The organism is Micromonospora sp. DT228, assembly GCF_049841595.1.
GTDB lineage: Bacteria > Actinomycetota > Actinomycetes > Mycobacteriales > Micromonosporaceae > Micromonospora.
In genome coordinates this window covers 321045-376992 of sequence record NZ_JBNCKO010000002.1, presented here as the reverse complement: position 1 = coordinate 376992, position 55948 = coordinate 321045, and the positions used below count along the sequence as shown (strand labels likewise).

54 protein-coding genes, 2 tRNA genes and 1 pseudogene are annotated in these 55948 nt (G+C 72.0%); 28 read left to right on the top strand and 29 right to left on the bottom strand.

Annotation, left to right across the window (positions count from 1 at the left end; all coding sequences use genetic code 11):
* Positions 1-217: 217 nt before the first annotated feature.
* The 4 genes from ACLQ29_RS05045 (at position 218) to ACLQ29_RS05030 (ending at position 7791) form a co-directional block, all read left to right on the top strand.
* Entirely contained in the window at positions 218-3979 is a 3762-nt protein-coding gene (locus ACLQ29_RS05045; RefSeq protein ID WP_425770421.1) for a multifunctional oxoglutarate decarboxylase/oxoglutarate dehydrogenase thiamine pyrophosphate-binding subunit/dihydrolipoyllysine-residue succinyltransferase subunit, read from the top strand.
* A gap of 140 nt (positions 3980-4119) precedes the next feature.
* A complete protein-coding gene (locus ACLQ29_RS05040; protein WP_030490374.1) occupies positions 4120-4305 on the top strand; it encodes a DUF6104 family protein in 186 nt (61 codons plus the stop codon).
* A gap of 304 nt (positions 4306-4609) precedes the next feature.
* Positions 4610-6676 carry a phosphate acetyltransferase gene (gene pta / locus ACLQ29_RS05035; RefSeq protein WP_425770419.1) on the top strand — a complete coding sequence of 689 codons (2067 nt, stop codon included), beginning with the start codon at positions 4610-4612 and terminating at the stop codon, positions 6674-6676.
* Positions 6676-7791: an acetate/propionate family kinase gene (locus ACLQ29_RS05030; protein WP_425770418.1), complete on the top strand. Its 1116-nt coding sequence runs from the start codon at positions 6676-6678 to the stop codon at positions 7789-7791. Before pta ends, ACLQ29_RS05030 begins: the two co-directional genes overlap by 1 nt.
* Positions 7792-7854: 63 nt before the next feature.
* Here ACLQ29_RS05030 and ACLQ29_RS05025 read toward each other — a convergent pair whose 3' ends face one another.
* Both ACLQ29_RS05025 and ACLQ29_RS05020 read right to left on the bottom strand, forming a co-directional pair.
* On the bottom strand, positions 7855-8025 hold the full coding sequence (locus ACLQ29_RS05025; protein WP_393371915.1) for a hypothetical protein: 171 nt from the start codon (positions 8023-8025) through the stop codon (positions 7855-7857).
* 159 nt (positions 8026-8184) lie between these two features.
* A complete protein-coding gene (locus ACLQ29_RS05020) occupies positions 8185-8577 on the bottom strand; it encodes a MerR family transcriptional regulator (RefSeq protein ID WP_425770417.1) in 393 nt (130 codons plus the stop codon).
* Positions 8578-8668: 91 nt separating this feature from the next.
* Between ACLQ29_RS05020 and ACLQ29_RS05015 the strand changes: the two genes are divergently transcribed.
* Positions 8669-9718, top strand: a complete 1050-nt coding sequence (locus ACLQ29_RS05015; protein WP_425770416.1) for an aldo/keto reductase — start codon at positions 8669-8671, stop codon at positions 9716-9718.
* 84 nt (positions 9719-9802) lie between these two features.
* Positions 9803-10771 carry an alpha/beta hydrolase family protein gene (locus ACLQ29_RS05010; RefSeq protein ID WP_425770415.1) on the top strand — a complete coding sequence of 323 codons (969 nt, stop codon included), beginning with the start codon at positions 9803-9805 and terminating at the stop codon, positions 10769-10771.
* A 113-nt stretch (positions 10772-10884) separates the two neighbouring features.
* On the opposite strand, the gene ACLQ29_RS05005 is transcribed toward ACLQ29_RS05010, so the two are convergent.
* The 3 genes from ACLQ29_RS05005 to ACLQ29_RS04995 all read right to left on the bottom strand — a co-directional run bounded on the left by ACLQ29_RS05005 (position 10885) and on the right by ACLQ29_RS04995 (position 13672).
* Complete coding sequence (locus ACLQ29_RS05005; RefSeq protein WP_393371926.1) at positions 10885-11847, bottom strand: zinc-binding dehydrogenase; 963 nt, start codon at positions 11845-11847, stop codon at positions 10885-10887.
* A gap of 120 nt (positions 11848-11967) precedes the next feature.
* On the bottom strand, positions 11968-13146 hold the full coding sequence (locus ACLQ29_RS05000) for an NAD(P)-dependent malic enzyme (RefSeq protein ID WP_425758855.1): 1179 nt from the start codon (positions 13144-13146) through the stop codon (positions 11968-11970).
* Positions 13147-13291: 145 nt separating this feature from the next.
* Entirely contained in the window at positions 13292-13672 is a 381-nt protein-coding gene (locus ACLQ29_RS04995; protein WP_425770414.1) for a S24 family peptidase, read from the bottom strand.
* A gap of 53 nt (positions 13673-13725) precedes the next feature.
* On the opposite strand from ACLQ29_RS04995, the gene sodN reads away from it, so the two are divergent.
* The 3 genes from sodN to ACLQ29_RS04980 are packed head-to-tail and all read left to right on the top strand — an operon-like array spanning position 13726 to position 15142.
* The gene (sodN, locus tag ACLQ29_RS04990; protein WP_357377472.1) at positions 13726-14130 is read left to right on the top strand and encodes a superoxide dismutase, Ni; all 405 of its coding nucleotides are present in this window, start codon (positions 13726-13728) and stop codon (positions 14128-14130) included.
* A complete protein-coding gene (locus ACLQ29_RS04985; protein WP_425770413.1) occupies positions 14127-14738 on the top strand; it encodes a GNAT family N-acetyltransferase in 612 nt (203 codons plus the stop codon). The genes sodN and ACLQ29_RS04985 overlap by 4 nt, the downstream gene beginning before the upstream one ends.
* Positions 14735-15142, top strand: a complete 408-nt coding sequence (locus tag ACLQ29_RS04980; RefSeq protein WP_357806177.1) for an ATP-binding protein — start codon at positions 14735-14737, stop codon at positions 15140-15142. Before ACLQ29_RS04985 ends, ACLQ29_RS04980 begins: the two co-directional genes overlap by 4 nt.
* A 22-nt stretch (positions 15143-15164) precedes the next feature.
* Here the strand turns inward: ACLQ29_RS04980 and ACLQ29_RS04975 are convergent, their stop codons facing one another.
* Complete coding sequence (locus ACLQ29_RS04975; RefSeq protein ID WP_425770412.1) at positions 15165-15599, bottom strand: hypothetical protein; 435 nt, start codon at positions 15597-15599, stop codon at positions 15165-15167.
* On the opposite strand from ACLQ29_RS04975, the gene ACLQ29_RS04970 reads away from it, so the two are divergent.
* Together ACLQ29_RS04970 and ACLQ29_RS04965 are read left to right on the top strand one after the other, a co-directional pair.
* A complete protein-coding gene (locus tag ACLQ29_RS04970; RefSeq protein WP_425770411.1) occupies positions 15598-16548 on the top strand; it encodes a diacylglycerol/lipid kinase family protein in 951 nt (316 codons plus the stop codon). The two genes, ACLQ29_RS04975 and ACLQ29_RS04970, sit on opposite strands and share 2 nt — an antisense overlap.
* 450 nt (positions 16549-16998) lie before the next feature.
* Complete coding sequence (locus ACLQ29_RS04965; RefSeq protein ID WP_088950012.1) at positions 16999-17256, top strand: WhiB family transcriptional regulator; 258 nt, start codon at positions 16999-17001, stop codon at positions 17254-17256.
* A 68-nt stretch (positions 17257-17324) separates the two neighbouring features.
* On the opposite strand, the gene ACLQ29_RS04960 is transcribed toward ACLQ29_RS04965, so the two are convergent.
* The 5 genes from ACLQ29_RS04960 to ACLQ29_RS04940 form a co-directional block, all read right to left on the bottom strand.
* Entirely contained in the window at positions 17325-18137 is an 813-nt protein-coding gene (locus ACLQ29_RS04960) for a sirohydrochlorin chelatase (RefSeq protein ID WP_425770410.1), read from the bottom strand.
* Positions 18119-18880 (bottom strand): phosphoadenylyl-sulfate reductase, encoded by a 762-nt coding sequence (locus ACLQ29_RS04955; RefSeq protein WP_425770409.1) that lies wholly within the window; start codon positions 18878-18880, stop codon positions 18119-18121. The genes ACLQ29_RS04960 and ACLQ29_RS04955 overlap by 19 nt, the downstream gene beginning before the upstream one ends.
* The gene (locus tag ACLQ29_RS04950; protein ID WP_167393614.1) at positions 18877-19038 is read right to left on the bottom strand and encodes a hypothetical protein; all 162 of its coding nucleotides are present in this window, start codon (positions 19036-19038) and stop codon (positions 18877-18879) included. Before ACLQ29_RS04950 ends, ACLQ29_RS04955 begins: the two co-directional genes overlap by 4 nt.
* On the bottom strand, positions 19035-20747 hold the full coding sequence (locus tag ACLQ29_RS04945) for a nitrite/sulfite reductase (RefSeq protein ID WP_425770407.1): 1713 nt from the start codon (positions 20745-20747) through the stop codon (positions 19035-19037). The genes ACLQ29_RS04950 and ACLQ29_RS04945 overlap by 4 nt, the downstream gene beginning before the upstream one ends.
* Positions 20748-21101: 354 nt before the next feature.
* Positions 21102-22013, bottom strand: a complete 912-nt coding sequence (locus tag ACLQ29_RS04940) for a helix-turn-helix domain-containing protein (RefSeq protein ID WP_425770406.1) — start codon at positions 22011-22013, stop codon at positions 21102-21104.
* Positions 22014-22076: 63 nt separating this feature from the next.
* On the opposite strand from ACLQ29_RS04940, the gene ACLQ29_RS04935 reads away from it, so the two are divergent.
* Both ACLQ29_RS04935 and ACLQ29_RS04930 read left to right on the top strand, forming a co-directional pair.
* On the top strand, positions 22077-23102 hold the full coding sequence (locus ACLQ29_RS04935; RefSeq protein WP_425770405.1) for an aldo/keto reductase family protein: 1026 nt from the start codon (positions 22077-22079) through the stop codon (positions 23100-23102).
* Between the two features lie 35 nt (positions 23103-23137).
* The gene (locus ACLQ29_RS04930) at positions 23138-24643 is read left to right on the top strand and encodes a glycosyltransferase family 39 protein (RefSeq protein WP_425770404.1); all 1506 of its coding nucleotides are present in this window, start codon (positions 23138-23140) and stop codon (positions 24641-24643) included.
* A 77-nt stretch (positions 24644-24720) separates the two neighbouring features.
* On the opposite strand, the gene ACLQ29_RS04925 is transcribed toward ACLQ29_RS04930, so the two are convergent.
* Positions 24721-26316, bottom strand: a complete 1596-nt coding sequence (locus ACLQ29_RS04925; RefSeq protein WP_425770403.1) for a histidine kinase N-terminal domain-containing protein — start codon at positions 26314-26316, stop codon at positions 24721-24723.
* A 25-nt stretch (positions 26317-26341) separates the two neighbouring features.
* Positions 26342-27373, bottom strand: coding sequence for an SIS domain-containing protein (locus ACLQ29_RS04920; protein ID WP_425770402.1), 1032 nt, complete (start codon positions 27371-27373; stop codon positions 26342-26344).
* Between the two features lie 189 nt (positions 27374-27562).
* On the opposite strand from ACLQ29_RS04920, the gene ACLQ29_RS04915 reads away from it, so the two are divergent.
* The gene (locus ACLQ29_RS04915; protein ID WP_425770401.1) at positions 27563-29395 is read left to right on the top strand and encodes a tetratricopeptide repeat protein; all 1833 of its coding nucleotides are present in this window, start codon (positions 27563-27565) and stop codon (positions 29393-29395) included.
* Between the two features lie 267 nt (positions 29396-29662).
* Here ACLQ29_RS04915 and ACLQ29_RS04910 read toward each other — a convergent pair whose 3' ends face one another.
* Positions 29663-31252: an MDR family MFS transporter gene (locus ACLQ29_RS04910; protein ID WP_425770400.1), complete on the bottom strand. Its 1590-nt coding sequence runs from the start codon at positions 31250-31252 to the stop codon at positions 29663-29665.
* 112 nt (positions 31253-31364) lie between these two features.
* Between ACLQ29_RS04910 and ACLQ29_RS04905 the strand changes: the two genes are divergently transcribed.
* Positions 31365-31973: a TetR/AcrR family transcriptional regulator gene (locus tag ACLQ29_RS04905; RefSeq protein ID WP_425770399.1), complete on the top strand. Its 609-nt coding sequence runs from the start codon at positions 31365-31367 to the stop codon at positions 31971-31973.
* 12 nt (positions 31974-31985) lie between these two features.
* On the opposite strand, the gene ACLQ29_RS04900 is transcribed toward ACLQ29_RS04905, so the two are convergent.
* Entirely contained in the window at positions 31986-32495 is a 510-nt protein-coding gene (locus ACLQ29_RS04900) for a GNAT family N-acetyltransferase (protein WP_425770398.1), read from the bottom strand.
* Positions 32492-32707 carry a biotin/lipoyl-binding carrier protein gene (locus tag ACLQ29_RS04895; protein ID WP_357403262.1) on the bottom strand — a complete coding sequence of 72 codons (216 nt, stop codon included), beginning with the start codon at positions 32705-32707 and terminating at the stop codon, positions 32492-32494. The genes ACLQ29_RS04900 and ACLQ29_RS04895 overlap by 4 nt, the downstream gene beginning before the upstream one ends.
* 229 nt (positions 32708-32936) lie before the next feature.
* On the opposite strand from ACLQ29_RS04895, the gene ACLQ29_RS04890 reads away from it, so the two are divergent.
* A complete protein-coding gene (locus tag ACLQ29_RS04890) occupies positions 32937-33011 on the top strand; it encodes a 50S ribosomal protein bL37 (protein ID WP_369814844.1) in 75 nt (24 codons plus the stop codon).
* Positions 33012-33132: 121 nt separating this feature from the next.
* On the opposite strand, the gene rsrA is transcribed toward ACLQ29_RS04890, so the two are convergent.
* The 5 genes from rsrA to ACLQ29_RS04865 all read right to left on the bottom strand — a co-directional run bounded on the left by rsrA (position 33133) and on the right by ACLQ29_RS04865 (position 36446).
* Complete coding sequence (gene rsrA / locus ACLQ29_RS04885) at positions 33133-33420, bottom strand: mycothiol system anti-sigma-R factor (RefSeq protein ID WP_030336658.1); 288 nt, start codon at positions 33418-33420, stop codon at positions 33133-33135.
* Between the two features lies 1 nt (position 33421).
* Positions 33422-34246: a sigma-70 family RNA polymerase sigma factor gene (locus tag ACLQ29_RS04880; RefSeq protein ID WP_357348978.1), complete on the bottom strand. Its 825-nt coding sequence runs from the start codon at positions 34244-34246 to the stop codon at positions 33422-33424.
* 227 nt (positions 34247-34473) lie between these two features.
* A complete protein-coding gene (locus tag ACLQ29_RS04875; RefSeq protein ID WP_425770397.1) occupies positions 34474-35091 on the bottom strand; it encodes an alpha/beta family hydrolase in 618 nt (205 codons plus the stop codon).
* Between the two features lie 51 nt (positions 35092-35142).
* A complete protein-coding gene (locus ACLQ29_RS04870; protein WP_425770396.1) occupies positions 35143-35535 on the bottom strand; it encodes a WhiB family transcriptional regulator in 393 nt (130 codons plus the stop codon).
* A 200-nt stretch (positions 35536-35735) separates the two neighbouring features.
* Positions 35736-36446: an SOS response-associated peptidase gene (locus tag ACLQ29_RS04865; protein WP_425770395.1), complete on the bottom strand. Its 711-nt coding sequence runs from the start codon at positions 36444-36446 to the stop codon at positions 35736-35738.
* 101 nt (positions 36447-36547) lie between these two features.
* On the opposite strand from ACLQ29_RS04865, the gene aroA reads away from it, so the two are divergent.
* The 4 genes and pseudogenes from aroA (at position 36548) to ACLQ29_RS04845 (ending at position 40888) form a co-directional block, all read left to right on the top strand.
* Positions 36548-37846: a 3-phosphoshikimate 1-carboxyvinyltransferase gene (aroA, locus tag ACLQ29_RS04860; RefSeq protein ID WP_425770394.1), complete on the top strand. Its 1299-nt coding sequence runs from the start codon at positions 36548-36550 to the stop codon at positions 37844-37846.
* Between the two features lie 201 nt (positions 37847-38047).
* A complete protein-coding gene (rsgA, locus tag ACLQ29_RS04855; RefSeq protein WP_425770760.1) occupies positions 38048-39058 on the top strand; it encodes a ribosome small subunit-dependent GTPase A in 1011 nt (336 codons plus the stop codon).
* Between the two features lie 28 nt (positions 39059-39086).
* Positions 39087-39905 (top strand): histidinol-phosphatase, encoded by an 819-nt coding sequence (gene hisN, locus ACLQ29_RS04850; protein WP_425770393.1) that lies wholly within the window; start codon positions 39087-39089, stop codon positions 39903-39905.
* Between the two features lie 59 nt (positions 39906-39964).
* Positions 39965-40888: pseudogene (locus tag ACLQ29_RS04845) on the top strand (hypothetical protein).
* On the opposite strand, the gene ACLQ29_RS04840 reads toward ACLQ29_RS04845, so the two are convergent.
* The gene (locus ACLQ29_RS04840; RefSeq protein ID WP_425770392.1) at positions 40846-42045 is read right to left on the bottom strand and encodes a glycosyltransferase; all 1200 of its coding nucleotides are present in this window, start codon (positions 42043-42045) and stop codon (positions 40846-40848) included. The pseudogene ACLQ29_RS04845 and the gene ACLQ29_RS04840 sit on opposite strands and share 43 nt — an antisense overlap.
* A 224-nt stretch (positions 42046-42269) precedes the next feature.
* Between ACLQ29_RS04840 and ACLQ29_RS04835 the strand changes: the two genes are divergently transcribed.
* The 3 genes from ACLQ29_RS04835 (at position 42270) to ACLQ29_RS04825 (ending at position 44752) form a co-directional block, all read left to right on the top strand.
* Complete coding sequence (locus ACLQ29_RS04835) at positions 42270-43268, top strand: SDR family oxidoreductase (RefSeq protein WP_425770391.1); 999 nt, start codon at positions 42270-42272, stop codon at positions 43266-43268.
* A gap of 59 nt (positions 43269-43327) precedes the next feature.
* Complete coding sequence (locus tag ACLQ29_RS04830) at positions 43328-44089, top strand: ATP-binding protein (protein ID WP_425770390.1); 762 nt, start codon at positions 43328-43330, stop codon at positions 44087-44089.
* 90 nt (positions 44090-44179) lie between these two features.
* A complete protein-coding gene (locus ACLQ29_RS04825) occupies positions 44180-44752 on the top strand; it encodes a DUF5709 domain-containing protein (RefSeq protein ID WP_425770389.1) in 573 nt (190 codons plus the stop codon).
* Positions 44753-44758: 6 nt separating this feature from the next.
* Here ACLQ29_RS04825 and ACLQ29_RS04820 read toward each other — a convergent pair whose 3' ends face one another.
* Positions 44759-45412, bottom strand: a complete 654-nt coding sequence (locus ACLQ29_RS04820) for a response regulator (protein WP_425770759.1) — start codon at positions 45410-45412, stop codon at positions 44759-44761.
* Between the two features lie 14 nt (positions 45413-45426).
* Positions 45427-46563, bottom strand: coding sequence for a MacS family sensor histidine kinase (gene macS, locus ACLQ29_RS04815; RefSeq protein WP_425770388.1), 1137 nt, complete (start codon positions 46561-46563; stop codon positions 45427-45429).
* A gap of 119 nt (positions 46564-46682) precedes the next feature.
* On the opposite strand from macS, the gene ACLQ29_RS04810 reads away from it, so the two are divergent.
* A complete protein-coding gene (locus tag ACLQ29_RS04810) occupies positions 46683-47138 on the top strand; it encodes an ATP-binding protein (protein ID WP_425770387.1) in 456 nt (151 codons plus the stop codon).
* 275 nt (positions 47139-47413) lie between these two features.
* Here the strand turns inward: ACLQ29_RS04810 and ACLQ29_RS04805 are convergent, their stop codons facing one another.
* Positions 47414-48352 carry a ribose-phosphate diphosphokinase gene (locus ACLQ29_RS04805; protein WP_425770386.1) on the bottom strand — a complete coding sequence of 313 codons (939 nt, stop codon included), beginning with the start codon at positions 48350-48352 and terminating at the stop codon, positions 47414-47416.
* A 102-nt stretch (positions 48353-48454) separates the two neighbouring features.
* On the opposite strand from ACLQ29_RS04805, the gene glpK reads away from it, so the two are divergent.
* A complete protein-coding gene (gene glpK / locus ACLQ29_RS04800; RefSeq protein ID WP_425770385.1) occupies positions 48455-49939 on the top strand; it encodes a glycerol kinase GlpK in 1485 nt (494 codons plus the stop codon).
* A gap of 324 nt (positions 49940-50263) precedes the next feature.
* Here the strand turns inward: glpK and ACLQ29_RS04795 are convergent, their stop codons facing one another.
* The gene (locus ACLQ29_RS04795; protein WP_425770384.1) at positions 50264-51097 is read right to left on the bottom strand and encodes a phosphoribosylaminoimidazolesuccinocarboxamide synthase; all 834 of its coding nucleotides are present in this window, start codon (positions 51095-51097) and stop codon (positions 50264-50266) included.
* A 139-nt stretch (positions 51098-51236) separates the two neighbouring features.
* On the opposite strand from ACLQ29_RS04795, the gene ACLQ29_RS04790 reads away from it, so the two are divergent.
* Positions 51237-52568, top strand: coding sequence for an ABC transporter substrate-binding protein (locus ACLQ29_RS04790; RefSeq protein ID WP_425770383.1), 1332 nt, complete (start codon positions 51237-51239; stop codon positions 52566-52568).
* A 58-nt stretch (positions 52569-52626) separates the two neighbouring features.
* Here ACLQ29_RS04790 and ACLQ29_RS04785 read toward each other — a convergent pair whose 3' ends face one another.
* Positions 52627-52881 carry a hypothetical protein gene (locus ACLQ29_RS04785; RefSeq protein WP_393372016.1) on the bottom strand — a complete coding sequence of 85 codons (255 nt, stop codon included), beginning with the start codon at positions 52879-52881 and terminating at the stop codon, positions 52627-52629.
* 203 nt (positions 52882-53084) lie between these two features.
* On the opposite strand from ACLQ29_RS04785, the gene ACLQ29_RS04780 reads away from it, so the two are divergent.
* Complete coding sequence (locus ACLQ29_RS04780; protein WP_425770758.1) at positions 53085-54872, top strand: PA domain-containing protein; 1788 nt, start codon at positions 53085-53087, stop codon at positions 54870-54872.
* Entirely contained in the window at positions 54869-55456 is a 588-nt protein-coding gene (locus ACLQ29_RS04775; protein ID WP_425770382.1) for a hypothetical protein, read from the top strand. The genes ACLQ29_RS04780 and ACLQ29_RS04775 overlap by 4 nt, the downstream gene beginning before the upstream one ends.
* A gap of 155 nt (positions 55457-55611) precedes the next feature.
* Here ACLQ29_RS04775 and ACLQ29_RS04770 read toward each other — a convergent pair.
* Both ACLQ29_RS04770 and ACLQ29_RS04765 read right to left on the bottom strand, forming a co-directional pair.
* Positions 55612-55685: transfer RNA gene (locus ACLQ29_RS04770), tRNA-Met, on the bottom strand.
* A 185-nt stretch (positions 55686-55870) separates the two neighbouring features.
* A tRNA-Met gene (locus ACLQ29_RS04765) sits at positions 55871-55944 on the bottom strand.
* Positions 55945-55948 lie beyond the last annotated feature (4 nt).

The following is a 55948-nucleotide window of genomic DNA, read 5'->3' as shown; positions in this document are numbered from 1 at the left end:
ACGCCGGGAGCTGGCGGCGCGTTACCAGCCCTCGACCTGCCGCGCAGCGGTTGCTGAACTTCTGGCATCTTCTGTGAAACCGGCCACGGGGCCGAGGCTGAAATGCCCCCGGGATCCGTACGGCGTAGCCTGGGAGACGTCCAGTCCGTGCTCCTAATCGGGCACGAGGGACACACCGCGTGCCACACAACCCGCGTGAAAGAGGCGATTACCGGCCGTGTCGACCCAGCAGACTTCGCAGGAGAACCCACTGGCGGGTTTCGGCCCGAATGAGTGGATCGTCGAGGAGATGTACCAGCGTTACCTCGCCGACCCAACGAGCGTCGATTCGGCCTGGCACGACTTCTTCGCCGACTACCGACCGGCGCCCGGGGCGGCCACGCCCCGCAAGGCCGAGTCGGCGGAGAAGCCGGCCGCCGCTCCGGAGCCGGACGGGCAGCCGGAGGCTTCCGCCGCGGTGAGCCAGCCGAGCGCCACCGCGCAGCCGGCCGCCGCCGGCGAGCCGGCCGCCGCGCCGTCGGCACCGGCCAAGGCCGCTCCGGCGAAGGCCGCACCGGAGAAGGCCGCACCGGAGAAGGCCGCACCGGCCAAGCCGGCCGCCAAGGCCGCCGCCCCCACCGCCGACGGCCCGCAGACCACGCCGTTGCGGGGCGTCGCCGCGAAGATCGTCCAGAACATGGACGCCTCGCTGAGCGTGCCCACCGCGACAAGCGTGCGCGCGGTCCCGGCCAAGCTGCTCGTCGACAACCGCATCGTGATCAACAACCACCTCGCCCGGGGGCGCGGCGGCAAGGTCAGCTTCACCCACCTGGTCGGCTACGCGCTGGTCCGGGCGCTGGTGCAGCACCCCGAGATGAACAACTCCTTCGCCGAGGCCAACGGCAAGCCGGCGATGGTCCGCCCGGCGCACGTCAACCTCGGCATCGCGATCGACCTGGCCAAGCCGGACGGCAGCCGCAACCTGGTGGTCCCCTCCATCAAGGGCTGCGAGACGATGGACTTCCGGCAGTTCTGGCAGGCGTACGAGGACGTGGTCCGGCGGGCGCGGCGCAACGAGCTGACCATGGACGACTACTCCGGCACCACGATCTCGCTCACCAACCCGGGCGGCATCGGCACCGTGCACTCGATGCCGCGCCTCATGCAGGGGCAGAGCGCGATCATCGGCGTGGGCGCGATGGAGTACCCGGCCCCCTACCAGGGCATGTCCGAGGCCACCCTGGCCGAGCTGGCCGTCAGCAAGATCATCACGCTGACCAGCACGTACGACCACCGGATCATCCAGGGCGCGCAGTCCGGCGAGTTCCTCAAGGTGATGCACGAGCTGATCCTCGGCGAGCACGCCTTCTACGACCAGATCTTCACCTCGCTGCGCATCCCGTACGAGCCGGTGCGCTGGATGCGCGACGTCGCGGTCAACTCCGAGGGTCAGATCAACAAGACCGCCCGGGTGCACGAGCTGATCCACGCGTACCGGGTGCGCGGTCACCTGATGGCCGACACCGACCCGCTGGAATTCAAGATCCGCAAGCACCCCGACCTGGACGTCCTCCAGCACGGGCTCACCCTGTGGGACCTGGACCGCGAGTTCCCGGTCAACGGCTTCGCCGGCCGGCAGCGGATGAAGCTGCGCTCGATCCTCGGCGTGCTGCGCGACTCGTACTGCCGCCGCGTCGGCATCGAGTACATGCACATCCAGGACCCGGAGGAGCGGCGCTGGGTGCAGGAACGGATCGAGCGCAAGTACGAGAAGCCGGCCGCCGACGAGCAGAAGCACGTGCTCAACCGGCTCAACGCCGCCGAGGCCTTCGAGACCTTCCTGCAGACCAAGTACGTGGGCCAGAAGCGCTTCTCGTTGGAGGGCGGCGAGTCGCTGATCCCGCTGCTCGGTGAGGTGCTGGAGTCCTCCGCCGAGAACGGGCTGGACGAGGTCGTCATCGGCATGGCGCACCGGGGCCGGCTCAACGTGCTGGCCAACATCGTCGGCAAGCCGTACGAGAAGATCTTCTCGGAGTTCGAGGGCCACCTGGACCCGCGCTCGACGCAGGGTTCCGGTGACGTGAAGTACCACCTGGGCCAGAACGGCAAGTTCACCACCCCCGACGGCGCGCACTCGGTGAAGGTGTCGGTGGTGGCCAACCCGTCGCACCTGGAGGCCGTCGACCCGGTGCTGGAAGGCATCGTCCGGGCCAAGCAGGACCGGATCGACCTCAAGCTGGAGGGCTACACCGTGCTGCCGCTGGCGGTGCACGGTGACGCGGCGTTCGCCGGGCAGGGCGTGGTCGCCGAGACGCTCAACCTGTCGCAGTTGCGCGGCTACCGCACCGGCGGCACCGTGCACGTGGTGGTCAACAACCAGGTCGGCTTCACCACCGCCCCGGAATACAGCCGGTCCAGCCTCTACAGCACCGACGTGGCCCGGATGATCCAGGCGCCGATCTTCCACGTGAACGGCGACGACCCCGAGGCCGTGGTCCGGGTTGCTCGGCTGGCCTTCGAATACCGGCAGACGTTCAACAAGGACGTCGTGATCGACATGGTCTGCTACCGGCGGCGCGGGCACAACGAGGGCGACGACCCCTCGATGTCCAACCCCCAGATGTACAAGATCATTGATTCGAAGCGCTCGGTGCGCAAGCTCTACACCGAAGAGCTGATCGGTCGCGGCGACATCACCGTGGAGGACGCGGAAGAGCTGCTGCGCGACTACCAGGCGCAGCTGGAGAAGGTCTTCAAGGCCACCCGGGACGCCGCCTCGGCGCCCCGGCAGCTCAACCGGCCGCGCCGCGAGGAGGAGCCGGAGCCGCAGGTCGACACCGCCACCGACGCGTCAGTGGTGAAGGCGATCGGCGAGGCGCACACCAACCTCCCGGAGGGCTTCACCCCGCACAAGCGGATCCAGCAACTGCTGGACCGGCGGGCCAAGATGTCCGTCGAGGGCAACATCGACTGGGGCTTCGGCGAGATCATCGCGCTCGGGGCGTTGCTGCACGACGGGGTCACCGTCCGGCTCGCCGGGCAGGATTCGCGTCGCGGCACGTTCGTCCAGCGACACGCCTCGATTGTCGACTCCCGCACCGGCGACGACTACCTGCCGCTGAAGTCGCTCACCGGCGACGGCGAGCGCTCCCGGTTCTTCGTGCACGACTCGCTGCTGAGCGAGTACGCGGCGATGGGCTTCGAGTACGGCTACTCGGTGGAGAACATCAACGCCCTGGTTGCCTGGGAGGCCCAGTTCGGCGACTTCGTCAACGGCGCCCAGTCCGTGATCGACGAGTTCATCTCGTCCGGCGAGGTGAAGTGGGGTCAGCGCTCCGCCGTCACCCTGCTGCTGCCGCACGGCCACGAGGGCCAGGGGCCGGACCACACCTCCGGCCGGCCGGAGCGGTTCCTGCAGATGTGCGCCGAGGACAACATGCGGGTGTCCATCCCGACCACCCCGGCGAACTACTTCCACCTGCTGCGCCGCCAGGCCCTGTCGCCCAAGCGCAAACCACTCGTGGTGTTCACGCCGAAGTCGCTGCTGCGGCACAAGCTCTGCGTCTCACCGGTGGAGGACTTCACCACTGGCACCTTCCAGCCGGTGCTGCGCGACACGGCGGCCCCGGCCCCGGAGGCGGTGAAGCGGGTGCTGCTCTGCTCCGGCAAGGTCTACTACGACCTGTTCCAGGCCCGGCAGGAGCGTGGCGTCACCGACACCGCGATCCTCCGGATCGAGCAGCTGTACCCGCTGCCGGTGGAGGAGATCCGGGCCGCCCTCGCGCAGTTCCCCAACGCGGAGGACTTCGCCTGGGTGCAGGAGGAGCCGGCCAACCAGGGTGCCTGGTCGTTCGTCGCGCTCAACCTGCTGGAGCACCTCACGGACGTCCGGCTGCGGCGGATCTCCCGCCCGGCCGCGGCCGCCCCGGCGGTCGGCTCGGCGAAGACCCACGAGGTCGAGCAGAACGCGCTGATCGAGGCGGCTCTCCCCCGCCCGTGACCTGACCTGAGCGCGCAAGCCGGGGCAGGGCCGTTTCACCACGGCCCTGCCCCGGCTCTCGTAGGCCCCGCCGGCCGGTCGACCACCCACCCACCCACCATCCGCCCGGCCCGAGCCGGGACGAGCACAAGGACGTACCCATGTACTTCACCGACCGTGGCATCGAGGAGCTGGTCGAGCGCCGGGGCGAGGAACAGGTGACCCTGGAGTGGCTGGGCGAACGCCTGCGCGACTTCGTCGACCTCAACCCCGACTTCGAAACCCCCATCGAACGCCTGGCCACCTACCTGGCCCGCCTAGACGACCCCGACGACGAAGACGCCTAACGAACCCCCAAGCCCACCGCCCACCGCCCACCCGCCCAGCCGCCCAGCCGCCCAGCCGCCCAGCCGCCCAGCCGCCCAGCCGCGTTGATCATGAGGTTATGCGCGCGTGTCGTCGGCGTGTCGCGCCATAACTCCATGATCAACGGGGCGATGGGTCGGGGCAGCCGGGCCGGGGCGGCCGGGCCGGGGCGGCCGGGCCGGGGCGGCCGGGCTGGGGTAGCCGGGCTGGGCCGGGGCGGGGCCGCAGGGGTGGCGGGGGTGGGAGGGGGCCGGTGGGGGGTTCGCGATCTTTTAGGGTGGGGCTGTGGCTCGCAGTGTGTATCTGACTAGCGTGGGGTCCGGCGGGGGCAAGTCGACGATCGCCCTCGGGCTGGCGGAATTGCTGTCCCGTCAGGTCGGGCGGATCGGCGTGTTCCGGCCGCTGGTCGCCGACACCGGTCCCGACCCGATCCTCGCCCTGCTCAGCGAGCGTTACCGGGTCGAGCTGCCGCTGTCGGAGCTGGCCGGGGCGACCTACGCCCAGGCGGCGGCGCTTGTCGCCGACGGCCGGCGTGAGCAACTGATCTCCACAGTCGTCGAGCGGTACCGGGCGGTGGAACGGCAGTGCCCTGCCGTCGTCGTGGTGGGTAGCGACTTCGACGACCCGGGCGACCCGGCCCATCCTCGGGAGTTGGCCTTCAACGCGAGGCTGGCCACCGAGTTCGGCAGCGTGGTGGTGCCGGTGGTGGACGGCTTCGGGCAGGAGCCGGCGGCCGTCGCGTCGGCGGTGCGCGGGGCGTACCACGATCTGGCCGACCTGGGCGCGACGGTGCTCGCGGTGATCGCCAACCGGGTGTCCGAGCCGATGACGCTGCCCGATCTGCCGGTCCCCGCGTACACCATTCCGGAGGTGCCGAGCGTCTCGGCGCCGACGGTGGCCGAGGTGGCGGCGGCGCTCGGCGCCACCCTGCTGGCCGGGGACGACGCCGCGCTCAGTCGCGACGTGCTGGACTTCGTGGTCGGCGCGGCGCACGTGCCGACGCTGCTGGACCACCTCACCGAAGGCGCCCTGGTGATCACCCCCGGGGACCGGGCCGACCTGCTCGTGGCCGCGAGTGCCGCGCACGTCGCCGGTCAGGCGTCGGTGGCCGGGCTGGTGCTGACGCTCGGCGAACAGCCGGACCCCCGGGTCATGCGGTTGGTGGAGGGGCTCAACACCGGGTTGGCGGTGCTGTCGGTGCCCACTGACAGCTACGACACGGTGGCCGCGTCCAGCCGGATCGAGGGCCGGCCCAGCACGGCCAACCCGCGCAAGGTGGAGGCCGCGCTTGGTGCGTTCGAGCGCTGCGTGGACACGGACGACCTGGCTCGCCGGCTGCGGGTCAGCCGGTCGACCCGGGTCACCCCGCTGATGTTCGAGAACGAGCTGATCGACCGGGCCCGTTCGCGGCCCCGGCACCTGGTGCTGCCGGAGGGCACCGAGGAACGGATCCTGCGCGCGGCGGAGATCCTGCTGCGCCGCGGGGTGGCCGAGCTGACCCTGCTGGGCCGGCCGGACGACATCGCCCGGCGGACCCGCGAACTGGGCATCGACCTCGGCGACGCGAACGTCGTCGACCCGGTCACCAGTGGGTGGCGGGACGACTTCGCGGACGAGTACGCCCGGCTGCGCGCCCACCGGGGCGTCACCGCCGAGCTGGCGCACGACATCGTGGCCCAACCCAACTACTTCGGCACGCTGATGGTGGCGACCGGACGGGCCGACGGCATGATCTCCGGCGCCACGCACACCACCGCCGCGACCATCCGACCGGCGTTCGAGATCATCCGTACCGTGCCGGAGGTCTCGGTGGCCTCCAGCGTCTTCTTCATGCTGCTCGCCGACCGGGTGCTGGTCTACGGCGACTGCGCGGTCAACCGCGACCCGGACGCCGCGCAACTCGCCGACATCGCGATCTCGTCGGCCGACACCGCCGCCCGGTTCGGCATCGAACCCCGGGTGGCCATGCTGTCGTACTCCACCGGCAGCTCCGGCGCGGGCGAGGACGTGGAGAAGGTCGCCACGGCCACCGCCCTGGTCCGGGAGCGCCGGCCCGACCTGCTGGTCGAGGGGCCCATCCAGTACGACGCGGCGATCGACCCCGCGGTGGCGGCGACGAAGCTGCCGGGCAGCCCGGTCGCCGGCCAGGCCACCGTCTTCATCTTCCCGGACCTGAACACGGGCAACAACACGTACAAGGCGGTGCAGCGCTCCGCCGGGGCGGTCGCCGTCGGCCCGGTCATGCAGGGTCTGCGCCGGCCGGTGAACGACCTGTCCCGCGGCGCGACCGTGCCGGACATCGTCAACACGGTGGCGATCACCGCCATCCAGGCGGCCACCGAGGAGGCCTAGTGAGTCGGGTGCTCGTGCTCAACTGCGGGTCGTCGTCGGTGAAGTGGCGCCAGTACGACGGGGAGCAGGCGCTCAACCACGGCACCGTCGAGCGGGTCGGTGAGCCCGGTGGTGGTCCGCCGGACCACGCCAGCGCGGTCCGGCAGATCCTGGACGGACTCGACCTGAGCGGGCTCGCCGCGGTCGGGCACCGGGTGGTGCACGGTGGCCGGACGTTCAGCGCGCCGGTGCTCGTCGACGACGCGGTGCTGGCCGCGATCAAGGACCTGGTGCCGCTCGCCCCGCTGCACAACCCGGCCAACCTGGCCGGCATCGAGGTGGCCCGCGCCGCGCTGCCGGACGTCCCGCAGGTCGCCGTCTTCGACACCGCGTTCCACCACACCCTGCCGGAGGCCGCCGCGACGTACGCGATCGACCGGGACATCGCCGAGCGGTACGACATCCGCAGGTACGGCTTCCACGGCACCTCACACGCGTACGTGTCCCGGCGCACCGCCGAACTGCTCGGCCGCCCGTACGACCAGGTCAACACGATCACCCTGCACCTGGGCAACGGGGCCAGCGCCTGCGCGGTGGCCAACGGTCGCAGCGTCGCCACCTCGATGGGCATGTCCCCGTTGCAGGGGCTGGTGATGGGCACCCGCAGCGGCGACCTCGACCCCACCGTGATCTTCCACCTGCGCCGGGAGGCTGGGCTGTCGGTGGACGAGATCGACGACCTGCTCAACCACCGCAGCGGCCTGCTCGGGTTGACCGCCGTCAACGACATGCGCGAGGTGCTTGCGCGCCGGGCGGCCGGCGACCGGGCGGCGGAGCTGGCCTTCGACGTCTACTGCCGGCGGATCACCGAGTATGTCGGGGCGTACTACGCGCTGCTCGGCCGCGTCGACGCGATCGCCTTCACCGCCGGGGTGGGCGAGCACGCCGCGCCCGTCCGGGCAGCCGCCCTGGCCGGCCTGGAGCGGCTCGGCATCGCCGTCGACGACGCCCGCAACGACGGCACGGGCGACCGGGTCATCTCACCCGACGACGCCGAGGTGAGCGTGTGTGTCATCCGGACCGACGAGGAGCGGGAGATCGCCCGGCAGACCCGGGACGTGGTCGCCCGCCGCTGACGACCCGTCCAAGGCGGTGGGATCAGCGGTGGTGAGCCGCCGGGTCGGCCCGGTCCGGCACGCTCAGCTCGCGAGCCAGACGACGAGGGCGACGAGCACGACAACCACGACCGCCGCGCCGATGATCAGCGGCAGGCGGGACGGCGACTCCGCCGGCGCGGCGGCCTCCGGGGTCTGGTTGAACGCGCGGAACGCCTCGGTGTTGCCACTGGGGTCGGTGTAGTTCTCAGGCATGCCGGTGACCCTAGCGAAGCCGCTTCCGGAGCACCGACCCCGCCTCCGCCGTCGGACCAGGTCGAGCCGGCCGGCGGAGCGCGCCCGACCGGGTGGCGGGCAGAGCCGGGCCGGACGGCGGGGTCGTCGGGCACGCTCGGGCATGGACGCCCCGCCGGATCACGCCGGCCCGTTCCCGTCGAGCAGATCCTCGTACACCCCGACCTTGAAGGTGATCAGGTCCAGGCTCTGGGTGAGCCGACTGATCTGGTCCGTGACGCGCACGTGGTGCTCACGCATGAGCGCGAGCCGTTCCTCCTCGTTGCCCGCGCCTTCGCGGACGAGTTCGGTGTAGCGGCGAAGCGCCGGCAGCGGCATGCCGGAGGCGCGGAGGATGATGCAGACGGTGAGCCAGTCCACGTCGTCCTGGCTGTAGACGCGACGTCCGGTGGACCCCCGGCGTACGGGGCTGACGAAGACGCCCTGCTGCTCGTAGAAGCGGAGCGCGTGCACGCTCAAGCCGGTGCGCTCGGCGACCTGTCCGATGCTCAGACCCGCGGTGACCTCACCCATGCCGAGCAGGGTAACGGGGGTTGACCTAGAGCCGACTCCAGCTCCTACCGTGCCAGGTGATCACCAATCGACCACCTGGGAGAGCATCGTCATGCGCTATCGCACCCTCGGCGGCACCGGCATCGAGGTCAGCACCCACTGCCTCGGGACCATGATGTTCGGCGCCGTCGGCAACCCCGACCACGACGACTGCGCCCGCATCGTCCACACCGCCCTCGACCAGGGCATCAACGTCATCGACACCGCCGACATGTACGGCCGGGGCGAGTCCGAACAGATCGTGGGCAAGGCGCTGCGCGGGCGCCGCGACGACGTCGTGCTCGCCACCAAGGCGCACTTCCCGATGGGCGAGGGCCCCAACCAGGGTGGCAACTCGCGGCGGTGGATCCTCAAGGCGGTCGAGGGGAGCCTCCGGCGGTTGGACACCGACTGGATCGACCTCTACCAGATCCACCGCCCCGACCCCTCGACCGACATCGAGGAGACGCTCTCGGTGCTCACCGACCTCGTCCGCGAGGGCAAGATCCGCGCGTTCGGCTGCTCGACGTTCCCCGCCGAGGAGATCGTCGAGGCGCACCAGGTCTCCGAGCGTCGCGGCCTCGGCCGCCTGCGCACCGAGCAGCCGCCGTACTCGATCCTGGCCCGCGGCGTCGAGGCCTCGACCCTGCCGGTCTGCCAGCGCTACGGCATGGGGGTGCTGGTCTGGAGCCCGCTGGCGTTCGGGTTTCTCAGCGGGAAGTACCGCAGGGACCAGCCCGTCGACCTGTCGACCGGGCGGGCCGCCCTGCGGCCAGCGCAGTTCGATCCCACCATCGCCGAGAACGCCGCGAAGCTCGACGCCGTCGAACAGCTCGTCGACCTCGCGGCGAGCATCGGCTGCACGCTTCCGCAGCTCGCCATCGCCTTCACCGTGGCCCATCCGGCCGTCACCTCGGCGATCATCGGACCGCGCACCATGCCGCAACTGGACGATCTGCTCAAGGGCGCCACGCTCACCCTGGACGACGCGACCCTCGACCGGATCGACGAGATCGTGCCGCCCGGCACGAACCGGTACAACCCCAATGCCGCCTTCCCGGTGCGCGCACTCACGGACATCGCACGCCGACGCCGCCCGCTCGCCGACCGTGCCGCGGCCTGAGCGGGCAGCACACTCAATGACCCGAAGGACACAACGCGTCAATGCCCGCCGAGCACCCCTGCCGGTCGGGGCACAATCGGAAACATGTCGCGTCGCGTCACTCCCGCACTGCTGGCCAGCGCCGTCCTCCTGGCCGGTCTGGTCGGCTGCTCAACGCAGACCCGCCCGAGCCAGCGCGGGGCGGCACCACCCGTCGAGCCGAAGGCCGCCGCCACGCCGACACCGCAGGTCCCCGCCGGCCGGGCCCCGCAGCGCACCTTCGCGGTCGGCGTACGCCAACTGAAGCTGGACCGGAACGGCCGTGCGCTGCCGACGACGCTCTGGTACCCGGCGGCCGGGCAGTCCGGCGGCGCGGCCAGGCGGCCGGCGGCGGCGGCCGAGGGCCGGTTTCCGGTGGTGATGTTCAGTCACGGCCTGGGCGGTCGACCGGACGACTACGCCACGCTGCTGACCCGGTGGGCGGCGGCCGGATTCGTGGTCGCCGCGCCGGCCTTCCCGCACACCTCGAAGGGCGCGGACAAGAACGTCCTCGACGTGCTCAACCAGCCGGCCGACGTGTCGTACGTGTTGGACCGGGTGCTCGCGCTGGGCACCACGGCCGACGACCCGTTGCGGGGCCGGTTGGACGGCGAGCGGGTGGCCGCCGCCGGGCACTCGGCGGGCGGAGTGACCACCATCGGGCTGTTCACCGTCGCCCGGGACGAGCGGCTGGACGCGGGCGTGGTGTTCGCGGGCACGGCGCTCGGCGTGGGCACCGCGTTCGCCGGCGCGGCCGCCCCGCAACTGTTCGTGCACGGTGAGCTGGACGAGGTGGTCGAGTACGCGGCGGGCAAGGCCGCGTACGACAAGGTGCCCTGGCCCAAGGCGATGCTGAGCCTGCCGAAGGGCGACCACGGTCGGACGATGCTCAAGGACAAGGCCGCGCTGCGGGTCGTGTCGGACACGTCGGTCGAGTTCCTGCGCTGGTCGCTCTACGGCGACGCGGCGGCCAAGAAGCGCATCCCCACCGACGCGACCCGCGGTGATATCGCCACCTTCGACGACCACCTCTGAGCGGGCGGGCCGGCCGACCAGGGCGAAGATCCGCGCAACATCAGGGATGATGCTGCCTCAGCGCGGCCCGAGGCAGCAGTTTCCCCGATGTTGCGCGGATCATGGAGGCCGCGTCAGGCGGTGTGGTCGATGACGACCTTGCCGAAGGCGTCGCCGGAGTGCAGGCGGGCGAAGGCGTCCTCGACCCGGCTGAACGGGACGACGCTGTCCACCACCGGGCGCACCTCGTTGTCGGAGCAGAACGCCAGCAGCTCGTACAGCTCGCCCGGCGTGCCCATCGAGGTGCCCAGGATCTCCAACTGCATCGCGAAGACCCGACGCAGGTTGACCGACGGCTCGTGCCCGGCGGTCGCGCCGGAGACCACGATCCGGGCCATCGGGGCGGCCGACTTCAGCGAGTGGTCGAAGGTGGCCGCGCCCACCGTCTCGATCACCACGTCGACGCGTTCCGGCAGCCGGGCACCGGGTTCCACGGCGGTGGCGCCGAGAGCCGAGATCCGGTCCCGCTTGCCGGCGTCGCGGCTCGTCGCGTACACCCGCTTGCCCATCGCGACGGCGAGCGCGACGGCCGCGGTGGCGACGCCGCCGCCCGCGCCCTGGACCAGCACGCTGTCGGCGTCCGCGACGCGGCCCTTGGTGGTCAACATCCGCCACGCGGTCAGCCAGGCCGTGGGCAGGCACGCCGCGTCGGTCGCCGCCATGCCGTCGGGCAGCGGGATCAGGTTCGATCGGGGTACGGCGACCCGCTCGGCGAGGGTTCCCGCGAAGTGCTCGGAGAGGATGGAGACCCCGCGTGGGTCACCCGGAGTGACGACCACCGGGTACACGACCACCGGGCGGCCCTCCGGGTCCAGCCCCACCGCGTCGCAGCCGAGGATCATCGGCAGTTGGGCCTCGGTGAGCCCCACTCCGCGCAGCGACCAGAGGTCGTGGTGGTTGAGCGAGGTGGCCCGCAACCGCACGGTCACCCAGTCGTCGGCCGGGGGCGTCGGCTCGGGCCGCTCACCGACGGTGAGGGCGGCGAGCGGATCGGCGTCATTGAAGCGGGAGGCAAAGGCGGCACGCATGATCGGCACGGTAACAAGCTGAGCGCCCGTTAAGAAGGCGCGCGACGCACGCCGCGCCCGTGCGCCCCCGGCCCAGGCCGGCGTACCTACCGCAGGCAGCGCACCGGCCCAGGCGGGCGCACAGGCGGGCTAGCGGCGGGCGACGCCGTCGCGGCGGGCGGCTTCGGCGACCGCCTCGGCGACGGCCGGCGCGACGCGCGGGTCGAGCGGCGAGGGGACGATCGCGTCGACGGTCAGCGACTCGGCCACCACGCCGGCGATGGCGTCCGCGGCGGCGACCTTCATCGCCTCGGTGATCCGGGTCGCGCCGGCATCGAGCGCCCCGCGGAACACCCCGGGGAAGGCCAGCACGTTGTTGATCTGGTTGGGGTAGTCACTGCGCCCGGTGGCGACCACCGCGACATGCCGGGCGGCGACCTCGGGGTGCACCTCGGGGGTCGGGTTGGCCAGCGCGAACACGATGCCGCCGGGTGCCATCCCCGCCACCGCCGCTTCGGGGATCTGCCCGCCGGAGACCCCGATCAGCACGTCCGCGTCGCGCAGCGCCTCGGTGATGTCGCCGTGGCGGCCGTCCGCGTTCGTGGTCGCCGCCAACTCGGCCTTGGTGCCGGTCAGCTCGGTGCGGTGCCGGCCGATGATGCCCTTGGAGTCGCAGACCACCACCTGGTCGGGGTTGACGCCTCCGGCGATCAGCATCTTCGTCACGGCCACGCCGGCCGCGCCCGCACCGCTGACGGCGACCCGCAGGTCGCCGAGCTTGCGGTCGAGCAGGGTGGCGGCGTTGCGCAGCGCGGCGAGCACCACGATCGCGGTGCCGTGCTGGTCGTCGTGGAAGACCGGGATGTCCAGCGCCTCGTCGAGCCGGCGCTCGATCTCGAAGCAGCGCGGCGCGCTGATGTCCTCCAGGTTGATCCCGCCGAACGAGGGGGCCAGCGCCCGGACCACGGCGACGATCTCGTCGGCGTCCTGCGTGTCCAGGCAGACCGGCACGGCGTCCACCCCGCCGAACTGCTTGAACAACACCGCCTTGCCCTCCATCACCGGCAGCGCGGCACGTGGGCCGATGTTGCCGAGCCCGAGCACCGCCGAGCCGTCGGTGACCACCGCGACGGTGTGCGACACCCAGGTGTAGTCGTCCACCAGGGCGGGGTCGGCCGCGATCGCCTCGCACACCCGGGCCACCCCCGGGGTGTACGCCAGGGAGAGGTCCTCCCGGCTGGTCAGCGGCACTGTCGACGTGACGGCCATCTTGCCGCCCCGGTGCAGCAGGAAGACGGGATCGGCGGGGTCCACGGTGGACGAAGACATGGTGGTGACTCCAGGATCTGTCGAGCAGATGTGAGGCGGCCGGGCCTGGCCGCGAGGTGGGCGGCGAGCGGTGGCACGCGGTACGGGGGGTCACCCGAGCACTTCCGAGCATAGTGTCGACACCCCCACCCGGATGTGAGCGGGGTCATAACCGGTGACGACGTACCCGACCGGGGCGCGGCCAGTAGCGGATCACCACCCGCCCCCGTACGTCGGCGACCCCGTACGCCCGGGAGTCGTCGGTGACCAGCTCGTTGTCGCCGCGCAGCCACCAGCCCCCGTCCTGCTGCCGGACCGCCCGCTTCACCACCAGCAGGTCGGGACGGGTCCGGAAGACCGCGACCACCACGTCTCCGGGTCGGATCCGGCGGCCGCCGGGGCGGACCAGCACCGAATCGCCGTGCCGCAACGTCGGCGCCATGGACGGGCCGACCACCAGGACAGCGGTCAACGGTCCGCGCAACGGCGACACCTCAGGCGGGTGATCGGCACCCACGGGTTTCACCTCCGTCCGTTCGGAAAGCATCCCCAGGAGTAATGTCGCCTTTGATCATCGCAAACTTCCCATGGAGGATCCTGATGCGATTTCCGCGCATCCTCGCGCCCCGCGTCACCGCGAGCGCACACTGCGACCTGCCGTGTGGTGTCTACGACCCGGCTCAGGCTCGGATCGAGGCCGAATCGGTCAAAATGATCTGCGAGAAGTACCAGGCGAACACCGACCCGGAGTTCCGCACCCGCGCCATCATCATCAAGGAGCAGCGCGCCGAGCTGGTCAAGCACCACCTCTGGGTGCTCTGGACCGACTACTTCAAGCCGCCGCACTTCGAGAAGTACCCGAACCTGCACAGCCTGTTCAACGAGGCCACCAAGCTCGCCGGCGCCGGTGGCGTCAAGGGCAGCCTCGACCCGGCCACCGCCGACAAGCTGCTCTCGAAGATCGACGAGATCTCGAAGATCTTCTGGGAGACCAAGAAGGCGTGACCTCTCCGGTCATCCCGACGATCCGGCCGGCACGTCCCGAGGACGTGCCGGCCGTCGTCGCCATGGTGCACGAGCTGGCGGAGTACGAACGGGCCCCCGACCAGTGCCACCTCACCGTCGAGCAGCTGACCTCGGCCCTGTTTCCGACCGCCCCGGATCCCGGCGTGACGTCGGACGCGCCGAGCCGGAGTGGTCGGTCGCCCGCACCGGCGCTCTTCGGTCACGTCGCGGTCGACGAGCGGGACGAGCCGATCGGCTTCGCGTTGTGGTTCCGCAACTTCTCCACCTGGGCCGGCGTGCACGGCATCTACCTGGAGGATCTCTACGTTCGGCCGACCGCCCGGGGCTCCGGGGCGGGTCGACTGCTGCTCGCCACCCTGGCCGAGATCTGCGTACGACGCGGCTACCGGCGGCTGGAGTGGTGGATGATCGACTGGAACCCGGCCGCCGGGTTCTACGCCTCGATCGGCGCGGAGCAGATGAGCGAATGGGTCCCCTATCGGCTCAGTGGCGACGCGCTGCGGACGCTTGCCGGCCATGCCGCCACCGCTGGCACGCGTGCGGACGACCGACCGGGTAGAGTCCCCGACCGGGGGGATGAGGCGTGACTCAACTGACTGGCCAGCCAGCGATCGACGACGATGTGGTGCACCTCACGGTGCCCGCCGACGGCGGTTACCTTGGCGTGCTCCGCACCGCCACCGCGGGTCTCGCGGCCCGGTTGCAGTTCGCGCTCGACGAGATCGAGGATCTGCGGATCGCGGTCGACGAGGCGTGCGCCATGTTGCTCGCCATCGCCACCCGTGACGCCGAGTTGGAGTGCCGCTTCGCGGTCACCGAGGACGCGTTGACCGTCGAGGTGACCGTGCCGACCGTGCGTGGTGCCACGCTGCCGGCCGAGTCGTCCTTCGCGTGGAAGGTGCTCACCGCGTTGACGACGTCGGCATCCGCAACGGCCGTCGACGGTCGGGCCACGATCGCGCTGCTCACCCGCCGCTCCGGCGGCTACTGACCGGCTCGGCGCGCCGGGTCGGTCACTGCAGGCCGAGTGCCCGGGTCGTCGGAGGGCTGACCAGCAGCCAGCCCACACCCAGGCCGAGCGCCATCAGCGGCACGCCCAGCCAGCCCAACCCGCCCTGAATCATGAACCATCCGATCGGCAGCAGCATCAGCTGAAGCACGATCGCGGGCGCGCGGGCGCCCGCCCTGCGGCGCGACAGAGCCCGGCCCAGCACCCAGAGCACGACCGCGGCTCCGATGGCGAACGCGGTCACCAGCAACGCCGACGCCAGATCGGTGGTGGTGGCCGTGAGGTCGGCCCAGACCAGCCATGCCGCGATCAGCCCGACGACGGCCGCCTCCGCCCACAGCAGCCGGACCGCCCAGCGGAGCGTGACGGGAAACGGGGCCGAGTCGATGGTCACGCGCGCCACGATACCCGGGCTACCGGGAGGTACAGTGCCGCCCATGCACGCCGTCCTGGTGGTCAATCCAAAGGCCACCACCACCAGCGAACGCAGCCGGGACGTGCTTGTCCGGGCGCTGCGCAGCGAAGTCGACCTCAGCGTGCGTTACACCCGGCGGCGCGGACACGCGATGGCGCTGGCTCGGGAGGCCGCGGCCGAGGGCGTCGACCTGGTCGTCACCCTGGGTGGCGACGGCACCGTCAACGAGGTGGTGAACGGCCTGATGACGGCCGACCCACCACCCCGCGCCGGCGATGCGCCGATGGCCGAGCGGCTGCCGGCGCTGGCGACCGTGCCGGGCGGCTCGACGAACGTGTTCGCCCGTGCGTTGGGTCTGCCCCGGGAGTGGCCGGAGGCGACCAGCATGATCCTCGAAGGGCTGCGGCTGGGCCGGAGCCGGACGGTCGGGCTGGGCCGCGCGGACGACCGCTACTTCACCTTCTGCGCGGGGTTCGGCCTGGACGCCGCGGTCATCCACCGGGTCGAGCAGGCCCGGCGCAAGGGCCGGGTGTCCACGCCGACGCTCTATTTCCGCTCGATCATGAACCAGTATTTCTTCGCCTCGGACCGGCGGCATCCGGCGATCGTGCTGGAGCGTCCGGACGAGCCGGCCGAGGAGGAGCTGGCCACCGTCATCATCCAGAACACGGCACCGTGGACGTACCTGGGCGACCGGGAGGTCAACCCGAACCCGGCGGCGTCGTTCGATCTCGGCCTGGATGTGCTGGCGTTGCGTCAGCTCCGGGTGGCTAGCACAACACGGACAGTGACTCAGTTCCTGGCTCGGCAACCTGATCCGCGCGGTCGACAGGTGTTACGACTCCATGACACGGCGGAGTTCACCCTGCTCTCCAGCCGTCCGCAGGCGTTTCAGCTAGACGGCGACTATCTCGGCGAGCGGGAGAAAGTCAGATTCACCTCCGTTCCCGCCGCACTGAGAGTAATCTGCTAGGTCTCGGGTACTGCCGTAGGTCGACACGGTGGCCGCAACCGATCGACTTGGTCACCGCCACACCGAGGGGCAGGTGCCGGAAATGTCAGCAATGTCACGCGGACTGTACTATATTGATCCTCGACTGTGGCACACCGGGTAATCGGGAAAGCTCCGAAAACCGGACAAAGGGGCTGTGGGCTTGCTCACCGCCCGGAGTTTTTCCGAGCGTCACCCTTGACATCACGACTGTTCGTGAAAGTATTCACAAGCGAACTTGAGTTACCGGGACATTGCCTGGATATGCTCGTCAGGTTGAGCTGTTCCAGCAGGTCCCCGGCGCTGAACGCCTGCTCACGCACTGCCGAATGGACGGACGCTAACCGTCACCATCGGCACTGCGGATGCATATAGGAAAAGCACGACCAAGCAATTGTTCGCCACCCATCCAGAATGAGGAGTGTTGCCGCCATGGACTGGCGTCACCATAGTGTCTGCCGCGACGAGGACCCGGAGCTGTTCTTCCCGATCGGGACGTCTGGACCGGCTCTGCTGCAGGTCGAGCAGGCAAAGGCCGTCTGCAGGCGCTGCTCCGTGACCGACCAGTGCCTGCAGTGGGCGCTCGAGTCGGGTCAGGACGCCGGCGTCTGGGGCGGGATGAGCGAAGAGGAACGGCGGGCCGTCAAGCGGCGCGGCGGCCTCCGCGTGCTGCGCGCTCACTCCGCCTGAACCCAACGACACCGCTGTACGCCCCGGTGGGTCCACCCACCGGGGCGTTCCGCTTTCTGCCCCCCGCCTCAGCCGGCCGGTGCCACGACGTGGCCGGACGACTCGTCATCGACCCGGCGCAGCACCACCTCGACCAGCTCCGGCGCGTCGGTCAACGGGGCGGACACCGCCACCGCGCCGGCCGCCCGAGCCGCCTCGGTCACCGCGTCATGGAACAGGCCCGGCGCCAGGAAGTACGCGGACACCGCGACCCGCCGTGCGCCGGCAGCCCGCAGCCGGGACACCGCCACACCGGCCGCCGGTGGCGCCGCCGAGGCGTACGCCACCCGACAGGGCACCCCGAACTCCGCGCCGAGCGCGTCCGCGGCCTGACCCACCGATCGGCGGGCCCGCGCGTCCCGGGTGCCCGCCGCGGCCAACACCAGCGCGTCGAAGCGGCCCGGCCACACCTCGGCGAGCCGCCGACGCAGCCCGGCCAGCAGCCCCGGATCGACAGTGCCGTCCGCCGGGCCGAGCACGTCGGTCACCCGCACCGTCAGGGGTGACTCGGCCCGCACCGCATCGCTGACCGCCGCCGGAATGTCCACCCGATGGTGGTACGCGGCGGTCAGCAGCAGCGGCACCAGCACCGCCCGGCGGTGACCGGCCGCCGCCAGGCCGCGCAGCACCTCGGTCGGCCCCGGCTCGGTGTGGTCCAGCCAACTCGCCCAGACCTGTGTGCCGGGCCGGGCCGCCGACACGGCCCGGGCGAGTGCCCGGGTGGCGTCGGCCGCTCGTGGATCCCGGCTGCCGTGTGCGACAAGCACCACCGGGGCCGCCCCGCCGGCCGCACCTGGGCCGGTCGGGGTGGTCGCCGGCGAGGTCAGACGTGCAGTCCGCACTCGGTCTTCTCGAACATGGCCCACCGGCCGGCGCGCGCGTCCTCGCCGGCCTTGGTCCGTCGGGTGCACGGCCAGCAGCCGATCGACCCGTACCCCTGCTTGAACAGCTCGTTCACCGGCACGTTGAAGCGGGCGATGTAGGCGTCCACATCGGCCTGCTTCCACGCCGCGATCGGGTTGACCTTCACCTTGCCGCGCCGCGCGTCGAAGGTCACCACGGGCGTGTTGGCCCTGGTCGGCGACTCGTCCCGGCGCAGGCCCGCGGCCCAGGCGTCGTACCCGGACAGCGCCCGCTCCAACGGCTCCACCTTGCGCAACTGGCAGCAGTCGTCCGGCGACTTGTTGAACAACCGGGGCCCGTACTGGCCGTCCTGCTGGCCGACGGTGAGCCGGGGCCGGATCGACCGGACGTTCACCGGGAGCGTGCGGGCCACCTCGTCGCGGACCCGTAGCGTCTCCGGGAAGTGCAGGCCGGTGTCGAGGAAGACCACGTCCACCCCGGGCGCCACCCGGGACACCAGGTGCGCCAGCACCGCGTCGGCCATCGAGCTGGTGACGCAGAACCGGTCACCGAAGGTCTGCGCCGCCCAGCGGGCGATCTCCAGCGCCGGCGCGCCCTCCAGGTCCCGGGCCGCCTGCTCGGCAAGCGTCCGCAGCTCCTCCGGGCTGCGACCGGACGGGTCGGCCGAGGTCGAGGCACCCGGCCCGACCAGGCGCAGGCTCGCGGCGGAGACGAGACTCATCGGGTCACCGCCCGCGAGAGCAGCCCGGTGAACTTCACCGAGAAGACCCGGGTGCAGGCGTGGCACTCCCAGGCACCGTGCCCCGCCTCGTGCGGACGCAGGTCCTCCTCGCCGCAGTACGGGCAGTAGAGAGGTGCCGCTCGGTTCTCGCTGCTCACCGCAGTGCCTCCTCGTCGACTCTGATCACCCAGTTGGCGAACGTCTCGCCCTCGCTCCGACCGGCCAGGTAGCGACGGGCCAGCCGTTCCACGTACTCCGGAAGCTCTTCGGCGGTGGTCTTCAGGCCACGTAGCTTGCGGCCGAAACCGGCGGTCTGCCCCTGGGCCATGCCCAGCCCGCCGCCCAGGTGCACCTGGAAACCCTCGACCTGCCGGCCGTCCGGGCCGACCACCAGTTGGCCCTTGAGCCCGATGTCGGCCACCTGCGTGCGGGCGCAGGCGTTGGGGCAGCCGTTGATGTGGATCGAGATGTCCGCGTCGAAGTCACGCAGCCGCTGCTCCAGCCGGGCCACCAACTCCTCGCCGCGGGCCTTCGTCTCGACGATGGCCAGCTTGCAGTATTCGATGCCGGTGCACGCCATGGTGCCGCGCCGCCAGGCCGACGGCCGGGCCTCCAGGCCAATGTCCCGCAGCGCGTCGACAAGCGACTCCGTCCGCTCCGACGGCACGTCGAGCACCAGCAGCTTCTGGTACGGGGTGAGCCGCACCCGGTCGCTGCCGTGCGCCTCGACCACGTCGGCAAGCTGGGCGAGCTGCCCGCCGGAGACCCGCCCGACCACCGGGGCGGCGCCCACGTAGTGCCGCCCGTCGGCCTGCTCGTGCACGCCCACGTGGTCGACCGGCTTCGCCGGCAGGATCGGCGCCGGCCCGTCGAGCAGGGTGCGGCCGAGGTAGTCCTTCTCCAGGACCTCGCGGAAGCGTTCCACTCCCCAGTCGGCCACCAGGAACTTCAACCGGGCCCGGTTGCGCAGCCGGCGGTAGCCGTAGTCGCGGAAGATGCCGACCACCCCGGCCCACACGTCCGGAATCTCGGCCACCGGCACCCAGACGCCGAGCCGCTGGGCCAGCATCGGGTTTGTGGAGAGACCACCGCCGACCCAGACGTCGAAGCCGGGGCCGTGCTCGGGGTGGTCGACACCGAGGAACGCGATGTCGTTCGACTCGTACGGGGTGTCGACAAGCCAGGAGATGGACGTCTTGAACTTGCGGGGCAGGTTGGAGAACTGCTTGTCGCCGACGTACCGGGCGACGATCTCGTCGACCGCCGGGGTCGGGTCGAGCAGTTCGTCGCGGGCCACCCCGGCGACCGGGCTGCCCAGCACGATCCGGGGGCAGTCGCCGCACGCCTCGGTGGTCTGCAGGCCGACCGACTCCAGCCGCCGCCAGATCTCCGGCATGTCCTCGACCCGGATCCAGTGGTACTGGATGTTCTGCCGGTCGGTGATGTCGGCGGTGTCCCGGGCGAACTCCCGGGAGATGTCCGCGACCACCCGCAGCTGCGCCAGGCTGAGCTGGCCGCCGTCGATGCGGACCCGCAGCATGAAGAACTCGTCTTCCAACTCGTGCGGCTCCAGCACGGCGGTGCGTCCGCCGTCGATGCCCGCCTTGCGCTGCGTGTAGAGGCCCCACCAGCGGAACCGGCCACGCAGATCCTGCGGGTCGATCGAGGCGAAGCCGCCGTGCGCGTAGATGTTCTCGATGCGGGCCCGAACGTTGAGCGGGTCGTCGTCCTTCTTGATCCGCTCGTTGGGGTTGAGCGGCTCGCGGTGGCCGAGCGCCCACTGACCCTCACCCCGGGGCCGGCGCGGCGCCCGGGCCGGGCGGGTCGTCGGGTCCTCGGAACGGGCCGGGATGCTGTCGACCGCCATCGCGGCGTCCTCCGTTGTCTGCTGTGCCTCGAAGCACGCGCGGGGCGCGGCGGCCGGCCCGGCGAAGCGGGCGGGACAACGGTGTCTTCAGACAGCCGGCGCAGAGCGCGCCCGAGACAGATTGATCGGGCGTCGTCAGTTGGCCGGACAGATCGCGCTGCGCACGCGGCCGTAATCGACGTGGCGACGGGCCACGAAGCGGCGGACGACAGCGGCGGTCATGCCGACCATGCTGCCACACCACGGGAGCCCCAGCCAATGCCCACGTGCGGGATCCCACATCACGGGCGAGCTAAGGCCTGTTTCATCGCCGCCCGGACTCCGCCTCGGCACGACCGCCCTGATGAAACACGCCTAGTCGACGAGCTGGTCACCGAGGATGGTTCGGGCATAGCGGACCACTCGCCCCTGCCGTACGCCGGCGATCAGGCCGTTGTCCCGCAGCGTGGTGAGGTGGTGCGACGCGGTCGCCGCCGCGAGACCCAACATCGCGGCCACCTCTCCGGTGCTCAGCGGTGTGTCGAGCAGGGACAACGCCGCCGCCCGCGTACTGCCGAGCAGCGCGCCCAGCGCGGCGCTGGGCGGCGGCGACGTCCACAGCCCGCCCAACCCGACGGGCGGATAGCAGAGGGCCGGCCCGGCGTCACCCTCCATGATCGCGTGCACCGTCGGCCCGGCGAAGGAGGTGGGCAGCAGCGTCCACGGGCAGTCGGCCACCTCGGCTGGCCGGGTCGTGCCGACAGCGACGCGTAGTGCCGTGCCGTCCCAACGGATCGACGGGTGCAGCTCACGGAGCAGGGTGCGACCGCCCTGCTCGGCGGCGAGGAGCGTCCGGCGCCGGATGTCGGCCAGCGCGAGCGCCCGCAGCCGTGGCCAGTCCGGCGCGATCAACAGGGCGAAGTAACGACGGAGCTGCGCGACCAGCTCGGCCGGGGCCAGCCAGGGCGCACCGGCCCGGTCCAGTTGCCGCCGCACCCTCCTCGGGTCGGTGCCGGCGACCGCCCGTAGCTCGGCCGCCAGATTCGGGGCCGCCCCGATCGGAGTGAGGAAGTCCGGCACGTACCCGTTGGACGGCGTGAGCACCGCCAGCAGCGGCTCCAGGCCGGCACCGGGCAGCAGCCGCTCGGCACGCTCCCGCCAGGGCCGGTGCATCCAGTACTTGGCGGGCTTTCGCAGCGCCCACGAACTGGCCACCAGCTCGGCAAGCGGCGAGTGCACGAACCGGACCCGACTCAGATCGTCAGGCGTGAACCGAACCTCGATCACCGACAGATTCGACCACGTTCGAACGGTTCGGCGACAGCGCACGACCGCCTGAGGATCCTGGCCATGGAATACAGGCAACTGGGCCGGTCGGGTCTGCGCGTCAGCGCGGTCGCGTACGGCAACTGGGTCACCCACGGCAACCAACTCGACGACGACGCGGCGGGCGCGTGCGTGGCCGCCGCCCTGGAAGCGGGCATCACCACCTTCGACACCGCGGACCGGTACGCCCAGGGGCGGGCCGAGCTGGCGCTGGGCAAGGCGCTCAACGGCGTCCGGCGCAGCTCGATCGAGCTGTGCACGAAGGTGTTCCTGCCGGTCGGGTCGGGGGCCAACGACTCCGGGCTGTCCCGCAAGCACATCATCGAGAGCTGCCACGCCTCGCTGGGCCGGCTGGGCACCGACTACGTCGACCTCTACCAGGCACACCGGTACGACGACAGCGTGCCGCTGGAGGAGACGATGCTCGCCTTCGCCGACCTCGTCCGCCAGGGCAAGGTGCTCTACGTCGGCGCCTCCGAGTGGACCGCCCCGCAACTGCGCGCGGGCCTGCGGCTCGCCGCCGACCTGCACGTCCCGTTCATCGCCAACCAGCCGCAGTACTCGATGCTGTGGCGGGTGGTGGAGGCGGAGGTCGTGCCCGCCAGCGCGGAACTCGGGCTGGGTCAGCTCGCCTGGGCGCCCCTCGCGATGGGCGTGCTGACCGGCAAGTACGAGCCCGGCCGGCGCCCGCCCGCCGACTCCCGGGCCACCGACGGCTTCGGCGGGTCGTTCATCGCCCGCTACTCCTCGGATCTGCTGCTCGCCCGGGTCCGCCAGCTCCGGTCGATCGCCGATGCCGCCGGCTGCACGATGGCCCAGTTGGCGGTGGCGTGGGTGCTGCGCCGACCGACAGTGGCCAGCGCGATCGTCGGTGCGTCACGACCCGAGCAGCTCGCCGAGACCGCCGGTGCGGCCGCGGTCCGGCTGGACGACGAGCTGATGGAGCGGATCGACGCCGTCCTCGGCGAACTCGTCGAGCGTGACCCGGCGAAGACGGCCCGCCCGAACGACGTCATGCCCGCCTGGCGCCCACCGCCTACGGCCGCCTGACACCACGAACGGCAGGACCGTGGCAGGCTCGGGACGTGGGCAGATTGTCCGAGTCGACCGGCGCGGCGTGGGACCAGCTACGCCGCGTACCGGTCTGGGTCCCTCCGGCGCTGCTGACCCTGACGGTGACCCTGACCGGGTTGGGTTCGGCCCAGCTCTGGCGCGACGAGCTGGCGACCTGGAGCGCGGCCAGCCGGTCACCCGAGGACCTGGCCCGGTTGGCCGGCACCATCGACGCCGCCACCGGGCCGTACTACCTGCTGATGCACGGCTGGACCGCGATCGTCGGCGACTCCACGATCGCCCTGCGCGTGCCGGCCGTGCTGGCGATGACCGTGGCGGCCGGGTTGCTCGCCGTGCTCGGCGCGCGCCTGGTCGACAGGCGTACGGGCCTGTTCGCCGGGCTGCTGTTCGCGGTCCTTCCCGGCACGTCCCGCTACGGGCAGGAGGCCCGCCCGTACGCGTTGGCCACCATGCTCGCGGTGCTCGCCACCCTGCTGCTGGTGGCCGCGCTGCGCCGGCCGAGTTGGGCCCGCTGGGCCGGGTACGCCGCCGCCGCCGCCGCCCTCGGGCTCCTCCACCTGATCGCGCTCACCCTGCTCGCCGCGCACGGCCTGGTCGTCCTGCTCGTCTGGTGGCGCGGCCCGGCCGTGGCCGGCGTCGCCGACCGCCATCACCCCACCGCCGAGCGGGACCGGCGGGTGTGGCGGTGGGTGGTCGCCGTGGTGCCGGCCGCGCTGATTGTCGCTCCCCTGCTGCTCAAGGCCCGGGCCCAGCGGTCCCGACAGCTCAACTGGGTCCACCTGGTCCGCCTGGACGACCTGACCGCGCTGCCCGGCGGGGTGGCACAGAGCAGCGTGGTGGGTGGCCTGCTGGTCGGGGTCGCCGCGCTGGGCGCGGCCCGGCTCGGACGCCGTGCCCTGCTGCCGGTGAGCGCGGTGCTGCTGCCCGTGCTGCTGCTCTTCGCCGCCGGCGAGGTCGTACCGCTGTGGGTGCCCCGGTACCTGGTCTTCGTGGTGCCGTTCGCCTGCCTGCTGGCGGGCGCCGCGGTGGCCACGGTGGCCGTGCCGGCCGCGCTCGCCGTGGTGGTCCTGGCCGGGTTGCTCGGCCTTCCCGACCAGACGGCGCTGCGGCGTACCCACGAATGGCCGCGCAGCGCGCCGGTGGACTACGCGGGCGCGGCGCGGGTGATCGCCGACGGTCAGCGCCCGGGCGACGCGGTGGTCTACTCGCCCCGGCAGAGCTGGCTCTTCCTCGACCTCGGCATCGAGTATCACCTCGACGACCCACCACGGGACGTGCTGGTCACCGAGGACGAGGTCCGGCGGGGCGACCTGTGGGCCGCCGAGTGCCCCCAGCCGACGCAGTGCCTGGCCGGTACGACACGTGTGTGGCTGGTGATCGCCGGTCGGCACGCCGAGCCGCTGGCCGCCGTGACCGGCGTCAAGGGCGACGCCCTGCGCGCCGACTTCACCGTCGCCCAGGTCTGGCCGCGCCCCGGCCTCACCGTCGCCCTGCTGACCAGCCGCCCCGGCCGCTGAGCCACGGCCGGTGGCGTCGGCAGCCCGTTAGACCGCGGCCACCGGGCGGACGGCGGCCGCGCGGCGGGGCGCGGCGGTCAGGCCTGGGAGCGACCGTCGTGGGCGTTGCGGGCCAGCGGGACGACAAGCACGGCCTCGGTGCCGCCGGTGGCGCCGGCCCGCAGCTCGATGGTGCCGCGCAGCTCCCCGGTGACCAGGGCCCGGACGATCTGGAGGCCGAGCCGGCTGGCGCGCTCCGCGTCGAAGTCCGGCGGCAGTCCGCGCCCGTTGTCGGTCACCGAGACGTGCAGCATCTTGCGGAACCGGTGCGCCGAGACCACCACCTCCGGCCGGGTCGCGGGATCGACCTCGGGCGCCACCGGCGGCACCAGGCCCGCACCGGGGGCGGGCGCGGGGGCCTCGTCCGCCTCGTCGGCCGGCGGGAAGCCGTGCTCGACGGCGTTGAGCAGCAACTCGTTGAGGACCATCACCAGCGAGGTGGCGATCTCCGCCGGCAGCACACCGAAGCTGCCCCGACGACGCATGCCGACGCTCACCTCGGTCGCCGCGACCTCGGTCGCCGCGCTGGCCACCCGGTCGACGATGCCGTCGAACTCGACCGCCTCGTCGCTGGACATGGAGAGCGTCTCGTGCACCAGGGCGATCGAGGCGACCCGGCGGACCGACTCCTCCAGGGCGACCCGCGCCTCCGGCATGGCCACCCGGCGAGCCTGCAAGCGCAGCAGCGCGGCAACGGTCTGGAGATTGTTCTTCACCCGGTGGTGGATCTCCCGGATGGTGGCGTCCTTCGTGATCAGTGCTCGATCCCGGCGGCGAACCTCGGTGATGTCCCGGACCAGCACGAGCGCGCCGATCGGCACCCCGGCGGGCATCAGCGGCAGTGCCCGGGTGAGCATCGTGGCGCCGCGGGCGTCGATCTCCCGGCGCGGTGGCGCCTCGCCGCGCAGGGCGGCCAGGATGCCGTTCGCCGCCTCGGTGCCGTCCAGCGGATCGCCGGCAAGCCGGCGGTGCAGCGCGGCCAGGTCCTCGCCCACCAGGTGGGAGGCGTAACCCAGCCGCCGGTACGCGGACTGCGCGTTCGGGCTGGCGTAGGTGACCTTGCCGCCGGCATCGAGCCGGACCAGGCCGTCGCCGACCCGGGGGGCGGAGGTGGTCTCGCCGGGATGCCGCGGCGGCGGGAACGTGCCGTCCGCGATCATCTGCGCCAGGTCGTCGGCAGTGGTCAGGTAGTTGAGCTCGAGCTGACTCGGGGTACGCGCGGTGGAGAGGTTGGTGTCCCGCCCCACCACGGCGATCACCTCGCCGGCCTCCCCCTCGGCGGTCCGCAGCCGGACCGGGATGGCCTCGTGCCGGGCCGGCACGTCGCCGTACCAGACCGGGTCGCCCTCCCGCCAGATCCGGCCCTGGGAGTACGCCACCTGAAGGTGGGCCACTTCCGGCCCGCCGACGATCCGCCCCACCTGGTCGTCCTGGTACGCGGTGGGCGCGGTGGTCGGGCGGACCTGGGCGACGCACAGGAACGTGCCGTCGGCGTCGACCGGCACCCAGAGCAGCAGGTCGGCGAAGGAGAGATCGGAGAGCAGTTGCCAGTCGCCGGCGATGCGGTGCAGATGGTCAATGTCGGCCGGACGGAGATGGGTGTGCTCCTCGGCGAGGTCGCGCAGCGTGGACACGGTGACCAGGGTGCCACGCCGCGCCTCACATCGTCGCGGTGACCTTCTTCAACCCGCGCGGCGCGTCCGGGTCCTCGCCTCGGGCCAGCGCCAGGGCCAGCGCCAACCGCTGCAACGGCAGGATGTCCAACAGCGGGGCGTACCGCTCGTCGACCTCGGGGACGGCCAGCCGGGTGGCGCCCGGCACGTCGGCGGAGCCGACCACCACGACGTCGGCGCGGCGTTCGCCGAGGCGGGGCAGCACCTCGCCCATCGCGCGTCCCCCCGGCCCGGAACCGACCACGGCGAGCACCGGGACCTCCGGGTCGGTCATCGCGAGCGGGCCGTGCAGCAGGTCGGCGCCGGAGAAGGCGAGCGCCGGCAGGTACGAGGTCTCCATCAGCTTCAGCGCGGCCTCCCGGGCGGTCGGGTAGGCGTATCCCCGGCCGGTGGCGACCAACTGGCGGGCGAACCGGTAGCGCGGCGCGAGCCGGGCGGGGGTGTCGTCGGCCAGGGTGCGGGCGGCCAACTCGGGCAGCGCGTCGAGCGCCTCCCGTTCGGCCGCGGGGAGCACGCCGTCGCCGGCCCGGATGCCCTCCACGAGCATCAGCAGGGCGAGCAGTTCGGCGGTGTACGTCTTGGTGGCGGCGACCGCCCGCTCGTGCCCGGCGGCGATGTCGACGCTCAACTCGGCCACGTCCACGAGCGGCGACTTCGGCGCGTTCGTCACCGCGAGGGTCAGCGCGCCGGACGCGCGGGCGGCACGCAACACCTCGGCCAGGTCGGGTGAGCCACCGCTCTGGCTGACCCCGACGACGAGCGCGTCGGACAGGTCGGGGCGGGCCCCGAACAGGGTGACGGCGCTCGGCGAGGCGAGCCCGGCGGGCAGACCGAGCCGGATCTCGGTCAGGTATGCCCCGTAGAGGGCCGCGTGGTCGGAGGTGCCCCGGGCGGTGAAGACCACGTGCCGTGGGCGACGTTCGGCGATGACCGCCGCCACCCGCGCGATCTCGGCGGCGTTGGCGGCCGAGAGCAGGCGGGCGTAGCCAGCGGGCTGCTCGTCGATGTCGGCGGCCATTCCAGCCCCTGCATGTGACACGGAAATCCCTCCCCCTGCGCGGTTGCCGCGCGCTTCTTGCTCACTCTTGCGTTTTTAAGCGTATCTCAGCGACAGAACGAGCAGGACTGAGCAGGTGATCACCAGTTGATCTCAATATCAACTAAGCTTTGAATGCACCCGCCCCAGCCCCAGCGACGAGAGGACGACGTGCCCGAGGGAACGGACGACCCCGCGCTCTCCGCGACGGAGGAGCTGGCGCTGGCCCGGCTGGCACTCGACGAGGGCGACCTGCACCACGCCGCCGGCCACCTCGCCGGCGCGCTGGCGCAGGCCCCCACCCTCCCGGAGGTGCACGAGACGCTGGCCCGACTCGCCGTGGCCAGCGGGGGTGCCCTCAACCTCTTCCCGATCAACCACCACACATTCGTGGGCGCGGTCGTCGCCCGCGCCCACCTGCTCGCCACCGCCGGCCGTCCCGCCGAGGGGCTGGAGCTGCTGGCCGCGGCGACCGCGTACGCGCCCGGCACCGAGTGGGCCGGCGTGCCCTGGGTCACCGCGCCCGAGCTGGCCGAACGGCTGGACCCGGAGCACATCGCCCGGATCCTCATGCAGGTCTGCGCCGCGCTGCCGGACCCGGTGCCACGGGCCGACCGGGGCGCCCTCGCGCCGTACCTCACGCTGGCCCGCAACGCCGCCACCGTCCACCCCGAGCACGGCCTGCTGCTGGGCGCGGCGTCCGCGCTGGCCCGGCGTCTCGGTGAGGCCGCGCTGGCGGTGCGCTGGGCCACCCGAGGGGTACGCGCACAGCCCTCGAAGATGGGCGAGGTCTGGCTCGGGTACGCGTACCGCAGCGCGGGCCGGACCCGCGACGGCCTCGCCGCCCTCGGGCGGGCCGTCGAACTGGACCCCGACGACCTGGCGATCTACGCGGACATCGCCGGCACCCTGGCCGAGATCGGCCGGCTGGACGAGGCGCTGGAGTGGACCGAGCGGGCGTTGGCGCGTGACCCGTCCTTCGACTGCGCGGTGCACACCGCCCATCGGCTGCGCCACCTGCGCGACGGCGACCTGGCCCACCTGGTCGCGCTCGCCGACTTCGTCCGCGACCACCCCGACGACAGTCACGAGCATGGCGACCTGGCCCAGTGCTGCCGAGGCCGACCCTGGCTCGGCCAACTGACCCCGGCCGGCGGCCCACTCGTCGACGCGCTGCGCCAGGCGGTGGCCGATGACGACAACGGTTCCGGCAGCGCCGTACGCCTGCCCGCCGCGGCGCCGCCCAGCGCCGTCCGGACGGCGACGTCCACCGCCCCCGGGCTACGGATCGACATCGTCGGCACGCCGGAGCCGGACCCGCGCGAGCCCCGGCGGGCGTCGGCCCAACGGTTGTGGCACTACGCGGACAACATCCCCACGCCCGCACTGCCGGCGCCCTCGGCGACGGCTGTCGAGCGGATCGGTCAGCTCGCCCACCCGGCGTGGCCGCACCCACCGGCGGCGTACGACGCGGCGGTGGGCCTCGCCGGCCTCGACGTGGCGGACCTGCTCGGCCTGCTGGTGCACCCGCCGGCGGCGCCGGCCAACGCGGTGGGTCGGCTGCTGGCCGCCCACGACCCGTCGATCTGGGTGCGTGGCGTGCAGGTGTGGGCGTGCCTGGGGCTGCTGCACCACCGCACCGACGAGCCGTGGGAGATCTCGACCCGGCGTCGCGTGCTGCTCGACCTGATCTGGGACGTCGAGGACTGGGTCACCGAGGCGGCACTGTTCGCCCTGGTCACGGCCGCCTGGGTCGACCCCTCGGTACGGTCGGACGTGGCACGGGTGGTGGCGGAGCGGCTCGCCGACGCGGCCACCGTCGCTCGGGCCCGGCCGGTGCCGATCGCCGTCTCGCTGGCCCACCTGGCGCTCGCCGTCCCGGAGCTGGACAAGGCCACCGCGGCCCTGGCCACCGAACTGCTCGACACGCGGTCCTCCCGACTCCCCCGCCCCCGCAACCCTCTCCGTCGCCTCTGGCAACGCCTAACAACCCGCCGCGCCTAACCCCCCCCCCCCCCCCCCCCCCCCCCCCCCCCCCCCCGCCCCACCCCGGCCTGACCTGGCCTGACCTGGCCTGACCTGGCCTGGCCTGGCCCGGCCCGGCCCGGCGATCTTGCACTTTCTGTCGCCGTTTTGTCGGGAACAGGGGCTTATGTCGGGACAGAAAGTGCAAGATCGCGGGTAAAGCAGCGTGCCGTGCAAGATCGCGGGGAGAACGGCGCGCCGCGCCGGCCCGGACGGGCTGGCGCGGCGCGGCACGGGGGGTGCGGGTCAGGCGACCGGGGCTGCCTTGCCGAGGGCGATCTCGGCCTCCTCCTCCGGAGTGGCCTGCGGCGGCGCCTCGTTGACGGTGCGCAGCGGGATCTCCTTGATGAACCAGGCGAGCACCGGGATCGCGATGGTGAACACCACCGCCCAGAGGAACACGTGCGAGATCGCGTCGGAGAGACCGCCGAGCACCAGCTCGCGCGCCTGGGCGGGCAGGTCCTTGAGCTTCTCCAGGTCCATCCCGGCGCCGCCGGACTCGCCGCCGAAGGCTCGACCGCCCTCGGAGTTGGCCAGCCGGCTGGCGAAGATCGCGCCGAACAGCGAGATGCCGAACGAGCCGCCGATCGACCGGAAGAACGTCGCCGCGCCACTGGCCGCGCCGAGGTCCTTCTGCTCGACGCTGTTCTGGGCGATCAGCATCGACGTCTGCATCAGGAAGCCCATGCCGACACCGAGCACGACCATGTACAGCGACGACATCAGCTTGCTGGTGTTGGTGTCGAGCATGGACAGCAGCGCCATGCCCGCGGTCATCACGACGCCACCGATGATGGGGTACGCCCGGTACCTGCCGTTCTTGGTGATCGCCCGGCCGATGACGAGCGAGACGACGAGCATGCCGAACATCAGGGGCAGCAGCAGCAGACCACTGTTCGTCGCCGACGCGCCCTGCACGGTCTGCTGGTAGAGCGGCAGGAAGTTCATCGCGCCGAACATCGCGAAGCCGAGCAGGAAGCCGATCACCGAGATCAGCGCGAAGTTACGGTTCGCGAAGAGCGCCAACGGCAGGATGGGCTCCTGGACACTGCGTTCCACCAGGCCGAACGCCACCAACGCGAGCACGGCCAGCACGGCCAGGCCGAGGATCTGCGGCGACGTCCAGTCGTACTCGTTGCCGCCCCAGGTGGTGACGAGCACGATCGCGGTGATGCCGATGGAGAGCAGCCCGGCCCCGAGCCAGTCGATCCGGTGCTCGGTGCGGTACTTCGGCAGGTGCATCGTGGTGATCAACACGAGCAGCGCGATCCCACCCAGCGGCAGGTTCACGTAGAACGCCCACCGCCAGGAGAGGTGGTCGGTGATGAAGCCACCGGCCAGCGGGCCGGCGACCATGGCGATGGCCATGATGCCGGCGATCATGCCCTGGTAGCGCCCACGCTCGCGGGGCGGGACCAGGTCACCGATGATCGCCATCACGCCGACCATGAGCCCACCGGCGCCGAGGCCCTGCACGGCGCGGAAGGCGATGAGCTGGATCATGCCGTCCTGCGGGCCGCCGAGCATCCCGGAGCCGGCCATGCCACAGAGGGCGGAGCCGACGAGGAAGATGATCACCGAGGTCAGGAAGACCGACTTGCGGCCGTAGAGGTCACCGAGCTTGCCCCAGATCGGGGTGGACACGGTGGTGCCCAGGACGTACGCGGTAACCACCCAGGTGAAGTGGTTGAGGCCGCCGAACTCGCCGACGATGCGCGGTAGCGCGGTGCTGACGATCATGTTGTCGAGCATCGCGAGCATCATCGCGATCATCAGCCCGAACAGCACGACCCGAATGTTGTTGGGTCGTACGCCGGTCTGGGTTGCCTGTGTCATGGGTAAGCTCCCCCGAGTGATTGTCGCACTTACTTGCCGCCCGGCTAGTCACCTTACTAGCCGTACGGTAAGTTGGGTAGGAAGCCACGGTCAAGCCGATAGGAGTGCGTGAGTGAGGGAGAGCACAGGCGGGACGCGGGAGCGGATCAAGGCCGTCGCGCTCGAACTCTTCACCGAGCAGGGTTACGAGAAGACCTCGCTACGGGAGATCGCCGAGCGCCTCAACGTCACGAAGGCCGCGCTCTACTACCACTTCAAGAGCAAGGACGACATCGTCGCCAGCTTCGTCGAGGACCGGCTGCAGGGGATGGACGAGCTGAACGCCTGGGCCGCGACGCAGCCCGCCACGCTGGCCACCCGCCGCGAGCTGATCTCCCGGTACGCGGACACGATGTTCGACGGCACGCAGCCGTCGGTGATGCGCTTCTTCGAGCAGAACCAGACCGCGCTCAAGAGTCTCTCCGCCGGCCAGCAGATGCGCGGTCGGATGTTGGAGCTGGCCGACGCGCTCTGCCGGGGCGACGAGTCCCCCGCCGCCCAACTCCGGGCCGCGCTGTCGATCTTCGCGGTGCACACGAGCTGGTTCGCGGTCCGCGCGCCGCACATCAGCGACGACGAACGCCGCAAGCTCGCCCTGGAGGTGGCCGACGAGCTGTTGGCCGCCATCGGCACAGAGCCCGACGCGAGCGACGACGGCGGGCCCCCCGCCGGTCTGGGCTGACCGCCCGGCGGCTCAGCCGCGCGTCAGGTCCAGTCGCAGACCGAGCAGGTCCACGCCTGCCGCCGGCGCCCAGTCCTTCTCCGGCGCCCGGACGAACCCGAGCCGCGAGTAGAGCCGGTGCGCCGGATCGGCCATCCCGGCCCGGACGCAGATCACCAGCGCCGTGCAACCCAACTCGACGGCACCCGCCACGCACGCCTGCGCCAGCGCCGCGCCGACACCCCGGCCCTGAGCGCCCGGGTCGACCGCGAGCATCCGGAACTCCGCCTCGCCCGGCCCGGACAACTCGGCGTACGGGGTGCCCGGCAGCACAAAGGTCACCGAGCCGAGCACCGCCTCGGTCGCCTCGTCGACCGCGACCAGCACCGCGCCGCTGGCAGCCCGGGTCGCCACGTCGGCAAGCACCTCGCCGTAACCGTGTTCGCCCTTGAGCTGGCCGTCCGCCTCGTACGCGGCAACTGTCAGCCGGGCCACCGTCGGGAAGTCGGCTGGCTCGGCCGGACGGACCCGCACCCCGCTCAAGCAATCACCGCGATGAGATCGCCGTCCTGCACGACGTCGCCCTCGTGGACCGCGAGCTGCTCGAGCACACCGTCGGACTCGGCGACGACCGGGATCTCCATCTTCATCGACTCGAGGATCACCAGGGTGTCGCCCTCGGCCACGGTGTCACCCGCCGTGGCGACGACCTTCCAGACGTTCGCCACCATCTCGGCGCGGATCTCCTCGGCCATGTCCGGGCCCTCCCTTTTCGCGATGTGCCTGCCGACGTATCCAATCATGCGACGTCCGCCGGTGGGCGCGCAGCGGCACGGCCGGGATGACGCACCCGCCCCGGGGAAAGGCCGCAGGTGTCGACCGCACTACCATCAGCGGGTCGGACCCGATGCCGGGCCGCCGGTGGCTACACCGGCGCCGAGGTCGTGGGCAACACGGATCCGCCCCCATCACGAGGAGGTCAGCATGGCGAAGAAGTCCCGGAAGAAGAAGGCTCGTAAGAAGAGCGCCGCGAACCACGGCAAGCGTCCCAACTCCTGAACGGGTCGACGGGCCGGCGGCCCGTCACCGATCAGCTCGACCCGGCCGACGCCGGGTACACCGGTGGCCCGGGTCGACAACGACCCGGGCCACCGGTCTTGACGCTGTGCCGCGCCGACGCTCAGTCGGCCAGCTCGCGGGAATCACTCGTCTCGAAGACCACCAGCTCGGTGAGCTTGACCCGCAGTCGCTCGCGCAGCTCGTCCGGGGCGGTCTCGTTGCCGCAGCACCGAGCCACAAGCGCCCGCACCTCCTGCTCCAGCCCGTACTCACGCAGGCAGGGCCCGCACTCGTCCAGGTGGTGCCGGATCAGCGAGCGCCGCTCGTCGGCGCACTCCAGGTCCAGGTAGAGGTAGACCTCCGCGAGCACCTCGCGGCAATCCGTCTCGTGCGGCTCCCCACAGCTCACGTCACACCTCCCGGCCGGCGGCAGCGGTCGAGCCCTTGGACGAGCGGGCCGCACTGAAGCCCCGCTCCCCGGCGTAGCGCTCAAGCAACTTGCGCAGATTACGACGGCCCCGGTGCAGACGCGACATCACCGTGCCGATCGGCGTGCCCATGATGTCGGCGACCTCCTTGTAGGAGAAGCCCTCGACATCGGTGAGGTAGACGGCCAGACGGAACTCCTCCGGCAACTGCTGGAGGGCCTCCTTGACGTCGCTGTCCGGCAGCCGGTCCAACGCCTCGGTCTCGGCGGAGCGCAACCCGCTCGAGGTGTGCGACTCGGCCTCGGCGAGCTGCCAGTCGGTGATCTCCTCGGTGGGCGCCTGGATCGGCTGGCGCTGCCGCTTGCGGTAGGAGTTGATGTAGGTGTTGGTCAGGATCCGGTAGAGCCAGGCCTTCAGGTTCGTGCCCTGCTCGAACTGGTGGAAGGCCGCGTACGCCTTCAGGTACGTCTCCTGGACCAGGTCTTCGGCATCCGCCGGGTTGCGTGTCATCCGCAGCCCAGCAGCGTAGAGCTGATCGACGAATGGCATCGCGTCCCGCTCGAACCGGGCCCTGCGCTCGTCCGTCTTCTCGGTGGTCAACCGCACATCCCCTCGCGTCGGATGCTTTCCCGCCGAGGATACGCGCACGGACCTGCCCGCAGATTCACTTCCGGCCGGTGTGCCCGTGCTCACCGCACCCACCCCGCCCGGTCCCGCCGTCGCGGGCCACTCCGGGCCATCCAGCAGCCGCTTCAGCTGCCGGGCGTCCCGCTCGTCCCGTTCCAGGCTTCGTGTCTCGGTCGGCACCGGTCACCCCCCTCGCAGAAAAGTCTTCCGGGGTTTGTAACGCGAGATGACCACTGGGACATTCCGGCCGCCCTCCCGTTCCTGGTCCCGGCCCCGACGGCGGCCGGCGCTGGGACCAGGAAGGGCCTGGGAGGACTGGTGTCGCCGGTCCGGATCGGAGCCGGTGGCACCATCGGATGCAACGACCCGCGCCCGGCACCGGAAACGGTCGCCCGGGCGAGCCGGGATCAGGCGGGCGCCCAGCCCCGGGCGCGCAACCAGGCCCGGACGACCGCGGCGGTGCCCGCCGGATCCCGCCGCAGGTCGTGCGTCTCCCCCGGACGGGTCACCACCTGCACGGTCGGCCCCGGCTCCGGTGTCCCGAACGGGTCCCGGTCACCGTTGACGACAAGCGTCGGTAGGCCGGTGTCCAGTTCAGCGGCCCGCGAGCGCTCCGGCCGCCCGGGCGGGTGCAGCGGAAAGGCCAACGCGAGGACCCCTGCCGCACCCACCGCACGGGCCGTACGGCAGGCCACCCGAGCGCCACTGGAACGGCCACCCACCAGCACCGTCGGCACGTCGGCGTGCCGCTCACGCAGCAGGGCGAGCACCGCCGTCCACGCCTCGTCGAGGTGACCCGCCGGTGCCGGCGCACGGCGACCGGCGACCCGGTAGGGCTGGGTCACCCGCGCCACCACCAGGCCGGCCGCGACCGCCGCGTCCCGGACCGCGAGCAGGTCAGGGGCGTCGACGCTGCCGCCCGCGCCGTGCCCGAGCACGAGCAGAGCGCGGGCCGGGCGGGACGGCAGGTCGGTGTCGATCCGCGCCGAACCACGCGGTGTGTTGATCTCGTCGCTGGGCAGCACCGACCCATTCTGCGCCGCCGGACCGGCGACGGGTGCGGGCCGGTGGGCTGATCAGCTCAACGGGACCAGGGTGAGCAGCCGATCCCGCACCGGCGGGCCGGCGTCGTCGACGGCATCCGGGGCCGGCTCGACCTCGCCACGCCAGGCGACAAGCATCGCCCGCCGTTCGCGAGGTGTCGTGGCACCCCACACGCCGTGGCAGTCACCGACGTCGAGGGCCCAGGCCAGGCAGGACCCTTGCACGTCGCAACTGCGACACAGCGAGACGGCGGCGTCCGCCGGTTCGTTCGGTGCCGGAAAAAATGTCTCCGGATCGACGCTCTGGCATGTGCCTCTGGTGCGCCACGCGTCGTCTTCTCGTCGTTCCCGCACGGCCCGCAGCAGTCGCGGATCTCGCCGCGCCGCAGCCACCTCGTGCGGCCTAGGCATACGCGCCCGTGTCATCCACCCACCTCCCCCGTGGGACCGGCAAAATCGGTGGACGCCACTCGCCCCGTGCGAATCGACAGCCACTACCGGCGCTGTGTTCTATCGCACTTCTCAACACCGAGACAAGGGTCTGCCGGGAACATGACTGAACGGCCAGGAGACGAATCGCGCGCAACCCTGGCAAATCGGCGCTTGACGATGTGCGGCGGCCGGTCTCAGAACAGGGTCAGCTCCTGCGGTCGCACCACTGGCTCCACCGGCACCCGGGCGGTCAATTGCGGCCCGTCATTCCGGACGTCGCCCACCGCCGCACCGACCGGCCGGATTTCCAGCCCGGCGAGCCGCTCCGCCGATGCCGGGAGGAGCAGCCGCTCCGGCTCGTCGGTCGGCGCCAGCCACGACGACCAGTGCTCGGGCGACAGCAGCACCGGCATCCGGTCGTGCACCTCGGCCAGCTCGCCGAGCGCCGCGGTGGTCAGCACGCTGAAGGTGAGCCGGGTGTCGGCCTCGGACTGCCAGACCGACCAGATGCCGGCCAGGGCGAGCACCGAACCGTCGCTCGGCGTCAGGTAATAGGCCTGGCGCCCACCGTCGGGGCGACGGACCCACTCGTACCAGCCGTCCGCCGGGACCAGGCAGCGGCGTCGGGAGAACGACCCGGCGTACGCCCGACTGGTGGCCACCGTCTCCGCCCGCGCGTTGATCATGCGGGCCGCCCCGGCGGGAGACCGGGACCAGTGCGGCAGCAGACCCCAGCGACCGACGCAGAGGCTGCGGTGCCCCTCGGGGCTCACCCGGACCAGCGGCACCGGGTCGGTGGGCGCGACGTTGTGATCCGGTCGGAGCAGGCCGTCGGTGTCGTCGGACGACTCGAACAGCGCGCTCAACTCACCGGAGGTCCGGGTCGTCGCGTACCTGCCGCACATGGACCACACGCTAACGCGTCCCAGCCCTACCGGCTGTCCCGCCAACCGGGAGTACGACCACCGCTTTCCCCGCCGAGCCGCCGAAGCGGCAGAATGTAACCGTGGCGAATCTGACGGCGACCCGGCCGCCACAGCCGTGGAGCGCGCCGACCGCGTCCAACCCGGTAGCGGTGACGCTGCGCCTGCCCGGATCCAAATCGATGACCGCGCGTGCCCTGGTGCTCAGCGCGTTGGCGGCCGGCCCGTCGACGCTTGCCGAGCCGCTGCGGGCCCGCGACACCGAGCTGATGGCCGCCGGCCTGCGCGCGATGGGCGCGTATGTGTCGATCAGCGACGACGAGCGCTGGCTGGTCCGGCCGCACCCGCTTGTCGGCCCCGCCCACGTCGACGTGGGCCTGGCCGGCACCGTGATGCGGTTCGTGCCGCCGGTGGCCGGGCTGGCCGACGGGCCGGTCACCTTCGACGGCGACCCCTACGTCCGCACCCGGCCGCTCGGCCCGCTCGTCGAGGCGCTGCGCTCGCTGGGCGTCCGGATCGACGTCACCGGCACGGGCAGCCTGCCGCTGACCGTGTTCGGCTCCGGCCGGGTGACCGGGGGCGAGGTGGTGATCGACGCCTCCGCCTCCAGCCAGCTCGTCTCCGGGTTGCTGCTGGCCGGCGCGCGCTTCGACCGGGGCGTCGTGGTGCGGCACGTCGGCCCCCCGGTGCCCTCCGCGCCGCACCTGCGGATGACGGTGCGGATGCTGCGGGCCGCCGGCGCGGCCGTCGACGACAGCACCCCCGACGTGTGGACCGTCGAGCCCGGGCGGCTCACCGGGCGCGGCTGGGAGATCGAACCAGACCTCTCCGGCGCGGTGCCGTTCTTCGCCGCCGCCCTGGTCACCGGCGGCGAGGTGACCCTGCGGGGTTGGCCGCACAGCAGCGCGCAGCCGGTCGACCAACTCCGCTCGCTGCTCCAGCGGATGGGCGGCGAGGTCACCCTCTCCACAGACGGGCTGACCGTCCGCGGCACCGGCGTGGTGCACGGCCTGACCGCCGACCTCTCCGACGTCAGCGAGCTGACCCCGGCGCTCACCGCGCTGGCCATGCTTGCCGACTCGCCGTCGGTGTTCACCGGCGTCGGGCACATCCGTGGCCACGAGACCGACCGGCTGACCGCGCTCGCGCGCGAGTTCACCGCTCTCGGGGCGGACATCACCGAGGCGCCGGACGGGCTGGAGATCCGACCCCGCCCACTGCGCAGCGGGCTCTTCCGCACCTACCACGACCACCGCATGGCGCACGCCGCCGCGGTGGCCGGGCTCGCCGTCCCCGGCATCGAAATGGACGACGTGGGGTGTACCTCCAAGACCATGCCCGAGTTCCCGGCACTATGGTCAGCGATGGTGACCGGAAAGTGAGCGTCCGGAAACCCCGTGGCGAGCGAGGCGGAGTCCAGCCGCAGCCGCTGCGGGGTTTCCGGACGCTCACTAAGAGCTGACGCGAGAAGAGGACAGGTCCTGGCGACCAAACGGCGGGAGTACGACGAGGACGACGTACGGGTCCGGCCCGGAAAGTCGTCGCGGCCGCGTACGCGCACCCGCCCCCAGCACAACGACGCGGTGGACGGCTTCGTCATCGCCGTCGACCGGGGGCGCTACCAGTGCGTGCTGGCCGGGGCCGAGCGCGGCGTGGTGGGGGCCGAGCTGCCCACGGTGACCGCGATGCGGGCCCGCGAGCTGGGCCGCAAGTCGGTGGTGGTGGGCGACCGGGTCAGCCTGGTCGGGGACACGTCCGGGGCGGAGGGCGCTCTCGCCCGGATCGTCCGGATCGCCGAACGCCGCTCGGTGCTGCGCCGCACCGCCGACGACGACGACACCACCGCCGAGGGCCGGCTGGAACGGGTGGTGGTGGCCAACGCCGACCAGTTGGTGATCGTCAGCGCGCTCGCCGACCCGCCGCCGCGCACCGGGTTCATCGACCGCTGCCTGGTGGCCGCGTACGACGCGGACGTCGAGCCGCTGCTCTGCCTCACCAAGGCCGACCTGGCCGGGCCGGAGGAGGTGCTCGGTTACTACACCGAGTTGGAGCTGCCGTACGTGCTCAACCGTCCCGACTCCGACCTCGACGCGCTGCGCACGTTGCTGAGCGGCAAGGTGTCGGTGCTGGTCGGGCACTCCGGGGTGGGCAAGTCGACGCTCGTCAACCGCCTCGTCCCGGACGCGCTGCGCGCGGTCGGCGTGGTCAGCGCGATCGGCCGGGGCCGACACACCTCCACGAGCGCGGTGGCGCTGCGGCTGCCACCGGTGCCCGGCGTCGACACCGACCCCGGCTGGATCATCGACACTCCCGGTATCCGCAGTTTCGGGCTGGCACACGTCTCGGCCGACAGCCTGTTGCACGGCTTCCCGGACCTGGTCGAGGGCACCGTCGACTGCCCGCCCAACTGCCAGCACACGGCCGACGAGGCCGCCTGCGGGCTGGACGCCTGGGTGGCCGCCGGCAAGGCCGACCCGCGCCGGTTGGGCTCGTACCGCCGGTTGCTCGCCTCCCGCGCCGGCGAGGGTGACTCGCGCGGTGAGAGCGACCAGCGCGGGCCCGGCGAGGGTGACCGGCGCGGGCCGGACGAGTGAGCCGACGGGCGTCGGCTAGGTTGCCGGCATGACCGGGTACGCCGACGACCTCGCCCTCGCCCATCTGCTCGCCGACCGGGCCGACGCCGTCTCCACGGCCCGGTTTCGCGCGCTCGACCTGCGGGTGGAGTCGAAGCCCGACCTGACGCCGGTCTCGGACGCGGACACCGCCGTGGAGCGCGAGATCCGCGCCCTGCTGGCCGAGCACCGGCCGACCGACGGGCTGCTCGGCGAGGAGTACGGCGCGCAACCGGCCACCGCCCCGCACGGCCGTCGTTGGATCATCGACCCGATCGACGGCACCAAGAACTTCGTCCGGGGCGTGCCGGTCTGGGCCACCCTGATCGCGCTCTACGACGGTGACCGGCCGGCGGTCGGCGTGGTGTCCGCACCGGCGCTGGGCCGGCGCTGGTGGGCGAGCGCGGGCGCGGGCGCGTACGCCGGTCCCGGCTCCGCCGACGGCGAGCGGATCGGGGTGTCCGCGGTACGCGACATCGCGGATGCCAGCTTCTGCTACTCGTCGCTCGACGGGTGGGAGCGCGCCGGGCGGCTCGACGCGATGCTGGACCTGATGCGGGCCACGTGGCGCAGCCGGGCGTACGGCGACTTCTACGGCTACATGCTGCTGGCCGAGGGCGCACTGGATGTGATGGTCGAACCGGAGTTGTCACTGTGGGACGTGGCGGCGCTGGTGCCGATCATCACCGAGGCGGGTGGCACGGTCACGGATCTGTCGGGTCGACAGGCTCCGGCCGGCGCGCCGGGCACCGACAGCAGCGTGGTGGCCACCAACGGTGTGCTGCACGCCGACATCCTCGGCCAGCTCGATCGGCCAGCCGAGCGCTGACCCCCGTCAACCTCTATCCTCGCCAGGTGGTCTCCTCCGGTTGGTGTTTTCTCGCGGCGATGATCGTCGCGTACGGCTTCGCCAACCTCCTCCAGTCGGTGGCCGCGGCCCGCACCACTGTCCATCACACCTTCGACCCGGGCCTGTTGCTGCGTCTCGCCGGGCACCGGACGTACCTGATCGGCCTGGGCTGCCAGATCGGCGGATTCGTGCTCGCCTTCCTGGCCCGCCGGGACCTGCCGCTGTTCCTGGTGCAGGCGAGCGTCGCGGCCGGGCTCGGGGTGACCGCCATCCTCGGGGTGCTGGTGCTGAAGTGGCGGTTGCCGGTGGCGGAGGTGGTGCTGCTGGCCCTGCTCTTCGGCGGGATCACCGCGCTGGTGCTGTCCGCCCGGCCGGCGCCGTCGAAGCAGCTCGGCACCGCTGGGTCGATCGCCCTGCTGGTGGCGCTCGGTGTGATCGCGGTGCTCGGCGTCTTCGCCGTCCGGCTGCGCGGGGCGCCCGGCTCGGTGGCTCTCGGCTCGCTGGCCGGGTTGGCGTTCAGCTCGGCGGCGGTCGCCGCCCGTCCCCTGGCGTCCGCGCCGTCCGCCGAGGCGTTCCTCTCCCACCCGCTGTTCTACCTGCTGATCGCCCACTCGATCGTCGGTCAACTGCTGCTGGGGTTGGCCATGCAGCGCGGTTCGACGACCGCGGCGGTCGCCGCGATGGACGCCGCCGGCGCGGTGCCGGCCGCGGTCGTCGGCCTGCTGCTGCTCAACGACAAGATCTGGCCGGGCCGGGAGTGGTTGGCCGCGGCCGGTTTCCTGGTCACCCTGGCCGCGGTGATCGGGCTGACCCGGTACGCCGAGCCGCAGCAGCAACGCGCGGTGGCACACCGTCGCGACCAGGCCATGGTCGTCGTAGGGCGGTCCGGCTGAGACACCGGGCCGCCCGACCGGCCCGCTCAGGCCTCGACCGGCTTGCGGCGACTCACCACCCGCTCGTAGAGCCGCTCCAACGCGCCTGCGGTGCGCTCCCAGGTGTAGCTGCTGCGCACCCGGTCCACAGCGGCGTGCCCGTAGGCGAAGCGGCCGGCGTTGTCGGCGAGCAGCCGGCGCAGCGAGACGCCGAGCGCCCGCACGTCGCCGGGGGCCACCAGGCGGCCGGTGACCTCGTCGACGACGGCGTCCGCCAGGCCGCCCATCGCGTAACCGATCACCGGCACGCCGCAGGCCATCGCTTCCAGCGACACCCGCCCGGCGGAGGAGTAGTGCGGCGTGCAGGCGACCACGTCCGCCGAGCGGTACCAGGTGGCCATCTGGTCGTGCGGCACCGCTCCGACGAGCCGTACCTGGTCGACGACGCCGACCTGCTCGGCCAGCTCACGCAGCCGCCGCGCCTCGGCATGGTTGGCCAGTTGGTCGGCCGGCGGCCCACCGGCGATGACCAGCTCGGCGTCGCCGACCAGTCGCATCGCCCGGACCAGGTCCTCCTGGCCGTGCCCCGGGGACAGTGAGCCGACCGAGAGGATGCGGGCCCGCTGTTCGCGGGGGGCCGCCTCGCCGTCGGGCTGAAACTGCTCGATGTCCACACCGGCCGGCACCAGCGCGACCGAGCTGCGTTGCAGACCCATCCGGGTCAGCTCGTCGACCTCGTCGTTCGACTGGGCGACGGCGATGTCGACCGCCCGGGTCAGCGCACGTTCGAGAGTGATCCGCTCCCCCGGCCCGCCGTAGTGGCCGCCCAGGTGGCGTGCCTGCTCGACGCCGAGCGAGTGGAACGTCTGCACCACCGGGATCTCGGTCTCCCGGACGGCGTGCGCGGCGGCCAGGCCACCGACCCAGTAGTGCCCGTGCACCACCTCGGGCCGCCAGGCGCCGGACCACGAGTCGGCCAACCAGCGGCCGAACTCCGTGACGTACGGGATGAGTTTCGCGGTGGGTAGTGGGGTGGGCGGGCCGGCTGGCACCTGCAGCACCTGGTAGCCATCGACGTCGACGGTCGCCGGCAGGCCGGGGTCGTCCCGGCGCTCGTACAGCCGTACGTCATGGCCTCGCTCGGCCAATTCGGCGGCGACCCGTGCGATGTGTTGCCGGGTGCCGACCGGTGGGCCGTCGGCGTGGCGGTATGAGCTGGCGTGCGCGCAGACGAGGCCGACGCGCATGGGTCACCTCCCTGCGATCTTTCCTCGGCAGTGGTCCTCCCGTTCAGAGCGTCCCATTAACCTCGGGGGCGGGAGTCGAAACCTGGCAGATCGGGAACAGTGCCCGCGAGTGCCACCGACGCTTGCGCCACGGCAACCACATTGACCACACCACACGGCAATCCCACGAAGATCGACAATCAACAGGTGGCATGACCTGGCCTGGGCGGGGGTACCGCTGAGGAATGCCGCTGACCCGCAGCCTCGACGATTCGACCGTGGTGATCACCGGCGCGTCCAGCGGGATCGGCACGGCGACCGCGTACGCGTTGGCCCGCCGGGGCGCGGCAGTCGTGCTGGCCGCCCGCAGCGAGGCGGCCCTCCGCCAGGTCGCGCTGCGCTGCCTGGAGCTGGGCGGCCGGGCGCTTGTCGTACCGACCGACGTGACCGATCTGGAGTCGGTGCAGCGGCTGGCCGATCGGGCGGCGGCCGAGTTCGGCCGGATCGACGCCTGGGTGAACAACGCCGGCGTCGGCGCGGTGGGTCTGTTCGACGAGATCCCGGTCGCCGAGTTCCGCCGGGTGCTGGAGGTCAACCTGCTCGGCACGGTGCACGGCATCAAGGCCGCCCTCCCGTACCTCGGCGCGGCCGGCGGTGGCGTGCTCGTCAACAACGCCTCGGCGCTGGCCGAGGTGGCCATGCCGTACCAGTCGGCGTACAACGCCACGAAGCACGGCATCCGCGGGCTGGCCGACACGGTCCGACAGGAGCTGCGGGTCACCGGTCGCGGCCAGATCTCCGTCTGCACGGTGCTGCCGGCCACCATCGACACCCCGTTCTTCCGGCACGCGGCGAACCACAGCGGGCGGGAACTGATGCCGCCGCCCCCGATATACCCGCCGGAGGTGGTCGCCGAGACCATCGTCCGGGTGCTGCGCCGGCCCCGCCGCGAGGCGTACGCCGGCGGCGCGGCCCGCCTGCTCGGCCTGCAGTGGCGGCTGGCGCCCGCGCTCGTGGAGCGCGCTCTCGGCTGGTACGCCCACCGCGCACAGTTCGGCCCGGGCGCGCGGGTGGACACCAGCGGCAACGTCTTCGACGCCGACGGGCAGGCCCACCGCGACGGCGGCTGGCACGGTCGACGGCGTCAGTTGGTGCGGATGACCGCCGCGTTCGGTCTCGCCGCCGCCGGCACCGCCGTCGGGACGATGGCGGCGATCAACCGCCGATCAAGGCTGGCGCCCTGATGACCGGCATCGACCGCCCGAATGCGCGAACCGTCACCGACGCGCACAATGGTGCGATCATGTCGAGCTGTCTGGTGGAGATCGACGATTCGTCGGCGGTGGTCCGGCTGACCGGGACGCTTGATGCCGCCGGAGCCGAAACGGTACGCGGCGCCCTGCTGGCCTGCCTCTGGGACCGACCGGGTCCGGTGGTGGCCGACGTGAGCGGGCTGCGGGTCGCGGACGCGGCCGGACGTGCCGTCTTCGCCGAGGTGCGCCGCGAGGTCGCCGACTGGCCCGCCGTGGATCTGCTGGTGTGCGACCCGGCGGTCGACCGGTCCGAGCAGGTGGACGCCGCAGCGCCGACCCGGCCGAGCATGGTGGCCGGCGTGCCGGCCTGGCCGACGGTGGACGGCGCGTTGGCCTCGGTCGCGGTGGCGCCGCTGGCGGCGGTGCTCAGCGCCGACCTGGCCCCGGCGGTGGGAGCCGCCCGGCAGGCCCGTGACCTGGTCACCACCGGCTGCCGACGCTGGGGCATGTCGATGCTTGTCGACCCGGCCAGTATCGCGATCACCGAAATGGTGAACAACGTGGTGGCGCACGCACGCACCCCGATGACGGTACGGCTGGCACCCCAGGGCGACACCCTGCACCTGGCGGTGCGCGACTACTCCGCGCGTCGGCCGACGTTCGCCGGGCTCTCCCCGCCGAACCGGGTCGGCGGCCGGGGTCTGCTGCTGATCGACACGGTGGCCCGTCGCTGGGGCAGCAGCGCCCTGCCGGATGGCAAGGTCGTGTGGTGCGTGCTGCACCCGGAGGACGAGGCCGCGCACCTCAGCTGATGCGGCGTTTCGCCTCCGGCGCCGGTTTTGCCAATGGCACAGCCTGCGGTGCTCCGGTTATGGCGGCAGGGCAGCGGGTAGTGATCAGACATGCGCGACAACGAGTACCCGACCCCCGTGTCCGACACCGAGGCGCAAGGTCTGCCCGACACCGCCGATGACGACTCGACCGCCAACGACGACGTCCTCACCGGGCGCGAGGCGGACGGCCCGGACCCGGCCCAACTCCCTGGCGACCGGACGCCGGTGGCGGTGGACCGCTTCGGGACGACCGCCGAGGAGCAGCTCGACGGTGAGTCGTTGGACTACAAGCTCGACCGCGAGGTCTACGAGCGCCCGGCGGACGACCCGCTGGCCGGAACGATCGACCCGAAGATCGCCTTCGAGGCGGACAACCTGGAAGCCGCCGCGGAGGCACAGCTGGACGCCGACGTGATGGACCCGGGGCCCACCTCGGATCCGAACTCGCCGGTCTCCCTCTACGACCACGGTCAGCTCGGCACGGTGGCCGACGCCACAGTGGGTCGGCTGGTCGAGCCGGACGAGGGGTCGCACACCGACCAGGAGACCAACTCGGTGGCGTACGACGCCGGTTCCGCCGGCGGCGGGGCGACCGCCGAGGAGTTGGCCATCCACGAGACGGAGCCGCCGCGCTCGGTCTGAGGAGGGTCAGTCGTCCAGGCCGCGTTCGATGGCGTACCGGGTCAGCTCGACGCGGTTGTGCAGTTGCAGCTTGCCCAGGGTGTTCTGCACGTGGTTCTGCACCGTGCGGTGCGACAGCCCGAGTCGCTGCGCGATCTGCTTGTACGACATCCCCTTCGCCACCAGCCGCAGCACCTCGGTCTCCCGGTCGGTGAGCCGGGGCGTCGCCGGTTCCGCTCCGCCGGCCGGGTCGGGTCCCTGCCCCGGCCCGGCGGCCAGCCGGCGGTACTCGCCGAGGACGAGCCCGGCGAGGCCGGGGGTGAAGACCGCGTTGCCGGCCGCGGTCCGGCGGACCGCGTCGAGGAACTCCGCGGGCGCTGTCGACTTCACCAGGTAACCGGTGGCCCCCGCCTTGACCGCGTCCAGCACGCTCTGCTGTTCGCCACTGGCGGTGAGCATCAGCACCCGCACGTCGGGCAGTGCCGCACGCAGACCCTGGATCACCTCGACGCCGGAGATGTCCGGCAGTTGCAGGTCGAGAACGACGACGTCGGGCCGGGCGGCGGCGGCCACCCGGATGGCCTGGAGGCCCTCACCGCTCGTCGCCACCACGAGGAATCCGGCCTCGGTCAGGTCGCGGGCCACGCCCTCCCGCCACATCGGATGGTCGTCGACCACCATCACCCGGGTGGGGTTCACCGCCGTGCCCTCGGCACGGTCAGTTCGATCTCGGTGCCGGCGTCGGGTGCGGACGCGATCCGCACCGTCCCGCCCAGCTCGACCACCCGGCCCCGGATCGACTGGGTCACGCCGAGCCGGCCCTGAGCGGCGGCCTCGGCCAGCCGGCCGTCCGGGATGCCCGGGCCTTCGTCGCGGATCGACACCGTCACCGTCTCCCCCTCGTCCTCGATCAGCACCCAGGCCCGTCCGCCGGCGTGCCGCCCCACGTTGTCCAGGGCCGCGCCGGTCGCGGCGGCCAACTCTCCGGCCACCGCGCGGGGCAGCGGCACCGGGGTGGCCGGGGCGGAGAGCGCCACCGCCGATGAGGCGTACCGGCCGAGCAGGGTCCGCAGGTCCACGGCCGCGTCGGGCCCGTCCAGGGGCACGGCGGCGGCCGGACCGGTGCCGGCGATCAGCGCCCGCAACGCGGCCTCCTGCTCGCCGGCCAGCCGGGCCAGCTCGCCGGCTTCGCCGGGCAGGTCAGCGCCCCTTCGTTGGACAAGCGCCAGCACCTGGAGCACCGAGTCGTGGATTCCCCGGGCCAGTCGTTCCCGCTCCCGCGTGGCGGCCTCCAGCTCCACCGCACGCTGCAGTCGCGCCTCGGCGCCGGCCGCGAGTCGGGCCACGTGCCCGACCACCACCCCGGCGAGCAGCATGAGGATGACCCCGGTGAACGAGGACTGGCCGATCCGCTCCCGGGTGCCCAGGTCCGCGCCGGCAACCAGCAGCGCGGCGACCGTGCCCCGCCGCCGGCCGCCGGAGACGGCCCACGCCAGCACCGGGCCGGCCATCCAGGCCACCCCCATCGTGGGTACGCCGTGGGTGAGCGCCGTCCGCCCGACCACCCACGGGGTGGCGAGCACGACGGCCAGCACCACTCCGAGATCGGCCAGCAGCAGCGGCCAGCGCCGCCAGGCCGGTCGGGCGTACGCGAAAGCGGTCACCCCGGTCCAGGTCATCATCACGAGGACCAGGGCCCCGACGGCGTACGGGTGGGCGTACCGGTCGGCGTCGCGCACCGCGAGCACGCAGACGTACGCCAGCGACGCCAGCCTGAACACCGCAAGCGCACGCCACAGCGGCACCTCGAATCCACCCGGCGGCGACGGCATGGCCGTCACGATGCCATATGCGGCCGGTAGCACGGCGGGCAGCGAGTGCGGTTCGGGAAACCCTGACGTACGGTGGAAAAGCCGCGAAATACTCCGAGATGCGCCGCCGGGACGGGCCCATGACGAACGCAGATCCGCACGCACCGCGTACGGTTGTGCCCATCGAACCTGCCCTCCTGATCGCCGACGCCTTCGACCAGGCCCAGGTGACCGAGATTCGACACTCGGTCACCTCCTGCGCGCACGCCTCCGGGCTCGCCGGCCAACGGCTTGACGATTTCGTGCTCGCGATCAACGAGTTGATCACCAATGCGGTGCGGCACGGCGGCGGACGGGGATGGCTCCGGCTCTGGCACGAGTCGGAGCTGCTGGTCTGCGAGGTCGCCGATCACGGGCACGGGATCAGCCCGCAGCGGCTGGGCGATCGCACCCGGCCGACCACGGACACCGCCGGCGGCTGGGGCCTCTGGCTGGCCCGCGAGCTGACCGACGCCATGGAGGTCGTCACCAGCACCGCCGGCACCACCGTCCGCGTCACCACAAGCCTCGCCCAGCACAACCACACCCCGCGCTAACCCCACCCCCACCCCCACCCCCACCCGTCGATCATGGAGTCGTGGTGGGCGACAGCTCCGCATGCGCCCCTTATGCGAGGCACCACAACTCCATGATCCACGCTGGTCAGGCCAGGCGTTTCGGCGATCTTGCGGTTTCTGTTGTCAGGATGAGTGGGATATCCCTTATGTCGCGACAGAAACCGCAAGATCGCGCGGGTGCGGTGTGAGGGCTGGGCGCGGGCGCGGGGGCGGGGGCGGGGGCGGGGGCGGGGGCGGGGGCGGGAGAGGCACGGTCAGGCGAACAGCGCGGAGACGGATTCTCCGTTGTGGATCCGGCGCATCGCCTCGGCCAGGGCCGGGGCCACCGACAGCACCTCCAACGCGGGGACCCGCTTCACGGCCGGGATGGGCACCGTGTTGGTGCAGACGATCTCCAGGACGCCGTCCTGGTCGCTGAGTCGCCGCAACGCGTCACCCGAGAAGAGCCCGTGCGTGCAGGCGAGCCGGATCGAGCGGACCTTCAGGCCGCGTAGGTGCTCCATCAGCTCGATCACCGTGCTGCCCTTGGCGATCTCGTCGTCCAGCACGATGACGTCCCGATCGGCCACCTCGCCGATCACCGCGCTGATCGTGACCAGGTCGTCGCTGAACCGCTGCTTCGCCCCGGCCGCGACAGGCGTGCCGAGCAGCCGGGCGAAGGCCGCCGCCTCCTTGGCGTTGCCCAGGTCGGGCGAGACCACCACCGTGTTGCTCAGGTCGTAGCGCCGGAAGTGGTTGGCCAACTCCCGCAACGCGTGCAGGTGATCAACGGGAACGCTGAAGAAGCCGTGCACCTGCGGCGAGTGCAGCGTCATCGCGAGCACCCGATCGGCACCGGCCGACGTGAGCAGGTCGGCGACGAGCCGGGCGCCGATCGAGATTCGCGGCGCGTCCTTCTTGTCCGAACGGGCGTACGCGTAGTGCGGCAACACCACTGTGATCCGGCCGGCCGACGCGCCCCGGGCGGCGTCGATCATCAACAGCAGCTCGACCAGGTTTTCCTGCACGGGCGGCACCAGCGGCTGGATCAGGAAGACGTCCCGCTCCCGGCAGTTGGCCTGCAACTGCACTTCCAGACAGTCGTTCGCGAATCGGGACACCCGCACCGGATGCAGCGGCACACCGAGGTGGGCACAGATCTCGGCGGCCAGGTCGGGATGGGCGGTTCCACTGAAAACTGCGATGTCGCGCACGTTCGCACATCGTAGGGGACGTGGTGGGCGGCGGACGGCGGCGGGCCGTAACCGGACGTGACGCCTGTCGCACCACGCCGCCGTGTTGGGTACGGTGCTGCGGTGACCCCCGAGTACGTCGCCGCCATCGACCAGGGCACCACCTCCTCGCGGTGCATCGTGTTCGACCGGGCCGGGGACATCGTCGCCGTCGCCCAGCGCGAGCACCGGCAGATCTTCCCCCGCCCCGGCTGGGTGGAACACGACGCCGAGGAGATCTGGGACAACGTCGAGCAGGTCGTCGCCGAGGCGCTGCGGGCAGCCGACACCGACGCGACCGGGTTGGCCGCCGTCGGCATCACCAACCAGCGGGAGACCACAGTCGTCTGGGACCGGGCCACCGGCCGCCCGGTGGCGAACGCCATCGTCTGGCAGGACACCCGCACCGGACCGCTGCTGCGCGAGCTGGCCTCGGCGTACGGCGAGGAGCGGTTCCGGGCCCGCACGGGCCTGCCGCTGGCCACCTACTTCGCCGGGCCGAAGCTGCGCTGGCTGCTCGACGAGGTCGACGGCCTGCGCGAGCGCGCGGAGCGCGGCGAGGTGCTCTTCGGCACCATGGACAGCTGGCTGATCTGGAAGTTGACCGGCAAGCATGTCACCGACGTGACGAACGCCAGCCGGACCATGCTGATGGACCTCACCACCCTGGACTGGGCGCCGGAGCTTCTTGACGCGATGGGTGTGCCGGCGGCGATGCTGCCGGAGATCCGCTGCTCCGCCGAGGTGTACGGCACCGCCACCGGCGTGCTCGCCGGGGTGCCGGTGGCCAGCGCGCTCGGCGACCAGCAGGCCGCCCTGTTCGGGCAGACCTGCTTCCAGCCGGGCGAGGCGAAGTGCACCTACGGCACCGGCAGCTTCCTGCTGCTCAACACCGGCGCCAGCCCGGTCCCGTCGACACACGGCCTGCTCACCACGGTCGCCTACCGGATCAAGGACCAACCCCCGGCGTACGCCCTGGAGGGCGCGATCGCGGTCACCGGCTCGCTGGTGCAGTGGTTGCGGGACAACCTCGGGTTGATCTCCACGGCGGCCGAGGTGGAGGACCTGGCCCGCACCGTCGACGACAACGGCGGCTGCTACGTGGTGCCGGCGTTCTCCGGGCTGTTCGCCCCGCACTGGCGCAGCGACGCGCGGGGCGTGATCGCCGGCCTGACCGGCTACATCACCAAGGGGCACCTGGCGCGGGCGGTGCTGGAGGCGTCGGCGTGGCAGACCCGCGAGGTGGTCGACGCCATGGACGCCGACTCCGACGTGGCGCTGCGCCGGCTCCGGGTGGACGGCGGGATGACGGCCAACAGCCTGCTCATGCAGTTTCTCGCGGACGTGCTCGACGTGCCGGTGATCAGGTCCCGGATCACCGAGACCACCTGCCTGGGCGCCGCGTACGCGGCCGGTCTGGCGGTCGGCTTCTGGCCGGATCTGGCCACCCTGCGGGCGCAGTGGCGCTCCGACGCGCAGTGGGAGCCGGCGATGGCTCCGGAGCTGCGCGAGAAGGAGTTGGCCCAGTGGCGCAAGGCCGTGCAGCGCACACTCGACTGGGTGGACTGAACGGCTCAGCGGCCGCGCCGTAACCGCTGCACCCCCGCCCGCAGGAAGACGACGGCGAGCGCCACCATGGGTCGCCTTCGGACCGCCGAAGTCGCAGGACCCGACCTGGATGCTCACCCGCTCGGCACCGATCACGTTGCGCCCGAGGCCGACGGGCATCACCAGGACGACCAGAAGCATGAGGATGGGCACCAGAACCCGTTGCCAGCGCGGCCGGCCGGCCATCCGGGCCACGTAGCCCTCGGGCGGCGGCGACACGGACCATCGGGTTGGCAGGCTCCCGGGAGGCCATGGACCGCAGGCTATCAGCGTGCGGCGCCTCGCTCAGTCCCAGCGGTTGCCGGTCAACTTCTCGTACACCTCGACGTAGCGGGCACGGGTGGCCTCGACCACCTCGTCCGGCACGTCCGGCGCCGGGGGCTGCTTGTCCCAGCCGCCGCCGGTGGCCCAGTCCCGCACGTACTGCTTGTCGTAGGAGAACTGCACGCGGCCCGGCTGGTACGACTCGGCCGGCCAGAACCGCGACGAGTCGGAGGTGAGCAGCTCGTCGGCGAGGACCAGGATGCCGTCCGGCGCCAAGCCCAGCTCGATCTTGGTGTCGGCGATCAGGATGCCCCGGTCGGCGGCCAGCTCCGCGCCGCGCCGGTAGACGTCGATGGTGATCTGCCGCAGTCGCTCGGCGGTGGCCTGGCCCACCTTGTCCACCACGTCGTCGTACGTGATGGGTTCGTCGTGTTCGCCCATCGGCGCCTTGCTGGACGGTGTGAAGATCGGCTCGGGCAGGATCGACGCCTCGCCCAGCCCTCGCGGCAGCGGTATGCCGGAGACGGCCCCGGTCTGCTCGTACTCCCGTAGGCCGCCACCGGTGAGGTAGCCGCGAGCGACGCACTCGACCGGAAGCATGTCCAGCCGTTGGCAGCGGATCGCCCGCCCGGCGAACTCGGCGGGCACGTCGGTGGCCGAGATGACGTGGTTCGGCACCAGGTCGGCGAGCTGCTCGAACCACCACAGCGAGAGTGCGGTGAGCAGGCGACCCTTGTCCGGGATCGGCGTCGGCAGCGCCACGTCGTAGATCGAGATGCGGTCCGAGGCGACCAGGATCAGGTCGTCGCCGTCGGCGTACAGGTCCCGAACCTTGCCCGAGTGCAGAAGTTCCACGCGCCCTAGTACACCACGCGACATCGGAGGGACCGATTCGACCACCCGCGCCGGGGGGTGACCGGACGGACGTTGACACCTTCGTGCGCTCCCTGCGTGAATGGTCCGACCGCCGCCCTCGCAGGTCCAGGAGACCCCCGTGCCCGTTGTTCCACAGCCGATCGACCGCCTCGGCGCCGACCCGGGCCGGCGCCGACTGCTCACCGCGCTGCTCGGTGCGCCCCTGCTCACGTCCGGCGCGCTGGCCGGATGCAGCGACGGCGCCGACACGTCGAGCCAGGACGGGCCGGTCGAGCTGTCGGTCTTCTGGTGGGGTGGCACCAAGCGTGCCGAGCTCACCGAGAAGGTGCTGCGGCTCTACTCGGACCGCAACCCACGGGTCACCTTCCGGGTCACCTGGCAGGGCGCCGACGGCTACTACGAGCGACTGGCCACCCAGGCGGCCGGCGGGAACGTGCCGGACCTGATCCAGATCGACGACACAGTGCTCACCGAGTACGCGCAACGCCAGATCATCCTCGACCTCACCGACCAGATCCGCGACCATCACCTCGACCTGCGGGGCCTGCCGGAGGGCCTGATCCGCTACGGCACGGTGGAGGGGCGGACGATGGCGGTGGCCGCCGGGCAGACCCACGTGGGTGTGGTCTTCAACCGGGACCTGCTGCGGGAGCTACGGGTGCCGGAGCCGCGCGCCGGAATGAGCTGGGCCGAGTACACCTCCTGGGCGGAACAGGTCACCGAGGCCAGCGAGGGCAGGGTGGCCGGCACCATGGACGGGTCCGGCGACTACCGGGCGTTCTGGCTCTGGCTGCGGTCGCAGGGCGGCGAGCTGTACCGGGGCAAGCAGCTCGGTTTCGGCGTGGAGCAGCTGATCGCCTGGTTCGAGCTGTGGCAGCGGGCCCGCAGGGGACGGGCCACCCCGGGCGCGGCGCTTGTCGAGCAGGCCGACAGCCGCGAGCCGTCTCGGCAACTGGTGGTGACCGGTTTGACCGCCGCGTCGTTCGCGTGGTCCCACCAACTGCCCGAGTTGCAGCGTCTCACCGAGGCCGAGCTGGGCATGGTCGGCCTGCCGGGGCCGACCGGCGCGCAGTGGGCGCGCGCGTCGATGTACTGGGCCGCGTTCCGGGGCACCCGCCACCCGGACACCGTCGCCGACGTGATCAATTTCCTGACCACGAACGGCGAGGCCGGCACCGTCCTCGGCCACGAACGTGGCCTGAACGCCAGTCTCGCCGTCCGCCGCTATGCAGAGGGCAGCATCACCGACCCGGCCCAGCAACGGGCCGCCGCGTTCGGCGAGGCCATCGCCGACCAACTCGGGCCCGCCCCGGCGCCACCCCCGAAGGGGCACGCCACCGTGCGGACCCTGCTGGTCGCCACCGCGGAGAGCATCCGCGTCAAGCGGGCCGGCACCCGGGAGGCCGCCTCACGTTTCATCGCCCAGGCCAACGCCGCACTCGTGGCGTGACCCCCATCGGTCGGCCGACGGACCGCCGTCGACCGACCGATGGGGACGGGCCGCCGGGTCAGCGCGGCGGACCGTTGCGACGATTACGGGTCAGACGCAGCACCAGGAACACGATCACCCCAACCACCACCAGGCAGCAGAGCAGGCTGAGGATGCCGAAGCCGCCGCCGCCGCGGGACCGCCGGCGGGCGGCCTCCACCACCACCTCGCCGGTGCCCGTGGACGCCCAGGCCGCGACGGGCACGAAGACCGCCAGTACGGCCCCACCGAGGACCGCGCTGAGCCGGCCCCACCACTTACCGAATGAAGACATGTGCCCATCCTCGCCGAAGGACGCAACCTCGGCACGTCGGTCCGCGCCGAACCACGGGACCGAACCCGTCCGCGAGCACCCGACCGGGCGCAACGTCCCCGCAATCTTCCGGCAAAGATGATGATCTTTACATGAATCTCCGGAGGTGATCGGATTCGGCACATGGTCAACCCTGGAGGCAATGTGCTGCGCTCTCCCACCCGATCGATGAGGCCCTGAAGCCCGACCTGACCGCTCCCGGGGTGGACGTGTTGGCGGCGCGCTCGCAGCACATCACCTGGGGCGAGGGCTTCTACCTCACCGACAGCGGCACCTCCATGGCGGCGCCGCACGTCGCCGCCGCCTACCACCAGGACCAGGTCATCGCGACCGGATCGGTGGACGCCGGGCTGGTCAGGTCGTCCTCCAGCACCCAACGGCAGCCGATCCAGCGGACGATCACCTACACCAACACGACGACGGCCCCGGTCACGGTGGACCTCTCCGTCGACCAGGGCGCATCCCCGGCACAGACGTTCACGGCGGCCACCGACCGCGTCACGGTGCCCGCGAACGGAACCTCGACCGTCGACGTCGTGGTGGACCCCGGGGGCCTCCCGCCGGGCCGGTACTCCGCGCAGGTCACGGCCCGCTGGGCGACCGGCCAGGTGCACACGGCCGTCGGGGTCGCCGTCGAAGCCAAGAAGTACGACCTCACCATCCACCTGAAGGACCGCGCCGGCCGGCCCATCAGCGGCGAGGTCGAGATCGTCAGCGCCGACCAGGGCTCCACCTTCCTCTGGGTCCCGGACGGGAAGCTGACCAGCCGCTGGGCTCCCGGCTCCTACACGGTCGTCACCGCCGCCGACGTGCAGGGCCGCAACGGGCCCCGCTCCCTGGGGCTCGCGATGCTGACCGTTCCCGAGGTCGACCTGTCGACAAACCGGGTCGTGGAGCTCGACGCCTCGCGGGCACGCGAGGTCAAGGTGGCGACCGCCCACCCGACAGCCGTCACCAACACCAGGATCGACATCTACCGCTCCTTCACCGCGACCGAACCGACACCCACCGACTGGAACGCCCTGCGCGAGACCTTCTGGCCCGGCGCGGTCTACGACAGCCTGTGGGCCCTGCCGAGCAAGGGCAGGGTGACGAAGGGCAGCTTCGTCCTCACCACCAGGATCCGCGCCGTACCGACGCAGTTGGAGATCAGCTACGGCGGCCGACGCGTCAGCGATCCCCTCGTACAGCCCGGCGCACGACCGCTGACCGACGGCACCACACGCCTCGACGCCGTCTTCGCGGGCAACGGCGCGAAGGACGACTACGCCGGCCTGTCCGCCCGTGGCCGGGCCGTGGTCGTCCGCGCCAACGACTCGGTGACCCCCACGGATCAGGCCGCGGCGGCGCAGACCGCCGGGGCGGCGATGCTCGTCGTCGTCAACGACCGCGAGGGTCGCAAGAGCGACTGGTACGGCAACCCCGACGCCGCGACGACCGGGCCGATCCCGGTCGCCTCGGTGACAATTGACGAGGGCGAGGCGTTGATCCAGAAGATCACCGCCGCCGGGCGCGACGCGGTACGGCTGACCGTGCTGGCCCACCCCGCGCCGAATACCTGTACGACCTGGTGGACTACCACCGAGGTGGCGTACCCAGGGACCCGTCGGCCAAGACCGGCCCGCGCAACCTCGCCCGGATCGACCTCACCTTCTCCCCGCCCCCGGGCAAGCGGTCCGCCGAAACACGTGTGGACTTCCCGCCCTACGAGTACGCGGCGGGACGCCCGTTCCCGATGGAGCCGGTCGCGTCCGGACCGCGTACCGACTGGGTGTCCGCCGGCGGCGACGTCAAGTGGATGCAGTACGCCGACGTCGCCGACTGGGCGCGGTCGAACACGGAGGCGATCGCCTACCGGCCGGGCAGCGTCCAGAAGGACCGCTGGTTCGGGCCCATCACCCACCCGCGTCTACTCAGCACCGAGATCCCAGTTCGCGGCGAGACCGCCATGAGCGCGTACATCCAGGGGTTCGGCGACGCGGGGGCCGCGCACAGCGGCGGGGCCAGCCTGCCGCAGGTCGTGACGTTCTATCAGGGCGACAGGCAACTGACCCGGTTCGACGGCTGGCCGAAGGTCGGCGCGGGTGACCTGCCGCCGGAGAAACTGCCGTACCGACTGGTGGTCGAAACCACCGGCAAGCCCGAATTCAGCCCGTACTCGACCGCCACGCACACCGAGTGGCGCTTCGTCTCCGGCGGCAGCGCGGAGGTGCAGGCCATCCCGCTGGTCCAACTGGACTACGGAACGGACGTGGACGCCGCGGGTCGGGCGACGCGCAGGACCGACTTCTCGATCACGCCCGTGGTGGTGGGCAGCACCGCGGCACGCGACGCCGTGTCGGCGCTCACGCTCGAGGTCTCCTACGACGACGGGGCGACCTGGCAGCGGCAGGGGCTGACCGAGAAGAAGGGCGCCTGGCAGGCGCACCTGAACGCGCCCCGCCAGGCCGACTTCGTGTCCATCCGGGTCACCGTCACGCAGCGCAGCGGCGACGGTGTCACCCAGCGCGTCACCCGGGCCTTCGGCTTCCGGTAGCAACCGGGTGGGGCCGGCGCCCGCGAGGTGCCGGCCCCACGACGGGCCTTCCCCCGGTGCGAGCCAGTACGGCGCCCCACACGCTGTCGAGCGTCAGACGTACCAAAAAGGTCCGGCCCCCACGGATGGGGGCCGGACCTTTTTACTGCCGGTAGTAGCGGGGACAGGATTTGAACCTGCGACCTCTGGGTTATGAGCCCAGCGAGCTACCGAGCTGCTCCACCCCGCGTCGACTGGTTAACCCTAACCCATCCCGTTCCGGCGATGATCAGTGGGGTCACCTCCGCCGCCAGCGCGCAGGCTGCGCCTCGATCTGTCGAGCAGCGGCGGCCTCGATCAGTCGAGCAGCGGCGCACGGCGGAAAGTCGAAAGCCCGCCACCGGCGAACCGGAAGCGGGCTTTCGATGTTTCTCGTAGCGGGGACAGGATTTGAACCTGCGACCTCTGGGTTATGAGCCCAGCGAGCTACCGAGCTGCTCCACCCCGCGTCGG

Excerpts from the sequence above, each read along its gene's own strand:
- ACLQ29_RS04835 (WP_425770391.1), top strand. The coding sequence starts at position 42,270 with ATGCCGCTGACCCGCAGCCTCGACGATTCGACCGTGGTGATCACCGGC.
- ACLQ29_RS04830 (WP_425770390.1), top strand. The coding sequence starts at position 43,328 with ATGTCGAGCTGTCTGGTGGAGATCGACGATTCGTCGGCGGTGGTCCGG.
- hisN (WP_425770393.1), top strand. The coding sequence starts at position 39,087 with ATGACCGGGTACGCCGACGACCTCGCCCTCGCCCATCTGCTCGCCGAC.
- ACLQ29_RS05015 (WP_425770416.1), top strand. The coding sequence starts at position 8,669 with ATGCGCTATCGCACCCTCGGCGGCACCGGCATCGAGGTCAGCACCCAC.
- ACLQ29_RS04825 (WP_425770389.1), top strand. The coding sequence starts at position 44,180 with ATGCGCGACAACGAGTACCCGACCCCCGTGTCCGACACCGAGGCGCAA.
- sodN (WP_357377472.1), top strand. The coding sequence starts at position 13,726 with ATGCGATTTCCGCGCATCCTCGCGCCCCGCGTCACCGCGAGCGCACAC.
- ACLQ29_RS04810 (WP_425770387.1), top strand. The coding sequence starts at position 46,683 with ATGACGAACGCAGATCCGCACGCACCGCGTACGGTTGTGCCCATCGAA.
- ACLQ29_RS04975 (WP_425770412.1), bottom strand. The coding sequence starts at position 15,599 with ATGGGCGGCACTGTACCTCCCGGTAGCCCGGGTATCGTGGCGCGCGTG.
- ACLQ29_RS04840 (WP_425770392.1), bottom strand. The coding sequence starts at position 42,045 with ATGCGCGTCGGCCTCGTCTGCGCGCACGCCAGCTCATACCGCCACGCC.
- macS (WP_425770388.1), bottom strand. The coding sequence starts at position 46,563 with ATGCCGTCGCCGCCGGGTGGATTCGAGGTGCCGCTGTGGCGTGCGCTT.
- ACLQ29_RS04970 (WP_425770411.1), top strand. The coding sequence starts at position 15,598 with ATGCACGCCGTCCTGGTGGTCAATCCAAAGGCCACCACCACCAGCGAA.
- ACLQ29_RS04920 (WP_425770402.1), bottom strand. The coding sequence starts at position 27,373 with ATGGCCGCCGACATCGACGAGCAGCCCGCTGGCTACGCCCGCCTGCTC.
- ACLQ29_RS04775 (WP_425770382.1), top strand. The coding sequence starts at position 54,869 with ATGAGCGCGTACATCCAGGGGTTCGGCGACGCGGGGGCCGCGCACAGC.
- ACLQ29_RS05010 (WP_425770415.1), top strand. The coding sequence starts at position 9,803 with ATGTCGCGTCGCGTCACTCCCGCACTGCTGGCCAGCGCCGTCCTCCTG.
- ACLQ29_RS04955 (WP_425770409.1), bottom strand. The coding sequence starts at position 18,880 with ATGAGTCTCGTCTCCGCCGCGAGCCTGCGCCTGGTCGGGCCGGGTGCC.
- ACLQ29_RS05020 (WP_425770417.1), bottom strand. The coding sequence starts at position 8,577 with ATGGGTGAGGTCACCGCGGGTCTGAGCATCGGACAGGTCGCCGAGCGC.
- ACLQ29_RS04935 (WP_425770405.1), top strand. The coding sequence starts at position 22,077 with ATGGAATACAGGCAACTGGGCCGGTCGGGTCTGCGCGTCAGCGCGGTC.
- ACLQ29_RS05040 (WP_030490374.1), top strand. The coding sequence starts at position 4,120 with ATGTACTTCACCGACCGTGGCATCGAGGAGCTGGTCGAGCGCCGGGGC.
- ACLQ29_RS04865 (WP_425770395.1), bottom strand. The coding sequence starts at position 36,446 with ATGTGCGGCAGGTACGCGACGACCCGGACCTCCGGTGAGTTGAGCGCG.
- ACLQ29_RS04785 (WP_393372016.1), bottom strand. The coding sequence starts at position 52,881 with ATGTCTTCATTCGGTAAGTGGTGGGGCCGGCTCAGCGCGGTCCTCGGT.
- ACLQ29_RS04965 (WP_088950012.1), top strand. The coding sequence starts at position 16,999 with ATGGACTGGCGTCACCATAGTGTCTGCCGCGACGAGGACCCGGAGCTG.
- ACLQ29_RS04995 (WP_425770414.1), bottom strand. The coding sequence starts at position 13,672 with ATGCTTTCCGAACGGACGGAGGTGAAACCCGTGGGTGCCGATCACCCG.
- ACLQ29_RS04945 (WP_425770407.1), bottom strand. The coding sequence starts at position 20,747 with ATGGCGGTCGACAGCATCCCGGCCCGTTCCGAGGACCCGACGACCCGC.
- ACLQ29_RS05000 (WP_425758855.1), bottom strand. The coding sequence starts at position 13,146 with ATGTCTTCGTCCACCGTGGACCCCGCCGATCCCGTCTTCCTGCTGCAC.
- ACLQ29_RS05025 (WP_393371915.1), bottom strand. The coding sequence starts at position 8,025 with ATGCCTGAGAACTACACCGACCCCAGTGGCAACACCGAGGCGTTCCGC.
- ACLQ29_RS04910 (WP_425770400.1), bottom strand. The coding sequence starts at position 31,252 with ATGACACAGGCAACCCAGACCGGCGTACGACCCAACAACATTCGGGTC.
- ACLQ29_RS04895 (WP_357403262.1), bottom strand. The coding sequence starts at position 32,707 with ATGGCCGAGGAGATCCGCGCCGAGATGGTGGCGAACGTCTGGAAGGTC.
- ACLQ29_RS04870 (WP_425770396.1), bottom strand. The coding sequence starts at position 35,535 with ATGACACGGGCGCGTATGCCTAGGCCGCACGAGGTGGCTGCGGCGCGG.
- ACLQ29_RS04820 (WP_425770759.1), bottom strand. The coding sequence starts at position 45,412 with ATGGTGGTCGACGACCATCCGATGTGGCGGGAGGGCGTGGCCCGCGAC.